65 protein-coding genes and 8 pseudogenes are annotated in these 54931 nt (G+C 41.1%); 49 read left to right on the top strand and 24 right to left on the bottom strand.

The window, feature by feature from the left end:
• Positions 1-48 precede the first annotated feature (48 nt).
• Positions 49-324: a hypothetical protein gene (locus NQS30_RS14535; RefSeq protein ID WP_015417694.1), complete on the bottom strand. Its 276-nt coding sequence runs from the start codon at positions 322-324 to the stop codon at positions 49-51.
• 348 nt (positions 325-672) lie between these two features.
• On the opposite strand from NQS30_RS14535, the gene NQS30_RS14530 reads away from it, so the two are divergent.
• Positions 673-1239, top strand: a complete 567-nt coding sequence (locus tag NQS30_RS14530) for a cysteine hydrolase family protein (protein WP_012117823.1) — start codon at positions 673-675, stop codon at positions 1237-1239.
• Between the two features lie 245 nt (positions 1240-1484).
• Here the strand turns inward: NQS30_RS14530 and NQS30_RS14525 are convergent, their stop codons facing one another.
• Together NQS30_RS14525 and NQS30_RS14520 are read right to left on the bottom strand one after the other, a co-directional pair.
• Positions 1485-2069, bottom strand: a complete 585-nt coding sequence (locus NQS30_RS14525; protein WP_025284908.1) for a DUF421 domain-containing protein — start codon at positions 2067-2069, stop codon at positions 1485-1487.
• Positions 2070-2582: 513 nt separating this feature from the next.
• Positions 2583-2852 carry a hypothetical protein gene (locus NQS30_RS14520; RefSeq protein ID WP_015240073.1) on the bottom strand — a complete coding sequence of 90 codons (270 nt, stop codon included), beginning with the start codon at positions 2850-2852 and terminating at the stop codon, positions 2583-2585.
• Positions 2853-3083: 231 nt separating this feature from the next.
• Between NQS30_RS14520 and NQS30_RS14515 the strand changes: the two genes are divergently transcribed.
• Complete coding sequence (locus NQS30_RS14515; protein ID WP_007612133.1) at positions 3084-3392, top strand: MGMT family protein; 309 nt, start codon at positions 3084-3086, stop codon at positions 3390-3392.
• A 27-nt stretch (positions 3393-3419) separates the two neighbouring features.
• Here the strand turns inward: NQS30_RS14515 and NQS30_RS14510 are convergent, their stop codons facing one another.
• Positions 3420-4028, bottom strand: a complete 609-nt coding sequence (locus NQS30_RS14510) for a GNAT family N-acetyltransferase (protein ID WP_218791238.1) — start codon at positions 4026-4028, stop codon at positions 3420-3422.
• A 165-nt stretch (positions 4029-4193) separates the two neighbouring features.
• Between NQS30_RS14510 and NQS30_RS14505 the strand changes: the two genes are divergently transcribed.
• The 7 genes from NQS30_RS14505 to NQS30_RS14475 all read left to right on the top strand — a co-directional run bounded on the left by NQS30_RS14505 (position 4194) and on the right by NQS30_RS14475 (position 11259).
• Entirely contained in the window at positions 4194-5294 is a 1101-nt protein-coding gene (locus tag NQS30_RS14505; RefSeq protein ID WP_160242096.1) for a type III polyketide synthase, read from the top strand.
• Positions 5294-5800, top strand: a complete 507-nt coding sequence (locus NQS30_RS14500) for an isoprenylcysteine carboxyl methyltransferase family protein (RefSeq protein ID WP_218791237.1) — start codon at positions 5294-5296, stop codon at positions 5798-5800. Before NQS30_RS14505 ends, NQS30_RS14500 begins: the two co-directional genes overlap by 1 nt.
• Before the next feature lie 72 nt (positions 5801-5872).
• Positions 5873-5968 carry a Fur-regulated basic protein FbpC gene (gene fbpC / locus NQS30_RS14495; RefSeq protein WP_025284905.1) on the top strand — a complete coding sequence of 32 codons (96 nt, stop codon included), beginning with the start codon at positions 5873-5875 and terminating at the stop codon, positions 5966-5968.
• A 183-nt stretch (positions 5969-6151) separates the two neighbouring features.
• Positions 6152-9733, top strand: coding sequence for a dynamin GTPase (gene dynA / locus NQS30_RS14490; protein WP_218791236.1), 3582 nt, complete (start codon positions 6152-6154; stop codon positions 9731-9733).
• 67 nt (positions 9734-9800) lie between these two features.
• Entirely contained in the window at positions 9801-10058 is a 258-nt protein-coding gene (locus NQS30_RS14485; protein WP_012117818.1) for a YpbS family protein, read from the top strand.
• 76 nt (positions 10059-10134) lie between these two features.
• Positions 10135-10278, top strand: coding sequence for a hypothetical protein (locus tag NQS30_RS14480; RefSeq protein WP_003153570.1), 144 nt, complete (start codon positions 10135-10137; stop codon positions 10276-10278).
• A 93-nt stretch (positions 10279-10371) separates the two neighbouring features.
• The gene (locus NQS30_RS14475; RefSeq protein ID WP_025284902.1) at positions 10372-11259 is read left to right on the top strand and encodes a 5'-3' exonuclease; all 888 of its coding nucleotides are present in this window, start codon (positions 10372-10374) and stop codon (positions 11257-11259) included.
• Between the two features lie 5 nt (positions 11260-11264).
• Here the strand turns inward: NQS30_RS14475 and sspL are convergent, their stop codons facing one another.
• The 3 genes from sspL to NQS30_RS14460 are packed head-to-tail and all read right to left on the bottom strand — an operon-like array spanning position 11265 to position 12524.
• The gene (sspL, locus tag NQS30_RS14470; RefSeq protein ID WP_003153575.1) at positions 11265-11393 is read right to left on the bottom strand and encodes a small, acid-soluble spore protein L; all 129 of its coding nucleotides are present in this window, start codon (positions 11391-11393) and stop codon (positions 11265-11267) included.
• Positions 11394-11444: 51 nt separating this feature from the next.
• Positions 11445-11837 carry a reverse transcriptase-like protein gene (locus NQS30_RS14465; RefSeq protein WP_039255083.1) on the bottom strand — a complete coding sequence of 131 codons (393 nt, stop codon included), beginning with the start codon at positions 11835-11837 and terminating at the stop codon, positions 11445-11447.
• A 6-nt stretch (positions 11838-11843) separates the two neighbouring features.
• Positions 11844-12524 (bottom strand): queuosine precursor transporter, encoded by a 681-nt coding sequence (locus tag NQS30_RS14460; RefSeq protein ID WP_012117815.1) that lies wholly within the window; start codon positions 12522-12524, stop codon positions 11844-11846.
• Positions 12525-12605: 81 nt separating this feature from the next.
• On the opposite strand from NQS30_RS14460, the gene NQS30_RS14455 reads away from it, so the two are divergent.
• Positions 12606-13277 (top strand): ribonuclease H family protein, encoded by a 672-nt coding sequence (locus tag NQS30_RS14455; RefSeq protein WP_015417684.1) that lies wholly within the window; start codon positions 12606-12608, stop codon positions 13275-13277.
• A gap of 2 nt (positions 13278-13279) precedes the next feature.
• Positions 13280-13462, top strand: coding sequence for a zinc-finger domain-containing protein (locus tag NQS30_RS14450; RefSeq protein WP_040238014.1), 183 nt, complete (start codon positions 13280-13282; stop codon positions 13460-13462).
• A gap of 26 nt (positions 13463-13488) precedes the next feature.
• On the opposite strand, the gene NQS30_RS14445 is transcribed toward NQS30_RS14450, so the two are convergent.
• Positions 13489-13746 (bottom strand): DUF2564 family protein, encoded by a 258-nt coding sequence (locus NQS30_RS14445; protein ID WP_007409519.1) that lies wholly within the window; start codon positions 13744-13746, stop codon positions 13489-13491.
• Positions 13747-13908: 162 nt separating this feature from the next.
• Between NQS30_RS14445 and NQS30_RS14440 the strand changes: the two genes are divergently transcribed.
• Complete coding sequence (locus tag NQS30_RS14440) at positions 13909-14091, top strand: hypothetical protein (RefSeq protein WP_012117812.1); 183 nt, start codon at positions 13909-13911, stop codon at positions 14089-14091.
• A gap of 51 nt (positions 14092-14142) precedes the next feature.
• On the opposite strand, the gene cspD is transcribed toward NQS30_RS14440, so the two are convergent.
• The 4 genes and pseudogenes from cspD to metA form a co-directional block, all read right to left on the bottom strand.
• Positions 14143-14343, bottom strand: coding sequence for a cold-shock protein CspD (gene cspD, locus NQS30_RS14435; protein ID WP_003153604.1), 201 nt, complete (start codon positions 14341-14343; stop codon positions 14143-14145).
• 15 nt (positions 14344-14358) lie between these two features.
• Positions 14359-14470: pseudogene (locus tag NQS30_RS14430) on the bottom strand (hypothetical protein); the annotation flags it as partial.
• Between the two features lie 93 nt (positions 14471-14563).
• The gene (locus NQS30_RS14425) at positions 14564-15706 is read right to left on the bottom strand and encodes a diglucosyl diacylglycerol synthase (protein WP_007409520.1); all 1143 of its coding nucleotides are present in this window, start codon (positions 15704-15706) and stop codon (positions 14564-14566) included.
• A gap of 224 nt (positions 15707-15930) precedes the next feature.
• On the bottom strand, positions 15931-16836 hold the full coding sequence (gene metA, locus NQS30_RS14420; RefSeq protein WP_003153608.1) for a homoserine O-acetyltransferase MetA: 906 nt from the start codon (positions 16834-16836) through the stop codon (positions 15931-15933).
• A gap of 283 nt (positions 16837-17119) precedes the next feature.
• On the opposite strand from metA, the gene NQS30_RS14415 reads away from it, so the two are divergent.
• The 10 genes from NQS30_RS14415 to NQS30_RS14370 all read left to right on the top strand — a co-directional run bounded on the left by NQS30_RS14415 (position 17120) and on the right by NQS30_RS14370 (position 25571).
• Positions 17120-17602, top strand: a complete 483-nt coding sequence (locus NQS30_RS14415) for a glutathione peroxidase (RefSeq protein WP_007409521.1) — start codon at positions 17120-17122, stop codon at positions 17600-17602.
• 11 nt (positions 17603-17613) lie between these two features.
• Positions 17614-18222 (top strand): HD domain-containing protein, encoded by a 609-nt coding sequence (locus NQS30_RS14410; RefSeq protein ID WP_085342103.1) that lies wholly within the window; start codon positions 17614-17616, stop codon positions 18220-18222.
• Positions 18223-18290: 68 nt separating this feature from the next.
• Complete coding sequence (locus tag NQS30_RS14405) at positions 18291-19424, top strand: conserved virulence factor C family protein (RefSeq protein ID WP_025284899.1); 1134 nt, start codon at positions 18291-18293, stop codon at positions 19422-19424.
• Between the two features lie 252 nt (positions 19425-19676).
• The gene (gene ilvD / locus NQS30_RS14400; RefSeq protein ID WP_007409524.1) at positions 19677-21353 is read left to right on the top strand and encodes a dihydroxy-acid dehydratase; all 1677 of its coding nucleotides are present in this window, start codon (positions 19677-19679) and stop codon (positions 21351-21353) included.
• Between the two features lie 81 nt (positions 21354-21434).
• Entirely contained in the window at positions 21435-21869 is a 435-nt protein-coding gene (locus NQS30_RS14395) for a BrxA/BrxB family bacilliredoxin (protein ID WP_003153619.1), read from the top strand.
• 39 nt (positions 21870-21908) lie between these two features.
• On the top strand, positions 21909-22679 hold the full coding sequence (locus NQS30_RS14390; RefSeq protein WP_032870018.1) for a class I SAM-dependent methyltransferase: 771 nt from the start codon (positions 21909-21911) through the stop codon (positions 22677-22679).
• 262 nt (positions 22680-22941) lie between these two features.
• On the top strand, positions 22942-23550 hold the full coding sequence (locus NQS30_RS14385; RefSeq protein ID WP_072589185.1) for a YpjP family protein: 609 nt from the start codon (positions 22942-22944) through the stop codon (positions 23548-23550).
• Between the two features lie 99 nt (positions 23551-23649).
• Positions 23650-24444, top strand: coding sequence for a thymidylate synthase (locus NQS30_RS14380; protein WP_061582163.1), 795 nt, complete (start codon positions 23650-23652; stop codon positions 24442-24444).
• Positions 24441-24926 carry a dihydrofolate reductase gene (locus tag NQS30_RS14375; protein WP_012117807.1) on the top strand — a complete coding sequence of 162 codons (486 nt, stop codon included), beginning with the start codon at positions 24441-24443 and terminating at the stop codon, positions 24924-24926. The genes NQS30_RS14380 and NQS30_RS14375 overlap by 4 nt, the downstream gene beginning before the upstream one ends.
• Before the next feature lie 21 nt (positions 24927-24947).
• Positions 24948-25571 (top strand): lysophospholipid acyltransferase family protein, encoded by a 624-nt coding sequence (locus NQS30_RS14370; RefSeq protein WP_059368434.1) that lies wholly within the window; start codon positions 24948-24950, stop codon positions 25569-25571.
• A gap of 40 nt (positions 25572-25611) precedes the next feature.
• On the opposite strand, the gene trhA is transcribed toward NQS30_RS14370, so the two are convergent.
• Positions 25612-26250, bottom strand: a complete 639-nt coding sequence (gene trhA / locus NQS30_RS14365) for a PAQR family membrane homeostasis protein TrhA (protein ID WP_007409529.1) — start codon at positions 26248-26250, stop codon at positions 25612-25614.
• Between the two features lie 16 nt (positions 26251-26266).
• A complete protein-coding gene (locus NQS30_RS14360; RefSeq protein ID WP_076425335.1) occupies positions 26267-27259 on the bottom strand; it encodes a sigma-54-dependent transcriptional regulator in 993 nt (330 codons plus the stop codon).
• A gap of 184 nt (positions 27260-27443) precedes the next feature.
• Here NQS30_RS14360 and ilvA point away from each other — a divergent pair, with 184 nt between their 5' ends.
• From ilvA to NQS30_RS14335, 5 genes are all read left to right on the top strand, one after another.
• Positions 27444-28712: a threonine ammonia-lyase IlvA gene (gene ilvA / locus NQS30_RS14355; protein WP_025284892.1), complete on the top strand. Its 1269-nt coding sequence runs from the start codon at positions 27444-27446 to the stop codon at positions 28710-28712.
• 91 nt (positions 28713-28803) lie between these two features.
• Positions 28804-29055, top strand: coding sequence for a DUF2535 family protein (locus tag NQS30_RS14350; RefSeq protein WP_007409532.1), 252 nt, complete (start codon positions 28804-28806; stop codon positions 29053-29055).
• A gap of 99 nt (positions 29056-29154) precedes the next feature.
• Positions 29155-29736, top strand: coding sequence for an SCO family protein (locus NQS30_RS14345; RefSeq protein ID WP_072589818.1), 582 nt, complete (start codon positions 29155-29157; stop codon positions 29734-29736).
• 77 nt (positions 29737-29813) lie between these two features.
• A complete protein-coding gene (locus NQS30_RS14340; RefSeq protein ID WP_124692982.1) occupies positions 29814-30569 on the top strand; it encodes an SGNH/GDSL hydrolase family protein in 756 nt (251 codons plus the stop codon).
• A 9-nt stretch (positions 30570-30578) separates the two neighbouring features.
• Positions 30579-31142, top strand: coding sequence for a YpmS family protein (locus tag NQS30_RS14335; protein WP_007409535.1), 564 nt, complete (start codon positions 30579-30581; stop codon positions 31140-31142).
• A gap of 50 nt (positions 31143-31192) precedes the next feature.
• Here the strand turns inward: NQS30_RS14335 and NQS30_RS14330 are convergent, their stop codons facing one another.
• Positions 31193-31618 (bottom strand): MarR family transcriptional regulator, encoded by a 426-nt coding sequence (locus tag NQS30_RS14330; RefSeq protein WP_003153639.1) that lies wholly within the window; start codon positions 31616-31618, stop codon positions 31193-31195.
• A 128-nt stretch (positions 31619-31746) separates the two neighbouring features.
• Here NQS30_RS14330 and msrA point away from each other — a divergent pair, with 128 nt between their 5' ends.
• Both msrA and msrB read left to right on the top strand, forming a co-directional pair.
• A complete protein-coding gene (gene msrA, locus NQS30_RS14325; RefSeq protein ID WP_043021186.1) occupies positions 31747-32280 on the top strand; it encodes a peptide-methionine (S)-S-oxide reductase MsrA in 534 nt (177 codons plus the stop codon).
• A gap of 1 nt (position 32281) precedes the next feature.
• Positions 32282-32716 (top strand): peptide-methionine (R)-S-oxide reductase MsrB, encoded by a 435-nt coding sequence (gene msrB, locus NQS30_RS14320; RefSeq protein WP_007409536.1) that lies wholly within the window; start codon positions 32282-32284, stop codon positions 32714-32716.
• Positions 32717-32756: 40 nt separating this feature from the next.
• Here the strand turns inward: msrB and NQS30_RS14315 are convergent.
• The 3 genes and pseudogenes from NQS30_RS14315 to NQS30_RS14305 all read right to left on the bottom strand — a co-directional run.
• Positions 32757-33377, bottom strand: a pseudogene (locus NQS30_RS14315) (polysaccharide biosynthesis protein); the annotation flags it as partial.
• Positions 33353-35037: pseudogene (locus tag NQS30_RS14310) on the bottom strand (recombinase family protein). The pseudogenes NQS30_RS14315 and NQS30_RS14310, both read right to left, overlap by 25 nt.
• Before the next feature lie 216 nt (positions 35038-35253).
• Positions 35254-36219, bottom strand: a complete 966-nt coding sequence (locus NQS30_RS14305; protein ID WP_124692983.1) for a thermonuclease family protein — start codon at positions 36217-36219, stop codon at positions 35254-35256.
• A 264-nt stretch (positions 36220-36483) separates the two neighbouring features.
• Between NQS30_RS14305 and NQS30_RS14300 the strand changes: the two genes are divergently transcribed.
• From NQS30_RS14300 to NQS30_RS14280, 5 genes are all read left to right on the top strand, one after another.
• The gene (locus NQS30_RS14300) at positions 36484-36918 is read left to right on the top strand and encodes an SMI1/KNR4 family protein (RefSeq protein ID WP_076982865.1); all 435 of its coding nucleotides are present in this window, start codon (positions 36484-36486) and stop codon (positions 36916-36918) included.
• Between the two features lie 36 nt (positions 36919-36954).
• Positions 36955-38706, top strand: a complete 1752-nt coding sequence (locus tag NQS30_RS14295; RefSeq protein WP_218791235.1) for a T7SS effector LXG polymorphic toxin — start codon at positions 36955-36957, stop codon at positions 38704-38706.
• Position 38707: 1 nt separating this feature from the next.
• The gene (locus tag NQS30_RS14290; RefSeq protein ID WP_007407917.1) at positions 38708-39304 is read left to right on the top strand and encodes an SMI1/KNR4 family protein; all 597 of its coding nucleotides are present in this window, start codon (positions 38708-38710) and stop codon (positions 39302-39304) included.
• Positions 39305-39631: 327 nt separating this feature from the next.
• Positions 39632-39856 carry a GNAT family N-acetyltransferase gene (locus tag NQS30_RS14285; protein ID WP_232603425.1) on the top strand — a complete coding sequence of 75 codons (225 nt, stop codon included), beginning with the start codon at positions 39632-39634 and terminating at the stop codon, positions 39854-39856.
• Positions 39857-40063: 207 nt separating this feature from the next.
• Positions 40064-40402, top strand: coding sequence for a YolC/YozM family protein (locus NQS30_RS14280; RefSeq protein ID WP_122504082.1), 339 nt, complete (start codon positions 40064-40066; stop codon positions 40400-40402).
• A gap of 255 nt (positions 40403-40657) precedes the next feature.
• Here the strand turns inward: NQS30_RS14280 and NQS30_RS14275 are convergent, their stop codons facing one another.
• Positions 40658-40747 carry a putative holin-like toxin gene (locus NQS30_RS14275; protein ID WP_076982784.1) on the bottom strand — a complete coding sequence of 30 codons (90 nt, stop codon included), beginning with the start codon at positions 40745-40747 and terminating at the stop codon, positions 40658-40660.
• Positions 40748-41068: 321 nt separating this feature from the next.
• Between NQS30_RS14275 and NQS30_RS14270 the strand changes: the two genes are divergently transcribed.
• Complete coding sequence (locus NQS30_RS14270; protein ID WP_306430625.1) at positions 41069-41479, top strand: DUF4879 domain-containing protein; 411 nt, start codon at positions 41069-41071, stop codon at positions 41477-41479.
• Positions 41428-41787, top strand: coding sequence for a hypothetical protein (locus NQS30_RS14265; RefSeq protein ID WP_218791234.1), 360 nt, complete (start codon positions 41428-41430; stop codon positions 41785-41787). The genes NQS30_RS14270 and NQS30_RS14265 overlap by 52 nt, the downstream gene beginning before the upstream one ends.
• 60 nt (positions 41788-41847) lie before the next feature.
• Here the strand turns inward: NQS30_RS14265 and NQS30_RS14260 are convergent, their stop codons facing one another.
• Positions 41848-42867 carry a YncE family protein gene (locus tag NQS30_RS14260; RefSeq protein ID WP_218791233.1) on the bottom strand — a complete coding sequence of 340 codons (1020 nt, stop codon included), beginning with the start codon at positions 42865-42867 and terminating at the stop codon, positions 41848-41850.
• A gap of 363 nt (positions 42868-43230) precedes the next feature.
• Here NQS30_RS14260 and NQS30_RS14255 point away from each other — a divergent pair.
• Positions 43231-43350 (top strand): annotated as a pseudogene (locus tag NQS30_RS14255) (DNA polymerase); the annotation flags it as partial.
• A 40-nt stretch (positions 43351-43390) separates the two neighbouring features.
• Here NQS30_RS14255 and phrK read toward each other — a convergent pair.
• The 3 genes from phrK to NQS30_RS14240 all read right to left on the bottom strand — a co-directional run bounded on the left by phrK (position 43391) and on the right by NQS30_RS14240 (position 45063).
• Positions 43391-43513 carry a phosphatase RapK inhibitor PhrK gene (gene phrK, locus NQS30_RS14250; RefSeq protein ID WP_016936664.1) on the bottom strand — a complete coding sequence of 41 codons (123 nt, stop codon included), beginning with the start codon at positions 43511-43513 and terminating at the stop codon, positions 43391-43393.
• A complete protein-coding gene (locus tag NQS30_RS14245; protein WP_043021835.1) occupies positions 43510-44625 on the bottom strand; it encodes a Rap family tetratricopeptide repeat protein in 1116 nt (371 codons plus the stop codon). Before NQS30_RS14245 ends, phrK begins: the two co-directional genes overlap by 4 nt.
• Before the next feature lie 150 nt (positions 44626-44775).
• Positions 44776-45063, bottom strand: a complete 288-nt coding sequence (locus NQS30_RS14240; RefSeq protein WP_122504367.1) for a collagen-like protein — start codon at positions 45061-45063, stop codon at positions 44776-44778.
• A gap of 628 nt (positions 45064-45691) precedes the next feature.
• Between NQS30_RS14240 and NQS30_RS14235 the strand changes: the two genes are divergently transcribed.
• The 6 genes from NQS30_RS14235 (at position 45692) to NQS30_RS14210 (ending at position 50036) form a co-directional block, all read left to right on the top strand.
• The gene (locus tag NQS30_RS14235; protein ID WP_124692985.1) at positions 45692-46576 is read left to right on the top strand and encodes a hypothetical protein; all 885 of its coding nucleotides are present in this window, start codon (positions 45692-45694) and stop codon (positions 46574-46576) included.
• A gap of 58 nt (positions 46577-46634) precedes the next feature.
• Entirely contained in the window at positions 46635-47156 is a 522-nt protein-coding gene (locus NQS30_RS14230) for a hypothetical protein (RefSeq protein WP_124692986.1), read from the top strand.
• Between the two features lie 919 nt (positions 47157-48075).
• Positions 48076-48513 carry a hypothetical protein gene (locus tag NQS30_RS14225; protein ID WP_122504076.1) on the top strand — a complete coding sequence of 146 codons (438 nt, stop codon included), beginning with the start codon at positions 48076-48078 and terminating at the stop codon, positions 48511-48513.
• A 66-nt stretch (positions 48514-48579) separates the two neighbouring features.
• Complete coding sequence (locus tag NQS30_RS14220; RefSeq protein ID WP_122504079.1) at positions 48580-48795, top strand: helix-turn-helix domain-containing protein; 216 nt, start codon at positions 48580-48582, stop codon at positions 48793-48795.
• 115 nt (positions 48796-48910) lie between these two features.
• Entirely contained in the window at positions 48911-49096 is a 186-nt protein-coding gene (locus NQS30_RS14215) for a hypothetical protein (protein ID WP_232603424.1), read from the top strand.
• Positions 49097-49898: 802 nt separating this feature from the next.
• Positions 49899-50036 (top strand): hypothetical protein, encoded by a 138-nt coding sequence (locus NQS30_RS14210; RefSeq protein WP_232603423.1) that lies wholly within the window; start codon positions 49899-49901, stop codon positions 50034-50036.
• A gap of 97 nt (positions 50037-50133) precedes the next feature.
• Here NQS30_RS14210 and NQS30_RS14205 read toward each other — a convergent pair.
• Positions 50134-50315, bottom strand: a pseudogene (locus tag NQS30_RS14205) (DUF8096 family protein).
• Between the two features lie 69 nt (positions 50316-50384).
• Here NQS30_RS14205 and NQS30_RS14200 point away from each other — a divergent pair.
• The 6 genes and pseudogenes from NQS30_RS14200 to NQS30_RS14175 all read left to right on the top strand — a co-directional run.
• Complete coding sequence (locus NQS30_RS14200) at positions 50385-50591, top strand: hypothetical protein (RefSeq protein ID WP_122504075.1); 207 nt, start codon at positions 50385-50387, stop codon at positions 50589-50591.
• Positions 50592-50825: 234 nt separating this feature from the next.
• Positions 50826-50900: pseudogene (locus tag NQS30_RS14195) on the top strand (hypothetical protein); the annotation flags it as partial.
• A gap of 94 nt (positions 50901-50994) precedes the next feature.
• Positions 50995-51774, top strand: a complete 780-nt coding sequence (locus NQS30_RS14190; protein ID WP_099566853.1) for a DUF4236 domain-containing protein — start codon at positions 50995-50997, stop codon at positions 51772-51774.
• Between the two features lie 49 nt (positions 51775-51823).
• On the top strand, positions 51824-52636 hold the full coding sequence (locus tag NQS30_RS14185; protein ID WP_122504074.1) for an AlbA family DNA-binding domain-containing protein: 813 nt from the start codon (positions 51824-51826) through the stop codon (positions 52634-52636).
• 163 nt (positions 52637-52799) lie between these two features.
• Positions 52800-53001, top strand: a pseudogene (locus tag NQS30_RS14180) (DUF1093 domain-containing protein); the annotation flags it as partial.
• A 1200-nt stretch (positions 53002-54201) separates the two neighbouring features.
• Positions 54202-54931 (top strand): annotated as a pseudogene (locus NQS30_RS14175) (T7SS effector LXG polymorphic toxin); the annotation flags it as partial.

Genomic DNA, 54931 nt, shown 5'->3' with positions numbered 1-54931 from the left:
GCACGGATCCTTACAAATGAGAGTGAAAAGAAGGGAAAGCCCCTTCTTTTAATTAATCCATCCTTCAAAAGTTGCGCGATAGAACCCTTCGATTATCTCTACTTTCTTAAGGTAATATGTAACACCATTCTTAACAGTTGTATTTGGGATATCCCATCTATGAAGGTAATCCATTGTAAAAGAATCTTTGGTCGCTTGTGTCGAAATTTTTGTTTGAGTTGAGTCGCTATTTGTATGACCAGGGCTAGATGCAAAAGCAGGGGCAGCGGAAACGAGTAAAGCGAGAGACAAGGCAGAACCAGTTAAAACTTTTTTTAATTTCATTTTGAACACTCCTTTGTTTTTTAATACACTTGTATTATTACATACAATACAAAAATAACCAAGGGTTTTTTTGTTAATATTTTGCGAGCGTGAATTTAGTTAGGGGCAATCTTTTCATTCACTGTTGCGGCTTATTTCAGGATATTGATAAGTATATAGAGAAAAAGAGTTGAATATTGCTGGCCTCTGGTGATCTGCAGCTTTTGAGTGAGTGCTAGCTTTAGATATTTCAATGCTTTTCCAACGGGGAAGGTGCGATATGAAATTTAACACTGAAACAATTGTACAAAAGTAAAATCTTTATTTAAAATGTTATAAATACGAATTTTCAATATAGGAGGTTATCTGATGGCAGAAAAGAAAAAAGCTTTAATCATTGTGGATGTACAAAAAGCCTTTGATGATAAAAAGTGGGGAGAACGAAATAACGTAAAGGCGGAAGAAAATATCAGCAAAATACTGAAATTATGGAGAGAAAAAGGATGGACAGTCATATACATACAACATACTTCTGATAAACCTGGTTCTTTATTTTATCCAAAAAATGAGGGGGTTGCTATAAAGGAAATCGTTAAACCTATGGAAAAAGAAGTCATTATAACCAAAAAAGTAAACAGCAGCTTTATTGGGACTAATCTAGAAGAGCTTTTAAAAGCAAATGATATAACAACTGTCGTAATCACTGGCTTGACTACGCCGCACTGTGTTTCAACAACCACAAGGATGAGCGGTAATTTAGGATTTGATACATACCTGATTTCAGATGCAACAGCAGCCTTCGGAATGAGAGATCAAAATGATACATATTATGATGCAGAGACTATTCACAATATATCTCTGGCAACATTGCATGATGAATTTGCCACAATATTAACGACTGATCAATTAATCAATGATTTTATAAAAACAAACTGACTAACATTATGGCTAAGGGCGGCGGTGGATATAGGCGGCTGAAAAGCATATTCAGGCGCATACAAGGACCTCTCGAAAAATACGGGGGTTGCCGACTCTTTTCATCGTCGCAATATCAATTTAAAAAAGGCATCTGCTTCAGATGCTTTTTTTGTTTCTTGTAAACCGGTTTCGGTAAAAAATGGCGGTTAACGGTCTGATTCGGCTTCGGTTTTGAATAACAAAAGGCTTTACTAATCAGCGAATTATTCAAGATTTTTTGGCTTGTGCTGAGTCTGGTGTTTTTTGATTTCCTTGAATATATTGGCTTGATCATCTTTTTGAGGCTGAGGCTCTTTGTTAAGACATTTTGGATCGATCACATTTTTAAGGTCTTTGATGGTTAAAGGCTTACAGTCATCTTTTAATTCGTAACCTAATTGTCCATTAGCTTCTAAAGTGGCATATTTAATTGTGTTTATGTTTGAAATGCCAAGAAGTCTTAAACGCATTTCGAGTTGATCTGCTGTCAGTCTCAGCTTCTTTAAGTTTTCTATATTGAGTTGGCCGTCTTCTATAACGAATTTAGATTTTCCAGTTAAAAAAGATTCAATCCAGTTTACTTTTACTTGAAACCATTCCATCAAAATCAAAGCGCTAAAAAGGATAGACGCAGCGATTAATGTTTTCAATAAACTGGTTTCTAAAATGGGGTGAACGATAATCGTACCGATTGAAATCATGACCATTGTCTGTGCAATGGTCATTTGTGCAATGGATTTTCTCCCTGAAATTCTCAGTAAAATCATTCCGAATGCAATTATAATTAATTCTTCCCAAGCAAATCTCATGTTATCACCCTGGATTGTGTTTTATCAAAAATAAAAGAGCAAGTAAGAGGTTTTATGTGTACTTGCTCACGAAAAATTATTGCCCTTACATTTAATTTTATTCATTTTAGGTGTTTTCCTAACTGGAGAAACTATTCTGCGAGGGTGAATTCATTTCGGAATCTCCAATACAAGAGGCGGCGGTGAATATTGGTGGCTGAAAAGCACACCAAGGAGTATAAGGAGTGCGTAAGGCATGAAATAGAAGAACCTTGCCAAGAAATACGAGTTGTCAATTAACACAATTAAGTCATAGGAAAAGCGGCATGGTTGGGAACAAAAAAGGATGCATACTGAGACATTCTGCTAAAATGCATTGAGGAACAACGGTCTGCTGCTGAGACAGAGCTTGACATACGGTTGCTTAGGATCGCCGCACAACGCTCTTCGATGATCGTGGTTTTTAGGAGGTTAGTAGGGAAAACAACTATGAAAAAAGGGATGAGAGAAAAATCTCTTATCCCTTAGATAATCTTAAAACCAACCTTGGTATTCACCAGTCCATGTACCATCACTGTTCTGCTTGGCATCTTTTAAATAGTATTTAACTCCAGCAAATACTGTTACATTAAGAAGTTCTCCACGTGTATTAGCATTGATGTATATAGTTTTTAACACTGCCTGAGGAGCTGCAGTTTTATGACTCCCGCCATCTGCAGCCGGGCTTGCTGCAAAAGCAGGAGCAGCAGAAACAAGTAAAGCAAGTGATAGAGCTGAACCGGTTAAAACTTTTTTAAATTTCATTTAAAACACTCCCTTTTTTTATTTGATACAACTGTATTATATAACTGTATGTAAAATTTGTCCATATAAACTTATGTTAACTTTTTGTCAATATAAGAAAGTATTTTCCCCCATGAGTTTTATTAACTCGTACCATCTTATTTTAAGCCTCCAGAGTAAGGCATCATCATATGACGTCAAAACTGTTGTATGATACTAGGGAAATCATTTTTAGTCGAAATGAGGAGTTGCATGACATTTACGGAACGGGCGGTAGCCATTATCAAACAGATTCCTGAAGGAAAAGTGATGACGTATGGTCAAATTGCCGATCTTGCGGGAAGTCCGCGGGGAGCGAGGCAGGTTGTGAGGATTCTTCACTCCATGAGTAAAAAGCATCGTCTTCCTTGGCACAGGGTCATCAATGCAAAGGGCGAAATCGGATTGAGAGACGAAGAGATGTTTTCTGTACAGAAGCTGTCTCTTGAAGCTGAGGGGGTAGCGGTCACGTCAGACGGACGGATCGATCTCAATTTATACGTCCATGATCCGAATATGTGAAAAACCTGCCATATATCGGCAGGTTTTTCAGTTATATGCTTTGAGCCGGCCAGAAAGGTTTTGCCGGATATAAGGCCATTCCTCCCGAAGGATGGCGTAGTAGGCGGTATCTCTGAGACCGCCGTCGACAGCCGGAATGTGTGCGCGGCGGATCCCTTCAAATTGGGCTCCGATCCGCAAAATCGCAGTCCGTGAGCGCTGGTTGCGAACGTCGGTTTTCAGCGTCACCCTGACAGCTTGCCACACGTCAAACGCATGAGTCAGCATCAGAAGTTTACATTCCGTATTGACACCAGTCCGCTGCACGGCAGAGGCATACCATGTGCTGCCAATCTCACACACTTCCGGAGCTGCGTCCGCCGGCCGCGTAAACACTTCCGCATCCATAAACCGCGTGCTTCCGACGATTCGGTCTGTTTCAAGACTCCGTACTGCAAAAGGCAATGCAAGTCTTTTTTCATAATCGGAAAGCGCGCGCTCAATATAACGCTTTGTTTCTTCGATTCCGTCAGGGACATGGGTGTAAGCGTAAGTCGTCCTATTTTCTGAAGCAGCGTCACAAAGTGCCTGAGTGTGATCAATCGTCATCGGCTCTAACTGAACGAGTGACCCTCTAAGAATGACAGGTGTCAGCATCCCAATCACAACCTTTTTTTATGAATGGATCAAGTATAGTCGAACGGTTTCTTATTCAAAAGGGCCAATTTCCTATTAAAATGGCATGTCAGTGAAATCCTCGATTCAAACTTATGCATACATTCAGGAAAAAAGCGGGAACCTTTATGTAAAGAGGTGATGGGCATGGCATATGTGTTATCTGTCGGAACGAGCATTCCGAAGTATCATGTCTCGCAAGAAACGGCGGCGGATTTTGCGAGAGGGATGTTTGCCGATTCATTTAAGGATATTGACCGGCTGTTAAAAGCCTTTCAAAACGGCGAAATTGAATCAAGGCAGTTTGTCCGGCCGATTGAATGGTATAAAACGGCACGGGGTTTTTCAGAAAAAAACCGGCTGTATACGGAAGAAACCGTCAAGCACAGTGCGGATGCGGCACTTGATTGTTTAACAAACCCGGATTGTTTAACAAATCCCTTTCCATATGAAAAAGTCGATGCGATCTTTTTTATTTCCAGCACCGGGCTTTCAACACCCAGCATTGAAGCGAAAGTGATGAATCAGCTGCCGTTTTCTGCGAAAACAAAACGGATACCGATCTGGGGCTTAGGATGCGCGGGCGGAGCGGCCGGCCTGTCCAGGGCGTACGAATACTGCCGCGCGTATCCTGAAGCATACGCGCTTGTTATCGCGGCTGAACTCTGCAGCTTAACGTTTCAGCCGAACGACAAGTCAAAAAGCAACTTAATCGGAACTTCCCTGTTTGCGGACGGAATTGCCGCAGTACTAATCGGAGGAGAAAAGGCGAACCGAAACGATGTCAAACAGCCGCTTCTTCCGCGGATATTCGCCACTCAATCGGTGATGATGCCGGATGCGGAAGATGTGATGGGCTGGGAATTCACCGACAGCGGTTTTCAAGTCATCTTTTCAAGAGACATTCCCACCCTGGTTTCACAGTGGCTGAAGGACAATGTTGATGAATTTTTATTTGACTATGGTATCAGTCCTCACGACATTAAAACCTTTCTTGCCCATCCAGGCGGGAAAAAGGTCATTGACGCCTATTTAACGAGTCTTTCAATGGGCACCGGTCAGCTTGCGGCATCTCGGAAGGTGCTGCAAAAACACGGGAACATGTCTTCCGCAACTATTTTTCATGTGATAAAAGAACAGTTGCTCCACGGACGGCAGAAAGAAAACGAGAAAGGGCTGATCGGCGCTCTCGGGCCGGGATTTTCGTCAGAGCTTTTGCTGTTCAGCTGGGAAAAGGGGGCTTCTTAATGTTTTGGCTGTTTATCATGCTGCTTGCGGCCCAGCGGATTGCGGAGATGATCGTGGCCCGGCGCAATGAGCAAAAGGTGAAAAAGCAAGGCGCAGTCGAATACGGAGAAGGACATTATCCCTTTCTCGTCCTAATGCACGTGCTCTTTTTTGTCTCTCTTACAGCTGAGGTGGCGGCGTTTCAAAAAACGCTTTCTCCAAGGTGGGCCGCCATTATATGTATCATTTTATTTGTACAGGGGATCAGGTATTGGGCGCTATTATCATTAGGGCGGTATTGGAATACGAAAATTCTTGTCGTGCCGGATGCGGAGCTTGTCAGAAAGGGGCCGTACAGGTGGATGAAGCACCCGAACTACGCGGTCGTCATCTTAGAATTTATTTTTCTGCCGCTGTTATACGGAGCGTATTGGACACTGTTTCTCTTTTCGTTTCTCAATGCCTGCATGCTCACTGTGAGGATTCGCGCCGAAGAGAAAGCGCTAGAAGAAAACACCGCAAAATAGAGATTGAAAATCATTCTCACTCATGATAAGATATAAATATGAAAATGATTCTCATTCAAGGTGGTGCCGAAAATGACAATGTTATTTTTATTTGCAGCCGTTTGTACATACAGTGTTTTAATTGGTTTCGTATTGAAAAAAGTTTCGAATAAATCGATGTCTTCTTAAACATCTGCGGTTTTTCCTGCCGCGGGTGTTTTTTCTTTATCAGCTGCCGATATCGGCGGCTTTTTTGCGTTTCCTGAAGAAAAGTGAGTCATTCTTGTGTAAAATGGGGGAGAGGTTTTTTTCAGAGCTTTCTAAAAATGAAAAACGTCATTTGATGCGACAGACACAAAGGGGTAAAGACACATGACAGAAGAAGAACGCCATAACAGGGAGATTTTCAGCAGAACGGGTGCCTTATACGCACAATTTTTGGAACATCAGGATGAAAAACGGGCCGATCAGCTCGCGGCCATTATGAAAAAAGCGGCTGATGAAGAGGTTTATATCGCGTTTACCGGGCATTATTCGGCCGGAAAGTCCTCTTTATTAAACACATTGCTTGGTGAAGACATACTGCCGACAAGCCCGATTCCCACAAGCGCCAACCTCGTTGTCATCCGGCACGGTGAAGATAAAGTCGTGCTTCATACGACGGACGGGGCTTATGCAGAAATTAAAGGAATTTACGATAAAGAACAAGTGCAGCAATTCTGTAAAGACGGTGAGCAAATTGAAACGGTGGAAGTCTATGCCGGCTTTAAGGAGTCAGAGCCTTATGCGGCCTACATTGACACACCGGGAATTGATTCGACGGACGAAGCGCATTTTTTATCTGCCGCTTCGGTTCTCCATCAGGCTGACGCTTTATTTTACGTCGTTCATTATAATCACGTCCATTCAGAAGAAAATATGCTGTTTCTCAGCTCCATCAAAGACCGTATTCCGAATTTGTTTCTGATCGTCAACCAAATTGACAGACATGATGAAACTGAAACGAAGTTTGAAGAGTACCGCAGGCAGGTGGAAGACATGCTTGAAGGCGCGGGAATACCGAAAGAATCGCTTTTCTTTACGTCTGTCACTGAGCCTGACCATCCTTTAAACGGCATGGAACAGCTGAAAAAACATCTGCAGAAGCTGAAACAGCAGGCAAAAACAAATTTATGGTCCTTAACGGAGAGAAAAGTTGCACACTTAGTCAAAGAGCATACAGAGATGCTCGTAAAAGATGATAAAAACGGCAGCGGAGAGCAGTTTGACAAACAAGAAGCACTTGTCCGTTCTGTTGAAGGTGAGCTTAAAAAAGCCGTTCAACAGGCTGAAACAGCAGAGAAAAACATCAGAAAAGACGTACAGAACATATTGCAAAATGCTAATCTGACACCCTTTGAGATGAGGGAGCTTGCATCTGCTTATATTGAATCACAGCAGCCCTCATTTAAAACCGGATTATTCTTTTCAAAAGCGAAAACGGCTCAGGAGAAAGAAAGAAGGCATGCTGAATTTTTTGCCGATATTAAAAAAAGAACGGAAGGGGAAGCGGATTGGCATATTATCGACACATTTACGAAAGCGGCCAAGCGGTATGAATCGGATTCGGACGAACTGATCAAGAAAATCCAGGCGTACCGCACACCGCTTTCTGATGATATCACCGCTCAGGCCCTTAAGCAGGGAGCGTCCTTTTCATCTGAATACGTATTAACTTATACGAAAGACCTCGCTGAAATGATCAGAAGGGAAGCCAAAAGACAGACAGCGGAACTCATTGAGGAGCTGACCGCTTATGTTCAGACAAAAAACGGACCGCTCATTGAGAACTTGAAAAACCGGCTCGAAAAAGAAAAGAAAATAAGAGATGAGCTCGCGCAATCGGCAAAAGAAGAACGCAGTGCCTTGGAAAAAGCAGCCCGCGTCCGCGCTTTGTGGGAAGAAGAATTGACCTGTGATACGGGAAGCGGCGACTGGTATACGCGAAAAAAACGCCTTGCGAAAGCGCCCGTCCAAAAAGAGAAACCAAAAGAGGCTGTACAGCATGAAGTAAGCAAGCCCGAAAAAAATGCGATGAAGGAACTTCCTATAAAAGAGCAGACAGATCGGTTCTATGAGCTTGCCGGGATTCTTGAATCCTCGAGCATATTAGGAAAACAGGCAGAAGCCTTTCGAAGCAGGATTGAGCGGCTTGAAAACCGCCAGTTTACCTTGGCGTTATTCGGCGGATTCAGTTCCGGTAAATCATCATTTGCAAATGCGCTTGTCGGTGAATACGTGCTTCCGTCATCACCGACGCCCACAACGGCTACGATCAACAAAATAACGAAACCGCAAGACGGCAAACCGCATAAATCTGCGGAGATCGTTTTTAAAACGGAGGAGGAGCTGGACGCTGAAATGCTTCAGCTGACTGAGCTGAAAGATGCTGATGTAAAGGGGCGTTCACTGAAAGAGAGATGGAATTATGCCATTAAAAAGGGAAAAATTCCGGATGAACTCATCCCGGTGATTCAGACGATGCTGCAGGCGTTTGATACGTACGAAGAACAGATCCGTCAAAGGCTGACACTGACGGTGCCGGTTGAAGATTTAAAACCGTACGCAGCCGAAGAAAAAACGGCCTGCTGCGTAAAAGAAGTCACCGTGTATTATGATTCGCCTCTCACGCAAAAAGGCATCACCATTGTTGATACGCCGGGAGCAAGCAGTATAAACAAGCGCCATACGGAACTTGCCTTTCAATATATAAAAGATGCTGACGCGTTCTTTTATATGACGTACTATCAGCATTCTTTTTCAAAAGGAGACAGGTCCTTTCTGAAGAAACTCGGCCTCGTCAAAGAATCATTCGGCATGGATAAAATGTTTTTTGTCATTAACGCCGCCGATCTGGCCAAAACGGAAAGCGAGCTGGAAACCGTCAAAGACTATGTCCGCTCAGAACTCTCAAAAGAGGGAATTAACCGGCCGAAATTATATCATGTCTCAAGTAAAGAAGAGCTTGCGGGTAAAAAAGCAACTTTTTATAACAGGTTCTCTGATGTAAGAACCGGGCTTGAGCACTTTATTGAGGAAGATGTAATGAGGGCCAGCTGCGCCCAGCTGAAAACAGAGGCGGACAAATTGTGCGATATGGTGGAACAGCTTCACGAATCTCTTCACCAGTCGGCAGAAGAAAAAGAGAAAAAGAAACAGCGTCTGAAGTCTTCCTATGAAAAAGCTCTCGCTGACATTTCAAAGCGCCGTACGTCTGAGGTCATCATTCGAAAAGTGATGAAAGATACGGAAGAACAGCTCTATCACATTAAACACCGCCTGACGTTTTATGCGAATGATATGTTGAAAAACGCCTTTCATCCGGGTCTTCAAAACGGTGATTGGAAACGAAATATATCAGCGGCGCTGAATGAGGCGCTCAAGGAATTCCGTTTTGAATATATTCAAGAGCTGAAAACGCTCGATATCCGGATGACCGGTTTTATTGAGCGCCATATGACTGAGGAATGGATGGAAAACTGTCAGAAGAAGCTTATGGAAGACGGAGATTTCTCCATTTATGTGAGCGGTGAAAACGAATTTGCCGTTCAGCTGAAAGAGGTCGCCCCGGTCATTGACGTCTCGGCATTCTCACATCACGTAAAGGAAGTTAAATCACCGAAGCAGTTTTTTGAACAGAACGGAAAAGCAGCGTTTGTAGAAGGGCTCAGGCTGAGCCTGCAAAAAGTGACAGAAAAGTGGCTTGAGCAGGAGAAAGAAAGCCTTTCAGAGCGATATGCTGAGCAGGTGCGCCGTCTGCAAGAAGACATGGCGGATAAAAGCCTTTCCCAGATCCGCGAGCAGCGGGACACTTATTTACAAGGTCTTGCGGAAAATACGAGTGCAAGGGAAATTGAACACCTTTACGAAGCCGAAAAAGCATGGAAAAAGAAAGATGAAATGCTGAAAATTTAAAAATCCGGTTGGCGGCAGATAACAGTCGTGGTAGACTAAAATGAAAAAAAGCGAGATGAAACCTTTTATGTCAGAAGTCCATAAAGCAATTTCAGCACATTCCGCAAAACAGCATCAGCACGTCAAAACATTTGTACAGCTTGATTATGAGCGTGAACAGGCCATTGAAGAAGCAATTGTAAAATGCAGACAGAATAAACCGTTCACGACAGATGCCATCAATGGCATCACCGCAAAAATGAACCAGCTGGCGAAAAAGGGCATCGTGCCGCAAAGACGATTCGTAAGTGAAGAGATGGTGAAAGAATTCGTCAGCAGACAGTAATGGATGAACCTGCCGCGTGTGTCATCAGCGCTTGCTGTACATACTATCCGTATCTTCTCTAAAGGGGGATATGACCATGGGCAGAACAAAACTGGGAAACAGAAATGCTCAGCAGAATAACAATGCCAAAAAGAAAAACGGCTTCGGACAGAAATTTGATTCTTATGCCGGCCGTGAAGCTGAAAAGCTGATGGCAAGCAATAAAAGACACGGTGAATAACGTGACGGCAGCATCTTCCAAATGGGGGGATGCTGTTTTTTTACCGCCTTCTTTGGTAAAATAGGAACATTGAATAAAAAGGAGTTTCGATATATGAATAATAAATTACTGCTCGTTGACGGCATGGCGCTTTTGTTCCGCTCGTTTTTCGCGACGGCCGTTCATCGCAATTTTATGATAAATGAAAACGGAATTCCCACAAACGGCGTCAACGGTTTTTTAAAGCATCTTATTACGGCGGTTGATACGTTTCAGCCCACACATGTCGTCTGCTGCTGGGATATGGGAAGCAAAACGTACCGCAATGATTTGTTTCAAGATTATAAGGCCAACAGAAGTGAACCGCCGCTAGAGCTGATTCCGCAATTTGATCTAGCGAAAGAAGCAGCGCGAGAGCTCGGTTTTTTAAACATCGGCATAAAAGGCTATGAGGCGGATGACTGTATCGGTACGCTTTCTGCCCTATTTTCCGGGGAAGCGGAAATTACGATTGTAACGGGTGATAAAGATCTGCTTCAATTGCTGAATCATCAAGTTCGAGTAGCGCTGCTGCAAAAGGGTATCGGCAATTATAAGGTATATACAGATGAGATATTTAGAGAAGAAACGGGAGTTCCGCCAAAAGCGCTGATTGACATTAAGGCGCTGATGGGAGACACGAGCGATAACTATCCCGGCGTTAAAGGGATAGGGGAAAAAACGGCGTACAAGCTGATCCGTGAATACCAAAACATAGACCGGTTATTAGAAAGCCTCGCTCTCTTGCCGAAGGGCCAGCAAACGAAAATTCAGCAAAGCTTGAAAGAATTGGAGCTGTCAAGGCAGCTTGCTGAAATACATTGCGAGGTGCCGTTAGTCTGTACGCTTGAAGAAGCGCTTTTTTCATTAAAGATGGAAGAGGCGGCATTAATGCTCAGACGTCATCAGATAAAAGGAATTGAAAGGATGCTCGAAAAGCTGAACGCCAGAGAGATCAGCTGATCCCTCTAGCGTTTTGTATTGCTTTTTTTTGCGTTGTTTTCAAGGGCTGATTTCGGGTCTTTATGCGCATTTCCTTCCATATTTCCCTGAGGATTCACGCCCCCGGTCAGCCGGCCTTTATTTTCCTTTCTCATAGCTGTTCACCTCATTTGTAGGATGAACAGTGAGACGCAATTTCATTCCGGTTATTTATTCAGCCGAATCGCTTTTTTTGCGAGCTGATCGGCTGTTTGGTTTTGTCTGCCGGGAATCCACTTAATGAAAAACAATGGAAATTCGGCCTTTAAGCGGATGATTTCGTCAACAAACGGCTGGAAAGCCTTGTTTTTAACCGCTTCAAGATCTGCGGCCCGCTCCACGATATCCGAATCCGTCCGGAATGACACGGACTCAAATCCGCGGGCGGCACACAGCTTCATTCCTTCAATTAAAGCGAGAAATTCAGCTTCCTGATTTGATTGGTCGCCGATCGGAATTGAGAAAGATTCTGTTTTCCCGTCATGTTTAATAAAAATACCGATACCGGACGGGCCCGGGTTTCCGGCGCTTGCACCGTCTACATAAATTTCAGCGGGCATCATCCGTCACTCTCCATTCGGTGTCATTCGTTTTGCCGCATACGCATAAGGGACAGAAATGAGTGATACCGCAAATTTAATCAGGTAAGTTGAAATGAAGATGCTGAACCATACTCCCGCGGAATAAACGCCGATAAAGGCCACGGCAGTGAAGATAAATGTATCCAGCAGCTGGCTGAGCGCCGTGCTTCCGCTGTTTCTGAGCCAGAGAAGCCTGTCTGAAGGAAAGATTCTCCGTATGGCTGAATATACATAAACATCTATCGTTTGGCTGAAAATAAAAGCCAAGAGGCTTCCGAGCGCAACACGCGGCAGAAAACCGAAAATCGTCTCAAGGGCAGGCTGTGCGATATCTGACGCAGCCGGTTTATATAAAAGAGCCCCCTGCATGGCGCATGTCAAAGCGAGCAGAGTGGAAAACCCGAGCCACACGGCTTTGCGCGCTTCCCTGGGACCGTATTTTTCATTCAGCACATCCGTTGCGAAGAAAACGGTGCCGTACATGATATTTCCCAGTGTCGCCGTAAGCCCGAACAGTTCGACTGTTTTGACAACCTGCAAGTTGGCGCACACCGTGGCGAAACCGATCCATACGAATAGGCCCGTTTTGCCAAATCCTTTATAAAACAGAAGAACAATGATAAAATGAATGACCGCAAATAAGATCCATAACACATCGTTAAACAAAACCTGCTGACTTCCTTTCAATTTGAGAATGGTTTGATTATAGCACACGCCCGTCAACTAATGAATGGTAAGGTGATTTCAATGAATCTTAAGCCGTATATCGAAATAGAAGCAAAAGGAACAGGCCCTGTCGCATTTTTTTCCGAAGATTGGCTGACCGTTCCGAAAGCGCGCATGCTTGCAAGAGAAGTCAGCCGCTTTCCTTATATAAAAGACATTTATTTTGAGGATGAAAAAGGCGCGAGCTGGACGCTTAAAGAATTAGAAAAGCTTACTGAAGAGCTTGCGCACGAACCTGACGACATTACAGTGTATTTCGACGGCGGCTTTGACAAAACAAGCGGACGCGCCGGACTCGGAATTGTCGTGTATTATTCTCTCGGCGGCAAGCGATACCGCATACGGAAAAACAAAAGCTTAACGCTTCAGACGAACAATGAGGCGGAATATGCCGCTTTATACGAAGCGCTTAAGGAAGTGCAGGAACTTGGCGCAAGCAGAAATTCGATCACGATAAGAGGGGATTCCCTCGTCGTTTTGCATCAGCTTGACGGCAGCTGGCCGTGTTATGATGAAACGCAAAACGAATGGCTGGATAAAATTGAAGCGCTGCTTGAATCCTTAAAGCTGACACCGACATATGAAGCCGTAAACCGAAAGGAAAATCAAGAAGCGGATGACCTTGCCAGAAAAATTCTCTCGGACCGGCAGATTGAAAGCCGCATAACATTAGAAGGTAACGGAGATGACTGATATTGGATAAAAAAAGCATTTATAAAGAATTGACTGAGCTTCAGGATGAATATTGCAAAGACTGTTTCGTAAAAAAGCATTTTCGCAAAGAGTTTGGAAAAACGCACGCTCATTCTTTCTGCATCAACCAATGCACGGTGGGGGAGAAGCTGAAAGCCTACGGCAAGGTGCTGGCAAATCAATAAAAAATAAAACCGCAGTTTCTGCGGTTTTATTTTTCGAATTCATCAAGCTGATGCTGGCAATCGTCGAGAAGCATTCGCTGCTTTTGCAGAAAATCCTGGTCGAGAGCCTGCAGTTCACTGGATTGTGACATCGTTCTGGCATCCTGAATCGCCTGGTATGCAGATTCCACCAAAGTTGAATTTTGGCCCCGGGTAGCCGCTCCCGTTGTTTTCTGGGCCGTTTCCACCGCTAATTCAAGCTGGCGTTTATCCGTCAGTCCGTTTGGAAAAAATTCAGAGTCCATTAAAAAACACCTCCGCAAATAGTTTGGAGATTTTTTTTTAGAAATATGTACGGAAAATAGAAAAAAATATAGAAAATAAGCCGATATAACTATTGAACCTGATTAATTAGGGCTTATTTACTATTATTCAGGGTATCTTGGGAGAGAAGGGAAAAACCAGCCGTGAATGATAAAGATTTAAAAACAATCCTTCAGCAGACATTTAAAGAGATATACGGTGATTTGGGAAGTTTAGCGGAAATGGCAAAAAAAGGAATGCCGTCAATGGAGAAACAAATTGAAGAGATCGAGCAGCGCTGCAAGCAGAATCTTGTTGCAATTGAGATTCAGACGGCAATCAAATAGGAGAGGCATACGCCTCTCCTCTATTTGTCATCTGATCAACATGTATTGAGTTTAGAGTTTTACAACATTAGAAGCTTGAGGTCCACGATTACCTTCGACAATTTCAAAAGAAACTTCTTGTCCTTCTTCTAATGATTTGTATCCTTCTCCTTCGATAGCAGTGAAGTGAACAAATACGTCGTCTCCGCCTTCAACTTCGATGAAGCCGAATCCTTTTTCGTTATTGAACCATTTTACTTTACCGTTTTGCATATTGCTTAATTCCTCCTAGTACTGTAGCACCTTCGTGCTAAAAAAAATTTTGTCATCATCCAACCGTACGTATGTAAACGTTGTTAAATGATGGTTCAACTATACACCATATGGGAGCGGACGTCAAGCGGCCGCTCCCTATTTTTTATCTTTATTTTTCCAGTAACAAAGCTTAACCGGAAAAAACAAAAAGCACACGAATCGTTCGTGTGCTTTTCTTTTACGATAATGCCATATCCGCCTTCCCGGCCATCATTTCAGATTCTTTTATAATGTCCTGCAAAATGACTTCAGAAGAGTTGGGGAGGTGAAGGCTTTTAATATTGTCCTTCATCCGGTTCAGCTTCTCCTCATCCGCAAGAAGGGAGGTGACAGACTCTAAAATTTCTTCGTGGCGGTTGACCACGACAGCCGCACCGCGATCTTCAAAGAAAATGGCGTTTTCTTTTTCCTGCCCGGGAACTGGTTTGTACAAAATAACGGGTACTCCGATCGCCGTCGCTTCCGTCAGTGTGATGCCGCCCGGTTTCGTGATCATGCAGTCCGTAATACGGAACAGCTCGTCAATTCTTTCTACATAGCCCAGAACTTTCAGCCGGTCGGCATTGTCACCTTCCAAGCTGCTGAGGGATTCTTTCAGCGAGCTGTTTTTGCCGCATACCACCACAACCTGCACCTGATCGTCATGAACGAGATTTTCGCACAGTTCTTTTACGTTTTTCAGCACACCATGCGCTCCCGCCATAATAAGAAGAACTTTTTTGTCGGGAGAGAGATTGTATTTTTTATAAATCGGCTCTTTCGGCATTGATTCCTCGAATTGAGGCCTGATGGGAATGCCCGTGATCTTTACGTTGTTCGGGTGAGTGCCGATTTCAATCAGTTTTTCCTTCACGTAATCTGTGGCGACATAATATTTATCAACATTTTCATGAACCCAGATTTTGTGAAGGCAGAAATCGGTCATAACGTTGAACGTCGGGATCACTTTTCCGGTTCTCCGTCTGTATTCCGGTACGACAATCATCGGAAATGTATTGATAATAATGTCCGGCTTATGCTCTTCGACGAGCTGGCCTAAACGTTTATTTCCCATTTTAAAATAAATATTGAATTTGCGTTTATTATAGATTTTGTCAACTCCGTAATAAAACAAACGATAAAACTGTTTCCCGATTGAGAAGCTTTTTAAATAAAGGTATTGAGTAACCTCTGAAACAATCGGATTTGACTCTTGATACAAATTGGAAACCGTCACATCTAAGCCGAGACGCAGACACTGTTCGTAGAGCGTTTTGGCCACTTGAACATGCCCGTTTCCGTAATTTGCAGTCAAAATTAATACTTTTTTATTGGTATTCAAGTAAATTCACCTCAATGTAATCAACAACAAGCAAGCTTCATGCATCGTAAGGAGTTATTGTCTATAGATAAACATAACACAAGTGCATCATTTTATAATAAGCGCGGCAACATATTTAAACTAAATTTAATTGATATGTTCCATTATTTTAAAGTTTTGTTATACGCATACTGAATCAAGAGTATTTTATCATATTTTTGTCACCGTATCACTCAAAACAAAAATTAATCCCATTCATACGGGGTTTCCTGATATACGTAATAATTCAGCCAATTCATAAACAATAACGTTGCATGAGCTTTCCAGCGGTTAACAGGTTCTTTCCCGCCGGGCGCAAAATAGTGCTTAGGAGCTTCTACGTTTGAAAGATTTCTCTCTATGTCTCTCTCATACTCCTGAAGTAGCGTATCGGTATCATATTCCGGATGACCCGTTAAGAAAATCTGTTTTTCGTCTTTTGAAACGATTAAACAGACCCCCGCTTCCTCTGAAACGCTGAGCACATCCAGATCCGAAGCCGATTGCAGCTGCTCCGTATTAATATCTGTATGCCGTGAGTGGGGCACATAGTATAGCTCGTCAAATCCTCTTACCAATCTCTCATGTTTTTTAAGAACGGTATGCTCAAACACACCGAAGATTTTTTTCGGCAGCTCCACTTTCTCAATGCCGTAATGATAGTATAAACCGGCTTGAGCGCCCCAGCAGATATGGAGGGTTGAAGTGACATTCGTTTTGCTCCATTCCATGATTTCCTTCAATTCTTCCCAGTAAGAAACATCTTCAAACGGCAGGTGCTCAATCGGAGCCCCGGTAATAATCATTCCGTCAAACCGTTTGTGGCGGATGCTGGAAAAATCCGTATAAAATTCATCCAGATGCTGCCTTGCCGTATTTTTTGGAGTATGTGTGCTCGGAATTAAGAACGTAAAGTGAACTTGTAAAGGTGAATTCCCAAGCATCCTGAGGAGCTGGGTTTCCGTTTGGATTTTTTTCGGCATCAGATTTAAAATCACGATCTTCTGCGGCCGGATATCCTGATGAAAAGCCCGGCTTTCATCCATTACAAAGATGTGTTCACTTTCAAGCACCTGCTTAGCGGGCAGGTGATTTGGTATATTAATAGGCAACATGCCACCTCCGTTATTCCCCGTTAATTTTCTTCATTATAGAAATTTTTAAGCCATTTTTCAATCCATCCCGGCGTAATAAACCGCATTTAACGCATAATGACAGGGATAAAAGCGGCAAATGGGCATAAATTCGGAGCGGCTCTTTATTATGACGGGTAAAGAGCCGTTTGGTTCCTCGAAAAAAACGTTTTCCGTTAAGTGGAAGGAAAAAGCGGTTTCCGTTTGTTTTGCAGTGTAAAACAGGTAAAATAAATGGAGAATGTAAAAAGGAGGGCCGCAGATGACAATTTACGATATAAACGTACGGACCATAACAGGCGAAGACATGACGCTATCGGCTTACAGAGGCAAGGTGATGATCATTGTGAATACAGCAAGCAAATGCGGGTTCACATCCCAGCTCAAGCAGCTTCAGGAGCTCTATGATACATATCGGGAGGAAGGTCTTGAAATATTGGGATTTCCCTGCAACCAATTCATGAACCAAGAACCTGGAAACGAAGCGGAAATTCAAGAGTTCTGTGTGAAAAACTACGGAGTCACATTCCCGATGTTTGCGAAAGTTGATGTCAATGGAGCAGACGCTCATCCTCTCTTCACATATCTGACGGAGCAGGCGAAGGGGATGCTCGGCACAAAAGCGGTCAAATGGAATTTCACTAAGTTTATCGTGGACCGAAACGGTGAAGTCACCGGGCGTTTTTCACCGAACGTCAACCCAAAAGAGCTTGAAGATACGGTGCAGAGGCTTTTGGCCCGATAAGAGGTGATACGGTGAACGAAAAAGAGCAGCTGGAAAGCGTCAGGAATTGGGTCAGAGACAAGCTTATCAATGAACGAACGGGCCATGACTGGCTTCATATTTCCCGGGTCGCAACACTTTCTGTTTATATGGCAAAAGAAGAAGGCGCCGACTTATTTATCACTGAGACGGCCGCGCTGGTTCATGATCTGATTGACGCCAAGCTCGAAAAAAGCGAAAGGCTGACGGCAGGCGAAGTGACAGAACGGCTGGCTGCTTTCAACATCGCGGATGGCTCCATTCAGGAGATCACGGATATTATCACGAGAATGTCATTCAGACACAGGGAACTGCTGATAAAGCGGCCGCTTTCATTGGAGGGGAAAGTTGTTCAGGATGCAGACATGCTTGATGCGATCGGCGCAGCGGGCATCGGCAGGGCTTTTATGTTTGCCGGGGCGAAGGGTCATCCGATGTACGGAACTCAAACAAGTGTGCTGGCCCATATAGAGGATAAATTAATCAAGCTTAAAGGCTTAATGAATACAAAAGCGGGGGCCGGTTTAGCAGAGGAGCGGCATCAATTTCTTTTGCAGTTCGCCGCCCGTATCCAAAAAGAAGCCGGCATTTGCAAAAGCTAAGCGGCGCAATAGAACGCTTGTGCCGACTATGTTAGAATAAGTGTCAGATTGCGCATAGGAGGACCAATATGAAGATTAAATCAATAGAACCGACGCCGAGTCCGAACACGATGAAAGTGATTTTGACTGAAGAGCTTCCGGCAGGGAAAAGCAACAATTACAAGCCCGATCAGGCAGATGATGCTCCGGTTGTCGTACGTGATATTTTAAACATTGAAGGAGTAAAGGGCGTTTATCACGTTGCCGATTTCCTGGCTGTGGAGAGAAACGCACGTTTTGACTGGAAGGAAATTCTGCCTCAGGTCCGTTCCGCCTTCGGAATGGAACATACGGAGCAGTCTGAGAGCCGTTCTGAACAGGAATCGTTCGGTGAAGTGAAAGTTTTCGTACAAATGTTCAGCGGAATCCCGATGCAGGTCAAATTGACGGACGGCGAACGTGAAGAGCGCTTCGGCCTTCCGGAACGTTTCCAAGAAGCCATTTTAAAGCTGCGTTCCGAAGCTTCAAATGTTGTATTTGAGCGGACTTGGAAAGAACAAGGCGTGCGCTTCGGAGATTTTACCGAAATCGGACACGATGTCACAGAAGAGCTTCAGGCCGCCTACAGTGATGAGCGGCTCAAACGCCTGACAGAAGCAGCCGCACAGCAAAAGGGTGAGGCCAGACCTGCAGTGCAGCGGAAAGCTTATAAAGTGACACTGGACATGCTTGATGATGAAGACTGGAAACAGCGCTATGCCCATCTTGAGCAAATGGATCCGGATGAAGACGATTTACCAGTATTGGAAAAGGCGCTGCATGATCCGAAGACTTCGATCAGAAGACAAGCCGTCGTTTATTTGGGAATGATCGAAAAGCCGTCTGTGCTTCCGCTGTTATACAAAGCGCTTGAAGACAAAACGGTGACGGTCAGAAGGACGGCTGGTGACTGTCTGTCGGATCTCGGCGATGCGAGCGCCATCCCGGCCATGATTAAATCGCTCAGTGACTCAAGCAAGCTCGTGCGCTGGCGCGCGGCCATGTTTTTATATGAAGTCGGCGATGAAAGCGCGCTGGAAGCATTAAAAGCGGCGGAAGACGATCCGGAATTCGAAGTCAGCCTGCAAGTCAAAATGGCGATTGAACGGATTGAGCACGGAGAAGAGGCGAAAGGTTCAGTCTGGAAACAGATGACTGAAAGCAGAAAAAAAGAACAGTTATAACAAAAAGGTGCGCCATGCACCTTTTTTATTTGAATTCACTTTTTATAAAAATTATTTAGAATATTGTTGAAAAATGATTCAAAACTCTATATAGTAAGTACAATATTAATTGTTGGAGGGTTTTTATCGAAATACAGAAAGAATAGTAAAGCGAGACAGGGCAAAGACACTGTAAAATATGCAGAACGCGCCCTAGAATAAACTGAAAATTTTAAAAATAGTGCACAGTCTAAAAACAGTAGGGGGATCACCATGGCAGAATTACGCAGCAACATGATCACACAGGGAATTGACAGAGCGCCGCACCGCAGCCTTCTTCGCGCTGCCGGCGTAAAAGAAGAGGACTTCGGCAAGCCGTTTATCGCGGTCTGTAATTCATACATCGATATCGTTCCCGGGCATGTTCACCTGCAGGAATTTGGAAAAATCGTAAAAGAAGCAATCAGGGAAGCGGGCGGTGTGCCTTTTGAATTTAACACGATCGGAGTAGATGACGGAATCGCAATGGGGCATATCGGCATGAGATATTCGCTGCCGAGCCGCGAAATCATTGCCGATTCAGTTGAAACGGTCGTCTCGGCGCACTGGTTTGACGGAATGGTCTGCATTCCGAACTGCGACAAAATTACGCCGGGAATGCTGATGGCGGCTATGCGGATTAATATTCCGACCATTTTTGTCAGCGGGGGGCCGATGGCAGCCGGCCGCACAAGCGACGGCCGCAAAATTTCGCTTTCTTCAGTATTTGAAGGCGTCGGCGCATATCAAGCCGGGAAAATCGGTGAAAGCGACCTGCAGGAGCTGGAACAGTTCGGCTGCCCGACGTGCGGATCTTGTTCGGGCATGTTTACGGCAAACTCCATGAACTGTCTGTCTGAAGCGCTCGGTCTGGCGCTTCCGGGCAACGGAACAATTCTTGCAACTTCACCGGAAAGAAGAGAGTTTGTGAGAAAATCAGCGGCCCAATTGATGGAGACCATCAAAAAAGACATTAAGCCGCGCGATATCGTCACCGAAAAAGCAATTGATAACGCATTTGCGTTAGACATGGCTCTCGGCGGCTCAACCAACACAGTGCTACATACGCTTGCGCTTGCCAATGAAGCTGGGGTTGAGTACTCTTTAGAACGCATTAACGAAGTGGCTGAACGAGTGCCTCACTTATCGAAATTGGCGCCGGCCTCGGACGTCTTCATTGAAGATCTGCACGAAGCGGGCGGAGTCTCGGCGGCCCTTAATGAATTAGCGAAAAAAGAAGGGGCGCTTCATCTTGACGCGCTGACTGTAACAGGCCGCACACTCGGAGAAACAATTGCGGGTCATGAAGTAAAGGATTATGACGTGATTCATCCGCTTGACAATCCGTTTACCGAAAAAGGCGGTTTGGCCGTCCTGTTTGGGAATCTGGCTCCGGACGGCGCCATTATCAAAACAGGCGGCGTACAGGACGGGATTACAAGACATGAAGGTCCCGCTGTCGTCTTTGATTCCCAGGATGCCGCGCTTGAAGGCATTATAAACCGCAAAGTAAAAGAAGGAGATGTTGTCATTATCCGTTATGAAGGGCCAAAGGGCGGCCCGGGCATGCCGGAGATGCTCGCTCCGACGTCTCAGATTGTCGGAATGGGGCTTGGCCCGAAAGTGGCGCTTATTACAGACGGCCGTTTTTCAGGAGCGTCCCGGGGCCTTTCAATCGGGCACGTATCGCCTGAAGCGGCTGAAGGCGGCCCGCTCGCATTCGTAGAAAACGGCGACCATGTCATCGTTGACATAGAAAAACGGATTTTGGACGTACAAGTGCCTGAAGAAGAATGGGAAAAACGCAAGGCCGAATGGAAAGGCTTCGAGCCGAAAGTAAAAACAGGATATCTGGCCCGGTATTCCAAACTCGTAACAAGCGCCAATACGGGCGGAATCATGAAAATATAAAACAGAGGCCTGAACAATTGAATTCCGGCCCCCTCTATAGTATCCTTGACTTCATATAAGGATTTTAGAGGGGGCTTTTTTATGTCAATGGCTTATGAAGAATATATGCGCCAGCTGGTCGTGCCGATGCGCCGTGAGCTGACAGGTGCGGGTTTTCAGGAATTAACGACTGCTGAAGAAGTAGAAAGCTTTATGGAACAGGCAGAGGGCACGACATTGGTCGTTGTCAACTCCGTGTGCGGCTGTGCAGCCGGTCTTGCCCGTCCGGCTGCGACTCAGGCTGTTTTACAGCATGAAAAAGCGCCTGATCATACGGTTACCGTATTTGCCGGTCAAGATAAAGACGCAACTGCAAAAATGCGTGAATACTTTACGGGGCAGGAACCTTCCTCGCCATCAATGGCGCTGTTAAAAGGGAAAGAGGTCGTTCATTTTATTCCCCGCCACGAAATCGAAGGGCATGACATGGAGGAAATTATGAAAAATCTGACGGATGCCTTCGATGCGCACTGCTGAAATGCCCGAATTCCGGGCATTTTCTTTTTGGAGAAAAAGATGATCACAACGAGTTACAGACCAAGCGAATATACGATACACACAGCGCAGTCGCTCAGTGTCAAGCTGGGTGACACTTACTGCAGCCGCAATAAACAGCCCATTGAAAAAATGCTGGAACGAGCGGCTAGCGATCTTTTAGTCATCGGAAAGGAACGGTTCGAACTTTACACGAAGCAAGGGGAGAAGTTCTTTTTTCACCCGAATACAGCGATGTTCCGCGCAAAGCGGTTTTTGAGAGGTGAAGCCGAGCCGTTGTTAAAAGCAGCCGGATTACGCGAAGGGGATTCCTTTTTAGATTGTACGCTCGGCCTGGCATCCGATGCGATTTTGGCAAGCCTGGCAGTCGGAAAAAGCGGACAAGTCATCGGCCTGGAGAAAAACAAGCTTGTCTCATTGCTTGTAGAAACAGGACTTCAAACGTGGGAAACCGGAATGGAGCAGCTCCAAACCGCCATGAAACGCATTCAGGTCAAACATGCCGACTGCGCCGATTATTTGCGGGAGCTTCCTGATTCATCGGTAGATGTCATTTATTTTGACCCGATGTTTCACGAACCTGTAGAAACGTCAGACGGCATTGCACCGCTCCGCGCGCTGGCAGAAGAGGGTTTTAACGAAGAGTGCATCACGCAAGCCGTCCGGGCGGCGAAAAAATGCGTAGTGCTTAAAGACCATTGGAAAAGCCCGCGGTTTGAACGATACGGCTTCAAGGTGCTGAAAAGAAAGACGGCGCTTTTCCACTTTGGTGTCATCCATGTGAGCTCATGATATCATGGGCTTCTTTTTCGTTAATCAGTGATTTCCATAACGACAAAATAAAGCAGCGTGAGAAGTGATACAGTCGCAAATAAAGCGTTAATCATCTCATCCCCTCCTTTTTCTCCTTCTTATTGTAAGCGGTTTATCCGCTCAGTCACAGTTACCAATTTCCCATATTGCATGATAATACGCTGCCGGACATGACGCCGCGCTTTCATCTATGCTAAAATAAAGGAAAAGAGGACAATAAAACAGAGGGGAACAATCTGTCATGAAATTGTGGATGAAAAAGACCCTTGTGGTTCTGTTTACCATTGTAACGTTCGGACTCGTGTCTCCTCCGGCTGCTTTGATGACAGACAAGCCTTCAGGACAGTCGAGCAGTCTTGAGCAGAATGATTACACCGCTTTTTATGATGAACACGCCCTGCCGGGAGAAGAGAAGGCAGGGCGGGAGCCTGAATTTCTGTTTCAATCGTATCAGCAGCAGCTTCTCGGTGATGCTGAAAATCAATCATTTTTAAAATTCGGCAGCAAAATCTCTCCGGTCATTGAAGATGATTACAGAAGTGAAATTCTGCCGAAAATCGAAGATGTGATCACAGGACATTTAGCCAAGTTTCAAGATGATGAAGCGTATCAGGATGTGGTTATTTCCAGCAAACCGTCGGCCGGAAAAACTGAAAAAATTTTTCATGTGTATAACAGGCTGACGGGTGAAGATCTTTTAAGGTTCCACGTCCGCCGGGATCATCCTCCGCAAGACGGCTACTGGTTTAATTTTCATTACCATACCGCTGAAGACGGATTTCAATCACATCATGAGCTCGGCAGCATTTACTGGGACCGCAATACGCCGCCTGACTGGATGAGCGTGTAATAGCGAGAAGAAATAAAAAAATCATTTCTGAGAAATTTTGCAGAAATGATTTTTTATTGTGTTACACTACTAAAAGACTACTTTAAAAGGATGAAAAAAATGAAACAATATAAAGATTTGTGCCGTCATGTGTTAGAAAACGGAGAAAAAAAAGGAGACCGTACGGGAACGGGTACGATCAGCACGTTCGGCTACCAAATGCGGTTTAACCTTCAGAAAGGTTTCCCGATGCTTACGACGAAAAAGCTCCATTTTAAGTCCATCGCGCATGAGCTGCTTTGGTTTTTAAAAGGAGATACGAATGTCCGCTACCTTCAGGAAAACGGAGTCCGCATCTGGAACGAATGGGCGGATGAAAACGGAGAACTCGGACCGGTTTACGGTTCTCAATGGCGTTCGTGGCGCGGAGCGGACGGCGAGACCATTGATCAAATCTCCCGGCTGATTCATGACATCAAGACAAACCCGAATTCCAGACGTTTAATCGTCAGCGCCTGGAATGTCGGCGAAATTGATCATATGGCGCTTCCGCCTTGCCACTGCCTGTTTCAGTTTTATGTCGCGGACGGAAAACTGTCGTGTCAGCTTTATCAGCGCTCAGCGGATGTCTTTCTCGGCGTGCCGTTTAATATTGCGTCTTATGCGCTTTTAACATTGATGATCGCGCATGTGACGGGACTTGAACCAGGTGAGTTTGTTCATACATTCGGAGACGTCCACATTTACCAAAACCATGTGGAGCAGGTGAATCTGCAGCTGACAAGGGATGTCCGTCCGCTGCCGAAACTGCGGTTTGCGCGAAATGTTGATTCTATTTTTGATTTTACGTTTGAAGACTTTATCATTGAGGATTATGACCCGCATCCGCACATAAAAGGAGCTGTCAGCGTATGATTTCGTTTATTTTTGCGATGGATGAAAACCGGCTGATCGGAAAAGATAACGATCTGCCTTGGCACCTTCCCGATGATCTCGCATATTTCAAAAAAGTGACGACGGGCCACACCATTGTAATGGGGCGGAAAACGTTTGAATCAATCGGACGCCCGCTTCCGAACCGGCGTAACATCGTTGTAACCTCACGGGACGAATCTTCATTCCCGGGCTGTATTACCGCTGACTCGGCTGAGGAAGTGCTCAAGCTGATCCCGGCGGATGAAGAATGCTTTGTAATCGGCGGCGCCCAGCTGTACAGTGCGCTCTTTCCTTACGCGGACAGACTCTACATGACAAAAATTCACCATGTCTTTGAAGGAGACCGTTTTTTTCCGGAATTTAATGAAGCTGAATGGGAATTGACATCCCGCAAACAGGGAGTAAAAGATGAAAAAAACCCTTACGATTATGAGTACCTTGTATACGAGAAAAAGAATTGAGTTTAAGCAGGGGGACAAGAATTGATTCGTTACGGCTGCCTTGTGATGTACGTTGTATTTATGTTCATGAAAAATATTCAGGAATATATCAATCAAAAAGAGCTTGACCCGCGGCTTTCTTTTCAAAAACAGATGAGGCTGGTGTATGAGCGGCCGAAAGCCTTTATGAGAGGCTGCATTGACGTGTCGGGATCGGCAATCGGCATTCATCATGATCAGCCGATACCGGACGGCCCCGTATTGTATGTGCATCCCAGATTGCGCCCGGCTGATCTTCTGCTGCTTGCGGGACATCTTGAAGAGCCGGCTGGTTTTATCGCTGGCGAGAAAGCTTTCCGGATGCCGTTTCTCGGAAATTGGCTGCGGCTGATGGGTGTCATTTGTGACGGAGACAGCCGGGATGCCATGTTTCAGGAGGCGGAAGTCCGTCTGCAAAAAGGGCAAAGTCTGATTCTGTCCGAAGACGGCAAAATCAATCCGGAGGAACTGGCCCTTCGTTTCGATCTCCCGATTGTGCCTGTCAGCACTTCGGGAACAGACCGGCTGCTGCGGGGCAGATTACTGAAACGGCTGAAACCGGCTGACATTGAATTACATATAAAGCCCGCTTATTATCCGGCCGGTCAGAAACGGCTCCGTGCATAAAAAAAGCACAGTCTCTATAGAGAGGCTGTGCTTTTTTATTTCAGATAAAGGGGACTTTGACGCAATAAAATAAAATACAGAAAAACATCGAGGCGCTGCCGCCTAAAACAAAACTGTGCCAAATGGCGTGATGATACGGAACCTTTCTCCAAATATAAAATATTGTGCCGGCGGAATACAATAAGCCGCCGAAAAGAAGAAGGCCGAAACCGGGGCCTGACAGCGAAGCGTACAGCGGTTTAATGGCGACGATGATCAGCCAGCCCATCATTAAATAGACAAGCGTTGAAAAAATGATAAACCGCTTCACGAAAAAGATTTTAAACACGATGCCTCCGATGGCAAGCGACCAAACAATAATTAAAAGGGTCAGACCGAGCGCCCCTTTAAGGGGTCCTAATAAAAATGGCGTATATGTTCCGGCTATTAATACGTATATCGCGGAATGATCCACAATCTCAAGAATGTCTTTCGTTTTTTTATGCTGAATGCTGTGCAAAAGAGTCGAGCTGAGATACAGCAGCAGCATTGAAGCGCCGAAGATTGAAAAGCTGACGATGTCTGTCGGCGATCCGTATTTCACCGCGAAGATAATGAGAAAAATAAGCGCCGGAATCGACAGCAATACACCGATTCCGTGTGTGACGGCATTTGCGATTTCTTCTTTTATTGTGAACAATCAAATGTCCTCCTTTTTAAAGGATTTGTTTTTGCAGTGACTGCAAAAAGCTCAACCCTTCTAATGTAATTTTTGTTCCAGCGCGTCCTCGGCCTTTTGTCACATAGTTCATCTTTTCTAAGTAATCAAGCCTGTTTCTGACCTGCTGAGGCGATAATGTCATTGTGCTGTTTTCGCTTAATTCGGATATGCTCCGTCTGCTGGCAGGTTCGCCTTTTGTATTTAAGTCTTTAATTGATTCCAAAATAAACAAAAACTCTTCTTTCTCCATCAATGTCAGCCGTTTTTCTTTTTTCTTAGCTGTTTTCGCTTTCTGGCTGTTTTTGATATACAGCGGGACATCATCGGGATAAATCGTGCTGCCGGATGCTGCCGCGGCCATATAGTACGCCGCATTTTGAAGTTCCCTGATGTTGCCGTTAAAGGTGTGCCGCTCAAACAGCGGATAAACGGACGGATCGATATGAACATGCTGCCCCGTGGCTGTCAGCATATGCTGCAGAAGAAGCGGTATATCGCTTTTTCGTTCAGATAAAGCAGGGAGCGGAAGGCATAACACGTGAAGCCTGTAAAATAAATCTTGGCTGAACGTATTTTCTGCGCCGGTATCACCAAGATCCGCCGTGCTGCTTGCAATGATGCGGGCAGAAAGCCCGGCATCCAGCTCGGAAAGAAGGCGGGCCTGTACCGAGAGCGGCATGTCTCCGATTTCATATAAGAATAATGTTCCGCGGCTGGCCCTGTTTAATGCGCCTTCAGCGCCGAACAGTTCATATTCGAGCCGCTCTTCGCTTTGGCTGCAGTGAACGGTAATAAATAGTTCGCTGTTTCTGCGGGATTTATGGTGGATCGCTTTGGCCATTTGTTTTTTTCCGGTTCCGACTTCACCCGTTATGAAGACTGGCAAATCAGATAAGGCAAATTGCGAGGCCAATCGTTTCGCTTCTGAAAAGGTGTGATGTTCGCCGGCTAGCTGATAAAAAGGATCAGTTTGTTCAATTACACTCATGAATTGGCTCCTTTTGGTTCTAATTGGTTTAAGTATAACACGTTTGTGCGATCGAAAATATCTTTTTCTCTTGTATCGGTTCATTTAATTTTATTTACAAAATTAAAATAATTGTCTTATTATTTGAATATTCATGTTATAATGGCATATTAAATAGGGATTTAAATAAGAAAGGACTCTGTAAATGAAACCGTTGCTTAAAGAAGACTCTCTCATCCAGGTAAAAGACATTTTAAAAGCGCACCAAAATGTAAAGGACGTTGTGATACATACGCCTTTGCAGAGGAATGACAGACTTTCTGAGAGGTATGGCTGCAACATCTATTTGAAAAGAGAAGACCTGCAGGTGGTCAGATCATTTAAGCTCAGAGGGGCTTATAATAAAATGAGGCAGCTCTCAAAAGAGCAGACTGAAAACGGAATTGTATGCGCAAGTGCGGGAAACCATGCGCAGGGGGTTGCGTTTTCATGCAAACACCTCGGCATTCACGGCAAGATTTTTATGCCGTCAACCACACCGAGACAGAAAGTATCCCAAGTGGAATTGTTCGGAAAAGAATTTGTTGAAATCATATTGACGGGTGACACTTTCGATGATGCGTATAAGAGTTCTGCGGAATGCTGTGAAAAAGAAAACCGCACGTTTATTCATCCGTTTGACGATCCCGATGTCATGGCCGGACAGGGAACGGCTGCCATCGAAATTTTAAATGACATTGACGTTGAACCGCATTTTCTTTTTGCAAGCGTAGGGGGAGGAGGACTCCTGTCCGGGCTCGGCACGTACATGAAAAACATCTCGCCGGATACAAAAATCATAGCGGTAGAGCCGAAGGGCGCAGCCTCCTATTTTGAATCGAAAAAAGCCGGACAAGTGGTTGAACTTGAGAAAATTGATAAATTTGTCGATGGGGCGGCTGTAAAAAAAATCGGCGCGGAAACCTTTCAAACGCTCGAAACCGTCGTCGATGACGTTGTGCTTGTCCCGGAAGGAAAAGTGTGCAGCACGATTCTCGAATTATATAATCAATGCGCCATCGTAGCGGAGCCGGCGGGGGCATTGTCCGTGTCAGCACTTGATCTGTACAAGGAAGAGATTAGAGGGAAAAACGTCATCTGCATGGTCAGCGGAGGGAATAACGACATCGGCAGAATGCAGGAGATGAAGGAGCGCTCCATGATTTATGAGGGGCTGCAGCATTATTTTATCGTTAATTTCCCGCAAAGGGCGGGAGCGCTTCGCGAATACCTAGATGAAGTGCTTGGGCCTGATGATGACATCACCCGGTTTGAATACACGAAAAAAAATAACAAAAGCAGCGGCCCCGCATTGGTCGGCATTGAGCTTAAGCATCGGGAAGATTACGGCGCGCTCATTGCCCGGATGAATCAAAAAGGATTTCATTACGTAGAGGTGAATAAAGATCAGGATCTGTTCCACCTGTTAATCTGACTTTTTTTAGAACGACGCGCAAAATGACAGACACGCTTTCTCAGATTGTATATAATAAAAAGAAAACAATCGAAAAAGAAGGATTGATATCTTGTTACTCAAAAGCCTAGAGTTCAAACGACAGGACGGGATTCAGGTAAAAGTGACAGAAATACCGGTTGTCACGGAAGGTGAACATTATTTTTTTCAAATTCATCAGCACCTTGAGCTTTATTTGAGAGAGGTTTTTGCTTCACAAAGTGTGAGAACAGTGTATTCATTCCGACAATATGTCAAGCGCCGTATGAAGTGGAAAGATTACGAGGCCGTTTTCAACCAAGAGATTTTAAAACATAACGCATAACGGTGCATATTCCTTAGCGCCTTCCTTTTGATAAGGGAGGGTGCGGGAATTTTTTTATGATGAATGCTGTAAGCGTTTTATCCATGGGGGGGAATGGAAATGAAAAAAATGAAAATCTTCGCTGCCGTCTTTTGTTTGCTGCTCTTGTGCGCCTGCGGGGGGAAAACGATAAAAGACCCGCTGAACTATCAGATTGAACCGTTTTCATATCAAAACCAAGATGGAAAAACAGTGTCACTGAAAAGCCTGAAGGGGCATGTCTGGATTGCCGACTTTATGTTTACAAATTGTAATACGGTCTGTCCGCCGATGACGGCCCACATGACCGAACTGCAAAAAAAACTGAAGGCTGAGAATCTGGACGTGCGGATTGTGTCGTTCAGTGTAGATCCTGAAAAGGATACGCCGAAACAGCTGAAAGCATTTGCTTCCAAATATCCGCTTTCGCTTCGCAACTGGGATTTTCTGACCGGTTACAGCCAAAAGGACATTGAAGATTTTGCGCTGAACAGCTTTAAATCAATCGTCAAAAAGCCGGAGGGAGAGGATCAGGTCATACATCAAACCTCTTTTTATTTAGTCGGACCTGACGGGAAGGTGCTTAAAGATTATGACGGCGTGCAGAAAGTTCCGTATGATGACATCCTCTCAGATGTCAGAGCGGCTGAGGAGCTCAAGTAAACTGGCAGATTAGACATTTTCAAATCTGAAAAAACATGTTACACTTTCCACTAGTAGACGGGGAAGGAGCAACCAGATTGAAGCTGCGAATGTTCTCATTGATCGCCGGACTGGCCTTGCTTTTATCAGCTTGTTCTGTCCAGCGCACCGGTTCTGACGCTGAAGAACCGAAAACGAAAGATCATATTGTCATAGCTGCGGTCGGTGATTCATTGACTGAAGGAGTAGGAGATCCTGACGGTTCAGGATACGTCGGCAGGGCAGCGGAGTCTCTTAAGAAAAAGGGACATGTGAAAACGGTAGATATTAAAAATTATGCGGTGCAGGGGGACAAAACGTCGGATCTGCTGGAAAAGCTTGATAATAAAAAAGTTCAGAAATCATTAAAGAGCGCCGACTATATCTTTTTTACCATCGGCGGCAATGACTTAATGAAGGTGCTCCGCCAGAATGTGATGCAGCTGACGGTTCAGCCGTTCCAAAAGGAAGAGAAACCTTTTGAAAAACGATTCAAGGCGATCGTTTCAAAAATCCGCAAATATAATGAAAACGCAGAGCTGGTGTATGTCAGCATGTATAATCCATTCACGTTTACGCTGCCTGAATTAAAAGAAATTAATGGGGTTGTAACGGATTGGAACAAGATCGCCGCAAAAGAGCTGGAAAAAGATCCCCACGCCGCTGCGGTGAATGTTGAAGACTTGTTCAGTCAAAAAAGCGGCAGCAGACGGATTTCAAAGGATGATGATTTTCATCCGAACGCAAAAGGGTATGCACTCATCGCCGATCGATTGTACGGCATCATTGAAAAACAAGGGTTACCAGCAGAATAGGGTGAAATGATGAAAAAGTGGAAATCGCTGTTTTTTGTTCTTCTCGCACTCAATGTGATTGCCGCCGCGGTAATTGTGACATTATTGGTTATGCCGGGAGAGCAGGCGAAAATACAAGATCAGACAAAAAGTGAGTACGGCTTTCATATCACGAGCTCGAAAGAATCTCTTGCCAGGTTTGTGAATGCGTACTTAAAAGAGAAGGCATCGAATCAGCTTGACTACAAAGTGGACATCAATAACGATGTGCACGTGGCAGGTAAAATTAAAGCATTCTCAACCTCCATTAACGCGGTCGTCACATTTGAACCGTCCGTACAGGAGAACGGAGATGTGATGTTGAAAGTGACGAAGTTTTCCTTAGGCGAATTAAGCCTGCCGATCAGCTTTGTGCTGAATTATATGGACAGCTTTTATGAACTCCCGTCATTTGTGCACGTTCATTCCGGGGATAAAAGCATCGAGATCCGTCTGTCGGAAATGCCTTTAGACAACGGCATGTATGTAAAAGCGGATAAAATCAATCTCGACACGGATGAAATTGAATTTTCCTATTATCATCCAAAACAATAAGTTTTCATAAAAAAAACACAGATCCTTTCAGGGATTTGTGTTTTTTCGTGTCAGCGTTTTTTGTCCAGCTTGCTGAACAGTTTGATTAACGTTGCGAGCTCTTCATCAGAGTAGCAGTCAAACCGTTTAAAAAAGTATTCTGTTTTTTTCTGGTTGAAATGATCGACAATTTTCTCCCCGGCTTCCGTAATATGGATTCTGATAATTCGTCTGTCCTCTTTGGAACGGATGCGGGTGATCCATTCCTTTTCTACTAAAGCGTCGGTCACTGCGGTAATGTGGCTTGCGGAGACCTCAAGAATGGGGGCGAATTCCGTTACTTTTTTAGGTCCTTGTTCACTGAGAATCCGCAAAATGGTGAATTCGTTCCTGGACAGCTCTTTATCTAGAATTTCATTAACTTCATTTCTGATTTGTTTAAACACTTTTCGAAGCAAAGCTTCCATATCATACATCATTTGTGTCCTTACTTTCAAATCATGAACCTCCAATATGTAGTCAGCGTGGCATTCGTTTAGCTTCCCCTGAAAGCAGAATTATTTTTATTCTGTTTATACATGCTATAATATAATAATACCACGTATGAACAAAGGAGGGCACCCGTATGTCAGAAAAAAAAGAAATCGCCACATTTGCAGGCGGCTGTTTTTGGTGCATGGTGAAGCCGTTTGACGAACAGCCCGGGATTGAAAAGGTGGTGTCCGGCTATACAGGAGGTCATACTGAGAATCCGACTTACGAAGAAGTGTGCAGTGAAACGACCGGACACAGAGAAGCCGTTCAAATCACATTTCAACCTGACATTTATCCGTACGAAAAGCTTGTCGAGCTGTTTTGGCAGCAGATCGACCCGACTGATGCAGGCGGCCAGTTTGCAGACCGCGGAAGTTCATATCGGGCGGCGATATATTACCATAATGATGAACAAAAACAAATCGCTGAAGCCTCAAAAAAACAGCTTGAAGAAAGCGGCATATTTAAAAAGCCGATCGTGACAGACATTTTGAAGGCTGAGCCTTTTTATGAAGCGGAAGGCTATCATCAGCACTTTTATATGAAAAATCCTGATCACTACGGGCGCTACCGTGTAGGTTCCGGACGTCAAGGCTTTCTGGATGAGCATTGGAGGGACAGATAAGATGGCTTTTAATAAAGAAGAAAAAATCAAATCATTAAACCGCATGCAATATGAAGTCACACAAAATAACGGAACGGAGCCGCCGTTTCAAAATGAATTCTGGGATCACAAAGAAGAGGGGCTGTATGTTGATATCGTATCGGGAAAGCCCTTGTTTACTTCTCTGGATAAATTCGATTCTCATTGCGGCTGGCCCAGTTTTACAAAACCGATTGAGGAAGAAGAGGTTGACGAAAAACTGGACACAAGCCACGGGATGATCCGGACGGAAGTGAGAAGCAAAACAGCTGATTCCCACTTAGGCCACGTATTTAATGACGGTCCGGGGCCAAGCGGGCTCCGTTATTGCATTAACTCTGCGGCACTCCGGTTTATTCCGAAAGACAAGCTGAAGGAAGAGGGCTATGAAGCCTGCCTGCATTTATTTGAAAAATAGAGCTCAGCAATGAGGCCTGCCTATCAGACAGGCCTTTTTTCTATGTTTTTTTTTCTTCATGTAATCGTTCAATAATCTTTACGATTGTGTCTTTTGTGATGAGCGGCGCCTGATCGGATTGATATCTGGGCAGATTGACCTTCCGAAATTCCGGATGTTTGGCGGGGTCGGGCAATATCGCGTAAAGATTGCCCCATTCATATAAAGATTCCGTCTCATGAGGAGAGGTCAGTTCTTCATGAAGCTTCTCACCAGGGCGTTTTCCTACTTCAACAGCGGCGGGGCGAGGCAGTCCGTGCCGGAACGCATATTCTTCAAATCCGTGAAGCAGTTCTTCAAGCCTCAGGGACTCCATTTTAAAAATAAACGTTTCTCCGCCCTTTGTGATCGCCGCAGATTGCAGGGTGAGCGTTGCGGCGTCATCAATCGACATAAAAAACCTCGTCATGTTTTTATCCGTAATGGTGAGCGGACCGCCTGCCATCAACTGCTCAAATAAAATAGGAATAACGGAACCGCGTGAACCGAGCACATTGCCGAAGCGGACCGAACAAAACACCGTACCGCGGTTTTGAACATGATGATTTGCCTGATGAAACAGCTTTTCGGACAACAGCTTCGTAGCTCCCATTGTGTTTACCGGGGAAACGGCTTTATCGGTTTTTTAAGATATTTACTGTATTTTGAGGGACTATCAGTGACGGTGAGGTCGATAACGAAAAATTAAACCTTAGGATAGGGGTAATTTCAAACTGAGCCGGAATTGGCCCTTTTCTTTTTTGTGTCATCGTAACGATAACTTCTTTGAAGACCATTCTTAATAGCGCGTTCTTTTTCTCTGTGCTTGATTCAATGTGATATTGATCAATTATCCTATTTATGTTGTTTCTGACTGTATTACTGTCTATTTCTGATTGCGCTTCTTGAGTTCCATTGAGCTCATGCTTGGCAATCTGGAGTTCTTTAAATTCTTCATCTAAAACAGCTTTTCTTTTCAAAAAAAGTTCATCAGTGTAAATGCCGCTCTCATATTTCTCGAAGATAAAATTCTCTTTATTTATTAACTCTTGTTCTTTTTGTGAAAGATGTTCAGACATTTGCTTTTTTGTTTTCACATTACTATTTACGTCTTCGTATTTAGAAATCATTGAAGTGATATGTTTTGTTAAAGTCTTATTATCTAAGTTGCTTAAAGAAGAGAGGTAATCCAAAATGGCATTTTCAACATCGTTATATCTTACATAAGTGCATTTATTCTTTTTGCAAGTGAGTGATTTAACGTGATACACACTTTTCGTGCCGTTTTTGTTTTCTCGCGTTCGTCTAGTTTCGTATTTAGATAATGGTTCACCGCACTTAGAACAAGTGCATACGCCTGCCAATTCACTTAATTCCAATGCATTTTTATTAGGCAGCAGGGGGACTTTGTTTGAAATTTTATCTTGTGATTGTTGAAATTGTTCTTGATCTATTATAGGGGCATGTGCATCCGATACTACAATTTGTTCCTTTTCAGGTCTAATTGTTCGTTTACCGTCTTTTGTTTTTTCCCTAACCTTATATTTAACAGTTCCGATATACGCTTCGTTTTGCAGAATTGCTTTAATTGTGTATTGATTCCAGCGCTTTTTTCCTGATGGAGTCGGTATTTGTAATTTTGTTAAGTGAGAAGCAATCGCTGTATAACTATAATCTTTTCCATTCAACCCATTTAAAAAGATGTTAAAGATGAATTGAACGACTTTTGCTTTTTCTTCGACTGGGACTAGTTTGGATGTTTTTTTGTTTAACCGGTATCCATAAGGCGCTAGTCCGGAAATCCATTTCCCTTGTGCCGCATATGTGTATTTAGCGCCTGTCATACGCTCTCTGGTCATTTCAAATTCTTCTCTGGCCATAAACAATTCAAAACGAATCTGACGCATGTCTGCAGGGTTTCGAGGGTCATAAACTTTATATGGTGTAATGATAATCAATCGCTTGCTTTGAAGAAGGTTAACAATTTGTCCCGCATCACTGTAGCTCCCGCGGCTGAGTCTTGTTATTTCTTTAACAGCAATTGCCTGGTACTTGCCTTCCTCGAGGTCTTTAAGACATTCTTTAAAAACAGGGCGGCCCTCAATGCTTTCCCCAGACCCGATTTCCATTTTTAATTCATAGGGGATTTCAATCGACTTCAGTATTTTATTCATGAGTTCTTTTTGTTCTGTTAGCGTATCTTCGCCTGTTCTTTTTTCTCGCTCCATATCCTGACGAGAGCGTCTAAGATAACCCAAAATATTTGTAATGTTGTAAGAATGAACGATGTTTTTTAACTCCAAAAAATCAGCACCTCCTCTTTATTGTATTTACTGTAAAAACAGTAGTATTCGTACAATATTCTGTCTGACATTGAACACGAAAATAACCTAATAAATATTGTAGGGGCTGTATTCTTTAAGTGTTGGGCTAAAGAGCTCGCTCATACGCTCTATGTTTTTTGTTAGCCTGAGAAAATACCCAAATAAAAAAAGAAGCCTCAGAGGACTTCAAAATAATTAATTCTTCTCACATGCAAAGTTGTCATTATCCCGATCCATTTTAGATGTATAAGCAGGGTGAGTGCTTGATACACCATGCGGATATTTCTTTCTCAGCTCTGTGCAGTTTGCAAAGTGTTCTGTTCCTCCAGCAGAAGGGGAGGCTTGTGCAGAGTTAGAAGAGCTGCTTGATGCTGAACCGCTTGAGTTCGATTTATGTGTCTCGGATTGGTGTGTTGTAACTGACTTTTGAGCCGGCTTAGATACACTTACTGATTTCTTCGGTTTCGTTACGCAGCCATTAAATCCTTTATCAGTCGCATATCCATTCTTACTCCAAATCTTCAAGTCTTTATCTTTCGCAGCTTGCTCATCTTTCTTATACGTGTTTAAATACTTCGTGTTTGGCTCATATACATAAGCTACTCGTGCTAATCCTTCTTTAAGCAGTGTTTCTTGTACTGATTTGCCATCTGCATAAACGTAAGCCAGCATTCTGCCATACTTGTCTGTACGATCTCCTTTATCAAACTCCAGTTGAAGTTTTCCCTTGTTAACCAGCTGTTTGTTTCTTGCTGAAGCATCCTCACCATATGGTTGTACGCAAGAGTTTGGGTTCTTAGTTTTAGGCGTGTCAACAAGTAAATAACGAACAGTTTTGACTTCGCCTTTATAGTTAACTTTAATCGTATCCCCATCAACTGTTCTGTTAAGTGTTACATCGACCAGCTTTTTCTTTTTGTCAGACGCCTTTTTATCCGACGAATCCTTCTTTGAAGCATTTTCGGCTTTTTCATTTTTGTCATTAGTACTTTTGTCATTTGATTGAGTGTCTGCCTTTGTCTCTTTTGCATCCTTTTCTTCTTGCTCTGTTGTTTTAGCTTGATCTGAATCTGTTTTATCTGTAGAAGCAGAATCAGATCCACACGCAGCCAAAGAAAAGCTTAGAGATAATGCGCCAATACCTAACAGCCATTTCTTCAATGTAATTCCCCCAATTTGTTTGTTCTGTCTCTATATCGGACAAACCTTCCTAATTATAAGTATAAAACCAAAGATTGTAAATTTCATTTTGGCATTTTAAGACACTCAAATACAGTTGTGTGGTAAAATTTAGTGACTCAAACACCTTAGAGGAGGGAAATTTAATTGGAAGAAGGAAAGTTAATTCGCATGACTCTTGATGGGATAAAGGAAGCTGTTTCTAAATACGGAACTTTTCCTATGCTCCAACATGGAGGGCATGTCATGGAAGATGCTGCTTTTCAATTCAGAGACCCAGCCAGTCCTCAAGAAATTAATAGTTTAGAAAAGATGTTAGGGGTAACTTTGCCTAATGATTATAAAGAGTTCCTATTCAATCACAATGGAATGGAAATGTTTAATGGTATTGAGCTTCTTAGTACAGAAGGGATAATCGAATTTAATGAAGTTCAAGACTTCCCTAAGGGATATGTCCTAATTGGGTATCATTATGATGGCAGGTATGTTATTGATGTAAACAAATCAAATAAAGGATTGGGGTATATGTTGCATCTGGATTCAATTGATAATATTGAAGATGCGGTATATTTAGACTCTAACTTTGAGATATGGTTTGACATGTTGGTGTCATCAAATGGAGCTAAATACTGGGAAGTGAAGCCGAAAATCCAAGAGTATTATAAATATATTTCAGAATAGAAAATTTAGATAAGATTAAGTGGGAAGGAGACGTAAATGAAAGTATTTGAAGCAGCCTCGTTCATTTCAGCCGCAGAAAAGCGGGCAAAACAATACGATCAGATTAGAGAACAATTTATCAATCTCAGAAAAGCATTTCAGGGAATGGCTGATTTAGATGACAGTGAGTTTTCAGGCAAAGGCGCCGACAACATTAAAGCATTCTTTCAAGATCACGCCGGTGTCACGGACAGCTGGCTTGATCTGATCGATATGAAAATTGCATTTTTTAACAGTATTTCAGGAAAAGTAGCTGATGCAGGATTGGCTGATTCGTTTGTGGAAGAGTCATTTTTAGAACACGAGCTGTTTCATGCGAAGAATAAATCACAAGCCATCATGCAGGAGCAGCGCAATGAAATGAAAGGTATCCTTGATGAAATCAGCGATATCATTCATCTTGATGTTTTCTCTACAGAAGATGTCGATCAAAAGCTTAAGTCAGCAGATAAAAAAAGGAACGATACCATACATAAACTCGGAAAGCTTGATCATGATCTAACGAAAGAATACGCAGAAACCGAAGCGAACGAACAGTTCATTCAAGCTGACTTTCAGCAACTCCAAAATGCCACGAGTAAGGGGAAAAATGCCACGTCGCTTCGTTACAATACCAAGGCATACAGGGAAAGTGACATACATAAGAAAAAAGGCGAGATTGCAAGACATTCGGATGCTTATCTGACGTTTAAAAAGGAAGAAGCGAAAGAGCGGGAAATCAAGGATCTGAAGAAAAAGCTCGCTGACGGTGTGACCGATCCGGATGAATATTTGGAAATTGCGAAGAAGATCGGCTATGAAAACCTTGAACCTTCCCAGCAGCAATATGTCATTCAGCTTGAACAAGCAAAACAGCTTGAAGAAGCCGGAGAAGTGACTTGGGATATTTTAAAAGGAGCTGGCGTTGGTTTATATGATGTCGGGAAAGACACGGTAACCGGCTTATGGGACTTCATAATCGATCCGGGAGAAACCTTGTCAGCACTGGGGAATGCAGTACTTCATCCTGTTAAAACATATGATGCTGTTTCAGCAGCAATTGAGGAATCATATCAAAAGGATATGGTAAATGGAGATGCGTATTCCAGATCAAGATGGGTTACATATGCGATAGGTACAGTAGTTACCTCTGTAGTAGGCACAAAGGGAGCCGGTTCTCTTACAAAAGCTGACGTAGCAGGAAAAGTCACCTCTAAAGTCAATAAAGCAGGCCAAAAACTGAAAGAGGTCTCAATTGCTGATTTATTGCCTTATAATCCCCGTTACGATGTTGTTCCGGCTAGAGGAGTTCCTTATAATGTATTTAACAGTGAAAATTTAAAGGATCGGTTACTTAGATTAATTGAATCAGCAAATCCTAGAACGGTATTACCAAGGAATAAAGGTCGATGGGAAGGCGCACCTGGTGACGGAAAATGGTATTCCGACATACCTGAAGTAAAAGCAGCGACTAAGGGAGAACCGATTACTTTTAAAGATGGACGTCCTGATTTTACTCCATGGACTGTTGCAAACATTAAGTTTAAGTCTGGTGAATTAAATGGAACGAAAAAAGATTTTAGGCTTGTTTATAAAAAAATTAAAGAGATCAAGGGTTTTAAATCTCAAGCGCAGGCGAAAAAATGGCTGTCACAACAGGGACTTACCCCACACCATTTGGATAGTGTCACAATACAACTAGTGCCTAGTGTGATTAATAACAAAATACCTCATATTGGAGGAGCTTCTGATTTAAGGGGAGGGTATTAGAATGAGTTTCAATAAAATTGAACAAAAGTTAAAAGAATTTACGATAGATACTGAAACAGAATCCAACATTAATACAAACGAGCAACTCAAAGAAATTGAAAGAAATATAGGTAATCAATTGCCTTCCGACTATAAGGATTTTTTGAAGGGATATGGAGGCTGTTATTTAGAAAGTAAAAAAACAACAGATGAAGTTGAGTACGACGTTTGCTATAAACCTATAGAGAAAGATCCTTGGATGGGTAAGGAAGATGATACACAATTACTAGAGAGCTTCTATGGTTTAGCTAACGATCATAACAGTCTCCAAGAAGCAATCAATACTTATTCTGATCGCTTTCCTAGGAATATTATTCCTATAGCAAGCTCGGCAGGTGGTAATGAAATATGTATGGACATCGACAATGAAAAAGTTTTGTTTTGGGATCACGAATTAAGTCAGCCTGATAAAGACTTTTTCCTAATTGCCAATTCGTTTGAGGAGTTTATCCTAAGTTTAGTAGACGAACCAATTGAAACGGATGATAGTGACAGTGATGTGGAAATTGAGATTTTAGACAATGACTTTGGAAAATTGCTCTTTGGTAAGGACAATTAGCTTTTATTTTTAGGAAAAGTATTGCAAAGTTAAGCTCTCAGAAAGAGAGCTTTTTTATTTTCGATAGAAACTAATTATAAAAAGGGAGAGAGGTTATGGATTCGTACCAAATAAAGAAATTAAAACCCGAAGAATACAATAAGTGTAATAATATTTGGGACATGGAAAAGAAAATGGCTAAGGTGTTTTATGACGAATTAGTAAGTGGAAACAGAATTACTTTTATTTACTTCAGTGAATGACGAGTTTATAGGAGAAGGATCGTTAGTTCTTTAAAACAATGACCCAGATTATACCATTCCGGATAATCGCATTTATCTATCTCGTATGATTGTTAAAGAAGGATATCGAAATTGTGGGATAGGTGGTATTATTGTTGATTATTTGATTGATTATGCTAAACAACTTGGAGATAAGGAAATAACACTCGGTGCAGATACAGATAACTTAAACGCAAGGCATCTATATGAAAAGAAGGGTTTTACAACCGTATTATTTTTTTGTGAAGATGAATATGGTGAATATGTAAAACTCCTAAAAGTATTAAAATAAAATTCCCGAGATTATGGTGAATGTGTGGGAGGTTACTTTCACAAACGATGATAGACGGTAACTTAATCTAATTAGATCGTTATTAAGGTGCGGATTAGCATTTATCCTCTCAAAACCAACCCGTAATGAACGAGGATACTGTTGGCTGAGGAATTATTTTTCCATGTATTGTATTTTATGGTATTCTTGGAATGGAAGGAGGAGACAATGAAAAAGAAATTAATTGGGGTCTTGATCATTGTTTGTTTTTCTGTGTTCATGTATGGCGCAGTTACACATTCTTTTAAAAATCAAAAATCCACTGAGGAAGTATTAGAAAGTGCATGGGATGAATTTGGCTTATTTAGCTTTGGAATTGGAGAAACAGACCCAGTCATATCAATTGGTATGGATAAAACAAAAAATGAAGAAGAATTACGGCGCTATCTAAATGACAATTTATCTGAGGAAGCTAAAGAAAAATATAAAGTTAAAATTATTAAAAAGGATATCAATGTTTTAGAAGAACAACATGAAAAGTATTTGGAAAGTGTTGAAGCACATTGATACATTAAAGCTTCTTATCGGCTCTAAATAAAATAACGGTGATATTCAATAAACAAAAGTTTTGTAAATATTCCAATTATTTCATTTAATCTGTTGTAATCAAACTGTGAAATACAAACTGGTTATAGTGTATTTCTTTAATAAGAAATGCATAAAATAAAAAGAGCATGGTGTTGGTCACACCCCGTCAAAAGGCTTGCTCGATGCGGTTTCTTAATAGACCTATCCCTTCAGGTTCTGAGGCTTAAGGGAGGTCTATTTTTTATTTATATACGTCAACAGGGCAATTATAAACGACCCGAATGCAAGCATTAACATTAATGCTTGAAATGTTGACATAAGCATCACCCCCTTTCCATAGGGGATGAGCAAGACTCCCTTGAGTGAGCAAACTTAATGTATAGGAAACATTTATATGTCGTTAAAAACCCATTCAGTTACTAAAACGAAAAGAACCATGTTAGAATCAGGTTCTTTTTTTGTATTTAAGTTAAATACCTCGCCGGAATTACCGATAAATGACATGTGGAATAATACCAAGAGGGTTAAGGAATTGAAAAAAGTGCTTAGTTTAGTAACAATTACACTTCTTGCTGTACAACGATGTTTTCCATTCACACATCGAAAGCAAAAGCAGTTGAAGCAGCACCGCTTTACAGTCTTTAGATTCTTTCCGTCACATCAGACGGCAACAAATTTGCTTGGGAACCCATTACAAACAGCAAACCAAATGCAACAAATGTTTTGAAAGGTGACAAGCTGCATATTAAAGTTCGCTTTATGGGCTATACAAATTCGACCGTCATTAAAGCAAAGGATGGGAGAAATTTGTTATACAAAGGTGAAGCGAACATATACAAATATGACCCTATACTTGGACAAAACAAAGTTGTGATAGGATGGGACAAATACATTGAAATTCCAATGAACGAACTTCCTTCAAATGAGATTCAAGTTGAAGGTCTTGGGGAAAACATGAAAATCATTTATAGCAACGTTGTAAAATTCGAGAGAGGGCGAATGTTATGGAAGGTCTATATAACTCTTACAATATCACGAAAGATCCGAAGTTTTTAGCGTTTTGCAGTTTAGCGACAGAAGGTGCAGGAAGTCATTCGAATCAGCAATGTTCAATTGGTTTTACTGAATTCAAAGAAGCGCTGGAGAATGGCAAAGTAGTTGATAATCAAAACCTTAAAAGCACTTCAGAATTAAATCACCAGTTCGATTACTGGAAATCTAGAATAACTGGGGGACGAGCTGTAACTGAAACAGATAATCAAGTGCTGGATATCATCAAACAAGCATACAATCTTGGAATGGTGACGAAAGATAATATGCTTATGAGAAATCAAGCCATTAACGCGTATAAAACATCTATTTAATTTAAAATTAAAGCCCCTTATTCAGGAAGGGGCTTTTGCTTTGCAACTTATTCTTTATGTTTAATCTAAAACCATAAAGTCCTGCACTTTTGTTTCTTCTTCAGGCAAATCAAATTCATTAAGTTTCTTTTTAGTACGGATATCAAAAATCCCCATATAGCCACCAATGCCTTTTTTGTTTTCCTCTTGTGAAATCACATAAAGTTTTTGATCTTTAAACTTTGCATTCATATATGGAAATTGTAAATCGAATTTTTCAAAAGAAAAATCTTTATCGTACTCAAGTAAGCAGGCGTATCCGGATTTATTAATATATGTAACGTAAAATTTGTTGCTTTTTTTGTCGTAATATACAGTGTCCGCTTGTTCAAGATCATCAGGATATTTTATGAATTTTGATTTCCAGGATCCTTTTTCGATTACAGTTAGTTCATTTTCTGAGCTAGCCACAACATATTTTTCAGAGTGATCAAATACATCTCCATAGGAAGCTAATCCAATCGTTTTAACAATCTCTTCTGTTTTTCTATCAATGACGTACAAAGACATTCCTTGAATGACGTAAATATACTTATCATCGCTTTCTCCCATGGTTACGAGGGAGGGCAAAGTCAGGCTATATTTTTTATTGAACTTTTTATCATTTACTTTCAGTTCATTTCCATTGGTGTCGACATTATAGGCTTTTACAGAAATATCTTCTCCTTGATACCAAAAAGCAAATGGATTGGATAATTTATGTTCTTTAATGGTGTTGTTTTTTAATGTGTAATAATATGGTTCATGTTCAGCTAACAAGACGATATCGTCTGAAGAGGGGGTTTTTTTCTGGATATATGGTATATCCGGTACCTTAAAGTATCGTTTATTGAATTCTTCTCCTTGTGATGTGGATATGAGTACGCTTTTCTTGATGAGTGGATTTGAATAGATAAAAAAGATTTTATCCTCGGTTGGATTAATTTTAGAAGTACTTACAGAGTGTTCACCTTTATTTATAAAGAATGCATTGATCAACAATATAACTATTGCACCAATTAGAACTCCTGAAATCCCATATAAAACATAAGACTTTTTCATATAACGCTCCTTATCTTTTATATAAAATAAAAAGACACTTGCAGAATAAATCTGCAAGTAAAATGATTAGTAGCTAACAGTTTTTGATGAACGATCAATATCTGCAGATGTGACAAGTGCGCCTCCATTACTGTCTAGGTCCGTTCCTTTTGAATTTTTGTATGATTGCCACACAAGTTTAGAGCAATACTATTTATTTGTACTTTTTTGGTTGCAGCAACTGAATAAGGCTTATCTGTTTTACTACTAGCATATGTCTGAGCCTTTACCTTATCATAGATATCTGCGCCCTTATGCTTTTGAATTGCTTACTCCAGTTGTTCTGATAATTCCTTACCCTTTTCCAGCCCATGCTTCCATAATTTTGTTATGGATGGGATAAGAAATAAATACGGATCAAAAGCGATCTTACGAGCTGTTTCTTATACACCTGGAGGCACAGCTTTGCATAGAGCAGGTTTGACAGGTGGACACAAATCATAAAATAAAAAGCCCACTCATATGAGTAGGGCTAAATTAATTTTTAACCTCCGACTGGCCTTTCAGCTACCTGGATGTTAGATGGTGAATCTGTACTCAATTGCGTTAAAGCTACCCCACTTAAAATTACAGTTAAAATAGATACGCAAAGCACAATTTTTTTCATAAGATTCCCTCCACCTGATTCATTTTCTGTTCAGCCCAAATTTTTTCATTGAAAAAGCTTGTTGCTTCTTCAAAAGCACCTATTGATTCAAACCTTTTTGCAGCTATGTAGGACAATTCATCTACACTTTCAAGGTCATTTTGTTGTTTTAAAAACTCAATATAACGGATGCAATTATTGAAGTTGTTTTTTAATTCACCGCAATATAGGTTGTATAGGATGCTAATTTTGGCTTCGTATATCTTATTCTCCATTAATATGAGTCTTTCCTGTGCTTTATTGTAAAAATTAATGGCTTTCATTTTTTCGTCAATTTTAAATAGTTCCTTAATTATCATGAATAAAGAATTTATATAATAATTTGAATTCATCCAAGATTCATTTCCAATAGCTTTTTCGAGAGATTTAATGCACTTATCAGGTTTGTCCCAATCAGAATACACGATACTAAGGTTGTGATATAACTGAGCTTCCAAATATTCATCCTTTGTTTCTTGTGCAATGTCTATTGCTTCTAAATAATATGTTTCTGACTCTTCAAACCGTTTCATATCGGAATAGTTTGCAGCCGCAATCATTGTTGAAGTTGCCAGTTTGCATTTATAATCAGGGTGTCGCTTATATATTGCAATTGCATTCTTGATGTAGTGTTGTGCCACAATGCTTTGTTTAACAAGAGTGTATAAGTAGGAGACCTTGGAGTAGAATTCAGCTGCTTCAATTTCATCCGGAATTTCTGCAAGCTTTTTCTCCGCTAATCCATATAAGTTAATTGCTCGATCATAATTTTTGTTGTATGCCTCGTACATTGCTTCGAATAAATAAAAGTTATATTCCAATTTATCGTTCGTTCTTTTTATGAAATTTTCGTTCTCTTCAGTGAAATAAGTGTGCTTTTGTAAAGGCTCTCCGCGTGAAGAGTGCAGCAACATTTTGTGTCTTTCTTCTAATAAACTGTAATATGCAAGAACTTCTTGATCCTCTTCCATATCATCGAACAGGCTTTTAATCTCTGAGTAATATTTTATTGACTCATGTACCTTTTGTTTCTTTATAGCAATATACCAATCATTCAGTGTAGTAGCAACAACTTCTGAAGCGATCTTGCTCATCCAAACCCCTCTTTCTGAAAATTTCAAAAATCCTTTAGGAATAATCATAACATAGTCATTGAAAAAATTGTAAAAGGATGTAGAGATTTTGGGATTTTCTAATTTGAAAAAATGAAAAAAATACCCTCCTCGTTAGAGAAGGGTACGTGATCAGTTTGCTGTTGCTTTTAGTGAGGCAAGCCATTCATCTAATGTTCCTGAGAAACCTTGTGGAACGGCTAATTCATATGCTGATTTTCCATCTTTACCGGCAGCACCTGTAGCTCCTTTAACCCCGGTTGCACCTGTAGCTCCAGTATCGCCTTTTTCGCCTTTTTCACCTTTTAATGAAGCTAACCATTCCTCTACAGTTCCTGAAAAACCATTGTCCACTGCAATATCATAAGCAGACTTCCCAGTGACAATTGAGACATTAACAATCGGATTGAAGAAACTCATTTATGCGCGCCCCCAAAAAGTTATATGTTATTCCTGACTCAGAAATCTTGAAGATTGTGATAGGTGATTCATGAGCTTCCATTTGAAAGCCTTGTCCAGCTCTTAAATTGATAAGATCGCCACCATTGATTGATACGTGGCATTCCTGATCATTTGAAAAGCTGAACTTATAGAAAGAATATTTAATCGTCCATGTCTCAGGAGGAGAAGGGATTACTTCATGGTTAGATTCTGACTTCTCAAGCATTGGGCTCCCGATATATCCAGATCCTATTTGCATGATCAATAATCATTAATTAAAAATGAAAAAAAGGGGAGATAAACTCCCCGAGCTATTTAGGCGGTGGTCTCCCTAAGATAGATATCACTGCTGAATATTATGTGATTGCGTATGCCAAAGCTTTCGGAGACAGACCGATAATTTCAAGGTGTGATGGCAAAAGTTTTGAGGGGGAAACTTGTTGGATCGTTGATCATCACATTTTAATGGCTTTAAATTAAGATAAAACAGCAGTTTAATTAGATTTTCAAAACGATTCTTTATCATCGCAAAGAAAAAATGTAAAATTCACCTATAGGCTTGAGTTACCAATGACATTTAGACGTCCGACTGCTTGGGGGGAGAGATTTGAAAAATAAACTTGAAAAATTGCTTCTTGAAAAGGGTGTATTTGAATTTCATATTAAGGAAATGAAGGAAACCGCAAATATAAGTGAGTATCCATATGAATTGTATTATGATAAAGTCGGAAAGAGCGAAAAACTATATCGGGATGTTCCGTTAAAAAAAATTAAGAGTTTAGGGTTCAGGGGAACCAGTGGTGTGTCTTGGTTTGATCACGCATGTTATAACGGTACAGATAATATTGACATCGGCCGATGTGAAAAAGCTTTTGAATACTTGAAAAAACAAAGCCTAGAAGAATTCCACACTTATTATCAACACTCACCAGTGAAATTGATTCATTATGAAGATGACGACTTTTATGCTGTTTACGGTGATGGAACACACCGTACAATTTGGGCCAAGATAACAGGAGCTCCAACAATTTATGCTCAAGTAACTAGAGCAAGAAAGAATCCTTCCTTATATAAATCATACTTAAGATTTAAAGAATTAGAATCACAGATTAATAAGTATTTTGAGGAGAATGACCTTAGCTGGGGAGTTAAAAATACTCGATACTATTCAGAAATCCTTTACAAAGGTATGCCCGTAGCACTCTATTCTATAGATCCGCCTTACTCATTTAAACGATCTTCCTACAGTCTCAACGATCAAAAGTTGGACACTTGGAATAAGCAATTAAATGAATTTATGATTGAGTTTGAAGAAAGTTTTCGCTATAGAAAAATCTTTCGCAATGTTATGAAGATTACGCCCGGAAAATTAGAGCACAAACTTTTTTCTTTTATTGAAAAGATAAGTGAAAGTTGGTCTGCAGCAAATGGAAAGGCAAGAATTATAAAACAAGGATTCGATATGCATTGTATCGATAAAAAAATCATTTAAGTTACTTTAAAATATGTACAACAGCATGAGGGATGACGAAGAAACTTAAGGAGAAGTGATGAAAAAGTTAATAATTATATGTTTGGGCATTATCGGGGTATTTCTTATAGTTCAGTGTAGTAAATTTAACAACAATACAGAAGTTTATGTGGATACTCAATTAGAGGAAAATCACAATGATGAAAATGAAAGAAAAAGCTATTATGACAATGATTCAAGTCAAGAAAGTGAAGCGCTTAATGACAAATATTTAAGTCGAGAAGAGAATAAGGAATATGACATTTACGCATATGATTTAACAACTAGGGAAATTCAATCACGTAATGGACAAGACGAATATGTTTATGGAGGCAACGTGATCTCTAGTAGTAAAGCCGAAAGCTACGGTTATCACACAACACCAATTACTAAGGAAGTAGCTAAAACAATTAAATTTTGGAGGAACGATGTAGATTTTGTTCCTAAAAAGGGTGAGATTGTTCTGGTTAAATTTCCTAAGGGTAATCATAAAACCTATATTGATATTGAGCTTATGTATAAGCCGACTGGAGAGCAGCCTAATGGAGGATGGAATTGGTGAACAGTAACATCAAATCATGCTAACTGGATTCGGGATGCTCACATGAGAACAGCCCTTTGACATTAGCTCGCAATCCTTGTTTTGACTGGTTTGTTTTTCTTGATATTACGTAATTTAAGAGCGGGTTTTTCCACTATTCTGTACGAAAGGAATGCGGATGCAGCAGTAACAGCGATTAGGGCTATGATCAGCGGGTAATCAGACAATGTTTTATCAATTTCGGCGTACAAGAAGATGTTGATCATCACTATGTGCCATATGAAAATTCCCATACTGATATCGTCTAACCGGTTCAGTAGTGCCCTTTTAGTAGTGAATACTGTTTGAAAGAGTTCCTTGAACAATTAACAAGACGTGGAGGCAATAGCATAGGTATATATAGCGGGTGCGACCCTGATAATTCTGCTCCAATAAAAATTGGTTACATTATTTCCTTTAAGCTTGTATCTCTCATAAGAAGTGAAAAGAAAAAATGCGCTTAGAAAAAAGAAGATTGATATGCCGGTGTGAAATATTGCTTTACTCTCTGGGGTATAACCAAAGACAGAAATGTTTAGATCTCTTGCAGCATGACCAAGCACACACAGAGCAGCAAACAGTCTGATAACAAAGAAACAGTAAGAATGTTTTACGTTCATTAAAAGAACTATTTCCTATACCGAATTGAATAAGTAGTGATGATTATATCATAAAAATGGAAGAAATGTTCTTTAAAATGAACTAAAATAAATATTTTTGTTCTCAATAAGCTATATTTGTGTGATATAGGGAGGTGTAGATACTTATAAATACACGTAGATATTCATAGATGCATGTATATCTAGCTATATCATGAAGAATACAGACAAATCAAGAAGCATTACTAGGCTCTTTCTCTTTTATTTCCAATATAGTATAATTTGGAAAAGGAGGAGAGGGAATGAAAAAGCTAATCTTTTTGGCTGTAATTTGCATTGGTTTTATATTGAGTATTAACATACCAAGAGCTGAGGCGAAGCTTACATTAGACTACAAAAATGTGAATTTTCACATGAGTGAGGATTCAGAGAGTTTTTCAATGGCAGATTATTTTGATCGGAACTATGATCGCACTTGGCTCTTCTACAAATTCACAATTAGCAATGCAGAAGGGTGTACTCTAAATATGAAAATCAGTAGGATAACTCTTGCTGGATGGGTATTCCCACGTAGTGAAAAGCAGTTTGTAGGGAACTATGCCGACTATACTGCTACCGATCGAGTAGAGGGAGATGCAAATCGTAATCATGTGTTAGAGATTACAAAGAATCCAGGCTGCGGAGATGTGTGGATTAAAGGTATTTATGGATTTGAACATGAAGATTCATTTGATTGGTAAGCTTAATACATAGTCAAGGTATATCCTTGATCTTTTTTATGCATATGATGATAATTTAAAGTGATCATACATAATGAATGTGGGGTATCAAATTTAAAGCCGATATTAGACGAAAGGAATATCAGTATTCGAAAGCTGTCCAATGAAATTGACCATGGTTTTAACACAGTTAGGAAGCTTTATCATGATGAAATGGAGCGGTACCCGAGGGATCTGTTGGATAAAGTCTGTACATATTTAGACATTGAGCTGCATGAGCTGTTGATTTACAAAAAAGATTAAAAAGATAATGATCACTTAAAGCGATCATTATATACTAAAGTTACAAGAACAGTAAATACTTACAATTTTCTAGGGCTACATAAAATCATTCTTTTAACGACTACGGAGGGATAAGATGAACAATAAAGCGCTTATTAAAAAAAATATTGTTGAAAGTATATTTTTTGCTTTTGATGAATCTGGGACAAGAATGGGAGACGCATGCGTTTACACCTCTTATCTAACAAAGGATTTATTAAAAGACAAATATAATATTAATGCAAAATTAAAAGCAGGATCAGTTAGAATTCCATCATTATAAGTTCATTACAAGTGGAATCCTCCATTTGAATTCCATATGTGGGCATTTCTATACGGCGAGATAATAGACATCGCAGCCTCTGGGATAACAGAAAGAAGAATTTAAAAAATCTAAAAAACTTTCAAACTTTAAACAAATTTCGGTTATTTGGCAAGCGTATCCCAGCGATGGAAGAACCTATACTGCTGTAAAGAACGGTGTAGAATTAATAGAGTCTCTAGTTAATGAAACGGCATATAAAGAGTTATACCGATATGCAAGTGAGTTTATTGATCAACGACATAGTTAATGGAGATAAATTATGACCTGGGACTTGCTTTATTGTTTTTTCAAGCACTATAACAATTAACTCAGCTTTTTTGTATAGCGGTGTATGCGGTGTTTTTCCATTATTGTTTTCCCTCTAGAATAGCTTTTGCATATGTGTCCACGAAAAGAAAAACATGGATCGAGTAGTGTATTTTATTTAAATCATGAATTTGATAATGTTCACGGTAAGTATTAAGACAGATGTTCCAAAGAAGATATATCCATAGCTCTTTTGCTTCTTTGAAAGTAATTCCAACCCGACTATGATAAAAAGAACTGCAACTAATACCTGAAGAGAAAATAACAGGATTCCACTTTGATTAAACAGGGAATACACGGCTAGTAGTAATGCCATAAATGAAATGAAAATTTTTGAAGCCTTTAACATGAAAACAAATCCTTAGGTAATTTGATTAACCTTAACACGTTACAGACTTTTTTTGGAGAGGCGTATGTATCAAGAACAAAGAAGTATTTTTGGAGGAGAGTGTACATGATTAAGGTTTACACAATAGGTCATGAGATACCAGAAAAGATTAAGTCCTGCATCACTGAATGGAATTATTGGGCTTGGATTGCTGCATCAAATAGTGAAAAGGGCAATAAAAGTGCAAAGCGACTTAATGAATAGATTGAATCGGATCCAGACAAAATTGCGGAATATAAAACTGAAGACGGAATTGAAGTATATGTAAGCTACATGAATCCAGTGAAATAAAAAAGAGCATTTAGATACTCTTCTTCATACCAAACCTACGACACTCGTGTAAAAATACACCACTCTTCACTGAACTCTTGAATAAAGTGTAATCATAGTTGTCACAGCGTCTTATTTAACATCGGGATACTCCTTATAATCATACACAACTGTTACATCGTAGCCATTAGTCTCAAACTCTTTCTTTTCCATTAAATTTCACCTCATAAAGTATTTAACACTACTATAATACCAGACGATGTATATAAGCAGGGTTTTAATTTGATTGGAATAGCATATTTCTTAATACTCTGGCTTGGTGTTGGCTTTCTAACGGGATTTAAGGCCTTATTTGTTGATCAAGTTTATGATGAAGAGTTTAAGCAGGAACTGATTGATTCATTTTCACCAGGTATCATGGTGTTTTACATATTAATTGGGTTGCTGCCACTGGCCATAAAAATTGCTGGTCTGCTGAAGAGGAGTTAGCTATGCCGGTTATCGATACCTTTTTTATTATTTAATTTGAAAATAATAATTACTTCAAGTCATTTAAATTAAAAGGCAGTGGTTATATAGTATCTAAGGGGCTCATGGCGCTTCTAAGTTTACTACAATGTCAGAAGCTTTAGTGATCTCAAACGAGCTACATACAGAGTTTAAAGCCACTTCTGCCATAAGACAAATTGAAGTTATTACTAGGTGAGGAGTGTCCAGGTGTACTGGAGTGAATGGGCCGCAATCCTGGAAGACCTTTATCAGCATCGATTTGAGTATGTTGAATGGAAGAGACTTTAACCAGATATAAGGAGATAGCAGATGGAAAAAATAATCAAATGATGATAGAGTAAGGCATAGGAAAAATTAACTAACCAAAAGTGAGGGGTATACAATGGGGTTTAAATTTAGAAAAAGTGTCAAAATTGCTCCAGGAGTTAAACTGAACATTAACTCAAAAAGTGTCGGCATCAGTGCCGGTGTTAAAGGGGCACGTATATCAACAAACACTAAAGGTAGAACCACAACCACAGTAGGAATTCCAGGTACGGGTATTTCTTATAGTAATACCGTGAATTCTAAAAGGTCTAAAAATAAAACAATATCTTCAGATCAGGCAAGAGTTCAAGCTACTTCATTCCCAAACCCTATTCAGGAAGTCTATAGTTCCTTGAGCAAAAAATATAAAAAACCATCGAAAGATCTTCAAAAAATATTTAGTCATGCAGCCAATCGAATAAATCAAGATCAAATAGTGACTTTCGTTAGAGGGAATCTAAATGGTTTCATGGGAAATGCCGGCGTTCTTTTTGCAATGCCAGATAGGTTATTGCATTATGGTGATAAATATGCAAAGTACGAGATTGTGGAATTTGATTATAATCTGATTGATCTTGTAAAAGTTAAAAGTGGGCTAACGGGTTATAAACTAATCTTTGATTATGCCGGGAAAGAAATTTCAGTTTCAACAATTGATGAAGGAAGCATTGACGAAATGTTCACCTATCTTCAAGAAAAGATAGCAGAACAGTCAAATCAAAATATGAATGATGTGTCTTTTTCAAGCTCAAATATCCCTGAACAAATTAGACAATTTGCTGAGCTTAGGGATCAAGGAATAATAACCGAAGAAGAGTTCGCGAAGAAAAAAGAGCAACTGCTTGATATTAACTAATGAATTTTTAAGTGAACTTAGACTTTAAAGTAAAGTAGGTATATATTCAATGGATGAAATAAAGCAAATAGGCTACCAAGATTTTTTTGATGTAATAAAAAACGAAAAATTTGATGTGGGTTCATTTAAAGAGTTTGTCAATTCCTTATACGGGGAGACAAATTTTCTTGATTATAAGGAGAAGATAATTGAAGAATTTAAATTAGCAAAGCTTCTCCTTGCAATGGCGAATTCAGGTGGAGGAATGATTGTTTTTGGTATTGAAGATAAAGAATATAAGCCAGTTGGGCTACAATTAGATGACAACTTTGATAAAACAGTTTTTGAGAAGAAATTGAGGAATTATGTACCTGATGAGCTTAAGTTTTTTTCTCAACTTTTAAAATACTCCGACGAAGATGTTTACGGTAATTTGAAAGGAAAAGCTTTTTTGGTTGTATACATTCCAAAGCAATTGAGATACATTCCATTCTTAGCAAAGAAAGAAACAACAGGAATCAAAGTAAACAGAATTTATGTAAGAAGAAACACGTCTGTTGAAGAGGCAAACAGCCATGAAATAGAGGAAATGGTCAAAAAACGAGTTCATAGTACGTATCACGATCTTTCATCGTTAACTTTGAATGAGCATATAGAACAATTGAGATGTTTATATGGGAATATTAATAAATATAACAACAAAAGTTATGCTTTTACATCTCTCGCACAAACATTTGCAGCACAGCTTTACACTAATAGAAAAAATCCACATTATCCGGCTGAATCTTTTGATAAGTTTATAGCAACAATGATTGATAAAAAGAAAAGAAGAATTGAAGGTATTTTGGAAGTAGCAGAGCAATTAAATTTTTGGAGAAATTAGTACAAAAAATTGAGGGGACAAGAGAGTGCCGTAGTCTTGTCTCCTTAAAATACGAATTTAATTAGAGGGATCTGAATTTTTCTTAGGGGAGAAGACTTATGGATTTACTTAATTGGACTTACATTATATCTACAATTATAGGAGCTGCTGGGTTCATAAGTTTAGCAACTACGTTTACAATTTAGAAGGGTATAACGAGAAAGGATAGAAAAAGATGGTCTCTTTCTTTGTTGAAAAGCCTTATCAAGAAGGGGACATTGTACGTGTGCCAAGGAGCCATGACGGATATACTGGAGAACCTGAAGCTATTAAATCCGATAAAACTGCCAGAAAAGATCAAAGACCGATTTAATCTAGAGAAATAACAACGACCTGTATTAAAGGAATGATGAAATTGAACAAAGAGAATATCAGTCGGAACTTTATTCCGATCAGGTCAAAGCTCGGAACACTCTTCCGAACCTAGTGCGCTGCTGTCCACTCTATATATTGTATATAGTGTATCTCCTTAGAGCAAACGAACAAATTGCCTTTTGGATCAAAACAGACATTTCCTTTTGCTGGGTGAAGAATCGTTCAGTCTACAAAAATGCAGAGTGAGACCAAGGTGAGCGATACCTAAATTTTCGAAGTCGCGTTTTTCGAACTAACTCAATTTGATTTTAGTCAATGAAACGGTTCTTTTGCATACCCTCAAGGTGAAGGTATGTTGATTTGTACACTACTTTAATTATGTCGGCAATGATGGAGTCTTGTTTTGTTACTCCATAACAAATTGTTCAGCGGGTCTTTTCGTGTCACCATGGAGTCACACAAACATTTTAAACTACTTAGAAACAACAAATATCAATCAGGAAACTAAATCCCGAAGTTTGATATGACAAGGGTTTGGGTAATTATTTAGGATTGTTAAAGATTAGTCAGAATACGTGTCTCGTCCTGACAGGGTAGAGGTCGCTGGTTCGAGCCCAGTCGGAATCATCTGCGGCGGTTAGAGGCGTTATATCAACGTTTCTAGCCGTTTTTTATTGCGTTGACTTAGTCGATGACTTAGGCGTATTAAGGCACAGGGTAGCCGTGAGCCGTTACCGTGTTTGAACGTTTCTTATTCTATTAAACTGGAATAGGAGGCGTTCTTTTTTTATGGATGATGTTCGGAAGGGGAAACCGATTAAACGAATATGCAGGCGTAAACTTCGTGATTTTGGTAACTTAGACGGAATATTTCAAACGTTCATCACGATAAGAACAGCCGACTCCTACGGCTATTGATCGAGATACAATACGGCACTACAAAATAACTATATGCGCGATGATTGGGTGCAATTTAAGGGGAACGTTTATATATCGGATGAGGAAAAGAAGCGAGGTCTATCAGATAGCACGATAAATACGCGCTTAAAAACACTGCGAGTAATGTATAACACCTTGGAGAGCGAAGGACTTATTCAGTAATTTATCTTTTATGGACAATGGATTGAGTAAAAATAACTATAGGAATAGCATTAACTCTCCTATACTATGGTAAAATTTAGACTGTTGAGTGTCAGAAAAAGGAGAATGATATGAAGGTGTTTGAAGCGAAGTCATTACTTTCTGAAGTGGATAAAAGAACCAAAGAGTACAAGGAACTAAGAACGCAATTTACCACTCTCAGGAAAGCCTATCAGGGAATGGCTGACTTAGATGACAGTGAGTTTTCAGGCAAAGGCGCTGACAACATTAAAGCTTTTTTTCAAGATCACGCTGGTGTCACAGACAGTTGGCTTGAAAAAATTGCTTTTCTCACAAGCCTTCCCGGCAAAGTCGAAGACGCAGGTCTTTCCGAATCTCATGTAGAAGAATCATTTCTGGAGCATGAACTCACCCACGCCTCAGTAAATCAAAGGCAATTATGGAGGAGCAGAAAAAGGATATGCGCTCCATCTTGGATGAGATCGATGACATTATCTCGCTCGAATTGTTTTCAACCGAAAGCACAGAGCAGAAGCTGTCTTCAGCTGATAAAAAAAGAAGCGAAACCATACACAAGCTCGGAAAGCTCGATCATGATCTAACGAAGGAATACGCAGAAACCGAGGCAAACGAACATTTCATTCAGGCAGATTTTCAGCAGCTTCAAAACGCTACGGGAAAAGGGAAAAACGCCACTCCGCTTCACTATAACGCCAAGGCGTACAGAGAAAGTGACATACATAAGAAAAAAGGCGAGATTGCAAGACATTCAGACGCTTACCTGACAATTAAGAAGGAAGAGGCGAAAGAACGGGAAATCAAGGATCTGAAGAAAAAGCT

The organism is Bacillus sp. B1(2022), assembly GCF_040259625.1.
GTDB classification, from domain to species: Bacteria; Bacillota; Bacilli; order Bacillales; family Bacillaceae; genus Bacillus; species Bacillus velezensis.
This window is presented reverse-complemented; position numbering and strand designations above follow the sequence as displayed.

What these genes read in the sequence shown, in the direction of transcription:
- NQS30_RS14535 (WP_015417694.1), bottom strand. Translation starts at nt 324, where the DNA reads ATGAAATTAAAAAAAGTTTTAACTGGTTCTGCCTTGTCTCTCGCTTTA.
- NQS30_RS14530 (WP_012117823.1), top strand. Translation starts at nt 673, where the DNA reads ATGGCAGAAAAGAAAAAAGCTTTAATCATTGTGGATGTACAAAAAGCC.
- NQS30_RS14525 (WP_025284908.1), bottom strand. Translation starts at nt 2,069, where the DNA reads ATGAGATTTGCTTGGGAAGAATTAATTATAATTGCATTCGGAATGATT.
- NQS30_RS14520 (WP_015240073.1), bottom strand. Translation starts at nt 2,852, where the DNA reads ATGAAATTTAAAAAAGTTTTAACCGGTTCAGCTCTATCACTTGCTTTA.
- NQS30_RS14515 (WP_007612133.1), top strand. Translation starts at nt 3,084, where the DNA reads ATGACATTTACGGAACGGGCGGTAGCCATTATCAAACAGATTCCTGAA.
- NQS30_RS14510 (WP_218791238.1), bottom strand. Translation starts at nt 4,028, where the DNA reads ATGCTGACACCTGTCATTCTTAGAGGGTCACTCGTTCAGTTAGAGCCG.
- NQS30_RS14505 (WP_160242096.1), top strand. Translation starts at nt 4,194, where the DNA reads ATGGCATATGTGTTATCTGTCGGAACGAGCATTCCGAAGTATCATGTC.
- NQS30_RS14500 (WP_218791237.1), top strand. Translation starts at nt 5,294, where the DNA reads ATGTTTTGGCTGTTTATCATGCTGCTTGCGGCCCAGCGGATTGCGGAG.
- fbpC (WP_025284905.1), top strand. Translation starts at nt 5,873, where the DNA reads ATGACAATGTTATTTTTATTTGCAGCCGTTTGTACATACAGTGTTTTA.
- dynA (WP_218791236.1), top strand. Translation starts at nt 6,152, where the DNA reads ATGACAGAAGAAGAACGCCATAACAGGGAGATTTTCAGCAGAACGGGT.
- NQS30_RS14485 (WP_012117818.1), top strand. Translation starts at nt 9,801, where the DNA reads ATGTCAGAAGTCCATAAAGCAATTTCAGCACATTCCGCAAAACAGCAT.
- NQS30_RS14480 (WP_003153570.1), top strand. Translation starts at nt 10,135, where the DNA reads ATGGGCAGAACAAAACTGGGAAACAGAAATGCTCAGCAGAATAACAAT.
- NQS30_RS14475 (WP_025284902.1), top strand. Translation starts at nt 10,372, where the DNA reads ATGAATAATAAATTACTGCTCGTTGACGGCATGGCGCTTTTGTTCCGC.
- sspL (WP_003153575.1), bottom strand. Translation starts at nt 11,393, where the DNA reads ATGAGAAAGGAAAATAAAGGCCGGCTGACCGGGGGCGTGAATCCTCAG.
- NQS30_RS14465 (WP_039255083.1), bottom strand. Translation starts at nt 11,837, where the DNA reads ATGCCCGCTGAAATTTATGTAGACGGTGCAAGCGCCGGAAACCCGGGC.
- NQS30_RS14455 (WP_015417684.1), top strand. Translation starts at nt 12,606, where the DNA reads ATGAATCTTAAGCCGTATATCGAAATAGAAGCAAAAGGAACAGGCCCT.
- NQS30_RS14445 (WP_007409519.1), bottom strand. Translation starts at nt 13,746, where the DNA reads ATGGACTCTGAATTTTTTCCAAACGGACTGACGGATAAACGCCAGCTT.
- cspD (WP_003153604.1), bottom strand. Translation starts at nt 14,343, where the DNA reads ATGCAAAACGGTAAAGTAAAATGGTTCAATAACGAAAAAGGATTCGGC.
- NQS30_RS14415 (WP_007409521.1), top strand. Translation starts at nt 17,120, where the DNA reads ATGACAATTTACGATATAAACGTACGGACCATAACAGGCGAAGACATG.
- NQS30_RS14405 (WP_025284899.1), top strand. Translation starts at nt 18,291, where the DNA reads ATGAAGATTAAATCAATAGAACCGACGCCGAGTCCGAACACGATGAAA.
- ilvD (WP_007409524.1), top strand. Translation starts at nt 19,677, where the DNA reads ATGGCAGAATTACGCAGCAACATGATCACACAGGGAATTGACAGAGCG.
- NQS30_RS14395 (WP_003153619.1), top strand. Translation starts at nt 21,435, where the DNA reads ATGTCAATGGCTTATGAAGAATATATGCGCCAGCTGGTCGTGCCGATG.
- NQS30_RS14390 (WP_032870018.1), top strand. Translation starts at nt 21,909, where the DNA reads ATGATCACAACGAGTTACAGACCAAGCGAATATACGATACACACAGCG.
- NQS30_RS14385 (WP_072589185.1), top strand. Translation starts at nt 22,942, where the DNA reads ATGAAATTGTGGATGAAAAAGACCCTTGTGGTTCTGTTTACCATTGTA.
- NQS30_RS14380 (WP_061582163.1), top strand. Translation starts at nt 23,650, where the DNA reads ATGAAACAATATAAAGATTTGTGCCGTCATGTGTTAGAAAACGGAGAA.
- NQS30_RS14375 (WP_012117807.1), top strand. Translation starts at nt 24,441, where the DNA reads ATGATTTCGTTTATTTTTGCGATGGATGAAAACCGGCTGATCGGAAAA.
- NQS30_RS14360 (WP_076425335.1), bottom strand. Translation starts at nt 27,259, where the DNA reads ATGAGTGTAATTGAACAAACTGATCCTTTTTATCAGCTAGCCGGCGAA.
- ilvA (WP_025284892.1), top strand. Translation starts at nt 27,444, where the DNA reads ATGAAACCGTTGCTTAAAGAAGACTCTCTCATCCAGGTAAAAGACATT.
- NQS30_RS14345 (WP_072589818.1), top strand. Translation starts at nt 29,155, where the DNA reads ATGAAAAAAATGAAAATCTTCGCTGCCGTCTTTTGTTTGCTGCTCTTG.
- NQS30_RS14335 (WP_007409535.1), top strand. Translation starts at nt 30,579, where the DNA reads ATGAAAAAGTGGAAATCGCTGTTTTTTGTTCTTCTCGCACTCAATGTG.
- msrA (WP_043021186.1), top strand. Translation starts at nt 31,747, where the DNA reads ATGTCAGAAAAAAAAGAAATCGCCACATTTGCAGGCGGCTGTTTTTGG.
- msrB (WP_007409536.1), top strand. Translation starts at nt 32,282, where the DNA reads ATGGCTTTTAATAAAGAAGAAAAAATCAAATCATTAAACCGCATGCAA.
- NQS30_RS14300 (WP_076982865.1), top strand. Translation starts at nt 36,484, where the DNA reads ATGGAAGATGCTGCTTTTCAATTCAGAGACCCAGCCAGTCCTCAAGAA.
- NQS30_RS14295 (WP_218791235.1), top strand. Translation starts at nt 36,955, where the DNA reads ATGAAAGTATTTGAAGCAGCCTCGTTCATTTCAGCCGCAGAAAAGCGG.
- NQS30_RS14290 (WP_007407917.1), top strand. Translation starts at nt 38,708, where the DNA reads ATGAGTTTCAATAAAATTGAACAAAAGTTAAAAGAATTTACGATAGAT.
- NQS30_RS14285 (WP_232603425.1), top strand. Translation starts at nt 39,632, where the DNA reads ATGATTGTTAAAGAAGGATATCGAAATTGTGGGATAGGTGGTATTATT.
- NQS30_RS14280 (WP_122504082.1), top strand. Translation starts at nt 40,064, where the DNA reads ATGAAAAAGAAATTAATTGGGGTCTTGATCATTGTTTGTTTTTCTGTG.
- NQS30_RS14275 (WP_076982784.1), bottom strand. Translation starts at nt 40,747, where the DNA reads ATGCTTATGTCAACATTTCAAGCATTAATGTTAATGCTTGCATTCGGG.
- NQS30_RS14265 (WP_218791234.1), top strand. Translation starts at nt 41,428, where the DNA reads ATGGAAGGTCTATATAACTCTTACAATATCACGAAAGATCCGAAGTTT.
- NQS30_RS14260 (WP_218791233.1), bottom strand. Translation starts at nt 42,867, where the DNA reads ATGAAAAAGTCTTATGTTTTATATGGGATTTCAGGAGTTCTAATTGGT.
- phrK (WP_016936664.1), bottom strand. Translation starts at nt 43,513, where the DNA reads ATGAAAAAAATTGTGCTTTGCGTATCTATTTTAACTGTAATTTTAAGT.
- NQS30_RS14245 (WP_043021835.1), bottom strand. Translation starts at nt 44,625, where the DNA reads ATGAGCAAGATCGCTTCAGAAGTTGTTGCTACTACACTGAATGATTGG.
- NQS30_RS14240 (WP_122504367.1), bottom strand. Translation starts at nt 45,063, where the DNA reads ATGAGTTTCTTCAATCCGATTGTTAATGTCTCAATTGTCACTGGGAAG.
- NQS30_RS14230 (WP_124692986.1), top strand. Translation starts at nt 46,635, where the DNA reads ATGAAAAAGTTAATAATTATATGTTTGGGCATTATCGGGGTATTTCTT.
- NQS30_RS14225 (WP_122504076.1), top strand. Translation starts at nt 48,076, where the DNA reads ATGAAAAAGCTAATCTTTTTGGCTGTAATTTGCATTGGTTTTATATTG.
- NQS30_RS14215 (WP_232603424.1), top strand. Translation starts at nt 48,911, where the DNA reads ATGAACAATAAAGCGCTTATTAAAAAAAATATTGTTGAAAGTATATTT.
- NQS30_RS14210 (WP_232603423.1), top strand. Translation starts at nt 49,899, where the DNA reads ATGATTAAGGTTTACACAATAGGTCATGAGATACCAGAAAAGATTAAG.
- NQS30_RS14190 (WP_099566853.1), top strand. Translation starts at nt 50,995, where the DNA reads ATGGGGTTTAAATTTAGAAAAAGTGTCAAAATTGCTCCAGGAGTTAAA.
- NQS30_RS14185 (WP_122504074.1), top strand. Translation starts at nt 51,824, where the DNA reads ATGGATGAAATAAAGCAAATAGGCTACCAAGATTTTTTTGATGTAATA.